This window comes from Cognatishimia sp. F0-27 (assembly GCF_020667845.1).
Classification (GTDB): Bacteria; Pseudomonadota; Alphaproteobacteria; order Rhodobacterales; family Rhodobacteraceae; genus JAFMPQ01.
Map to the genome: position 1 here is coordinate 1 of NZ_JAFMPQ010000002.1, position 56595 is coordinate 56595.

The 56595-nt window shown below is 64.2% G+C and carries 52 protein-coding genes and 1 tRNA gene (1 of these 53 only partly in view); 26 read left to right on the forward strand and 27 right to left on the reverse strand.

Features of this window, described 5'->3' with window-relative positions:
- Positions 1-362: 362 nt before the first annotated feature.
- The gene (locus J1C49_RS01205) at positions 363-995 is read left to right on the forward strand and encodes a nucleoside/nucleotide kinase family protein (protein WP_227444187.1); all 633 of its coding nucleotides are present in this window, start codon (positions 363-365) and stop codon (positions 993-995) included.
- Positions 996-1038: 43 nt separating this feature from the next.
- Here J1C49_RS01205 and J1C49_RS01210 read toward each other — a convergent pair whose 3' ends face one another.
- Positions 1039-2412 carry a FliI/YscN family ATPase gene (locus J1C49_RS01210; RefSeq protein ID WP_227443953.1) on the reverse strand — a complete coding sequence of 458 codons (1374 nt, stop codon included), beginning with the start codon at positions 2410-2412 and terminating at the stop codon, positions 1039-1041.
- 84 nt (positions 2413-2496) lie between these two features.
- Here J1C49_RS01210 and J1C49_RS01215 point away from each other — a divergent pair, with 84 nt between their 5' ends.
- Genes J1C49_RS01215 through J1C49_RS01255 form a run of 9 tightly spaced genes read left to right on the forward strand, consistent with a single transcriptional unit; the run spans position 2497 to position 7047 of the window.
- Positions 2497-2874, forward strand: coding sequence for a FlgB family protein (locus tag J1C49_RS01215; protein ID WP_227443954.1), 378 nt, complete (start codon positions 2497-2499; stop codon positions 2872-2874).
- Between the two features lie 10 nt (positions 2875-2884).
- A complete protein-coding gene (gene flgC / locus J1C49_RS01220) occupies positions 2885-3274 on the forward strand; it encodes a flagellar basal body rod protein FlgC (protein WP_227443955.1) in 390 nt (129 codons plus the stop codon).
- Between the two features lie 30 nt (positions 3275-3304).
- Positions 3305-3598, forward strand: coding sequence for a flagellar hook-basal body complex protein FliE (fliE, locus tag J1C49_RS01225; RefSeq protein ID WP_227443956.1), 294 nt, complete (start codon positions 3305-3307; stop codon positions 3596-3598).
- Positions 3599-3601: 3 nt separating this feature from the next.
- Complete coding sequence (locus J1C49_RS01230; protein WP_227443957.1) at positions 3602-3871, forward strand: flagellar biosynthetic protein FliQ; 270 nt, start codon at positions 3602-3604, stop codon at positions 3869-3871.
- A 1-nt stretch (position 3872) separates the two neighbouring features.
- Positions 3873-4586 carry a flagellar hook-basal body complex protein gene (locus tag J1C49_RS01235; protein WP_227443958.1) on the forward strand — a complete coding sequence of 238 codons (714 nt, stop codon included), beginning with the start codon at positions 3873-3875 and terminating at the stop codon, positions 4584-4586.
- 12 nt (positions 4587-4598) lie between these two features.
- Positions 4599-5384: a flagellar basal-body rod protein FlgG gene (flgG, locus tag J1C49_RS01240; protein ID WP_227443959.1), complete on the forward strand. Its 786-nt coding sequence runs from the start codon at positions 4599-4601 to the stop codon at positions 5382-5384.
- Positions 5384-5800 carry a flagellar basal body P-ring formation chaperone FlgA gene (flgA, locus tag J1C49_RS01245; RefSeq protein WP_227443960.1) on the forward strand — a complete coding sequence of 139 codons (417 nt, stop codon included), beginning with the start codon at positions 5384-5386 and terminating at the stop codon, positions 5798-5800. The genes flgG and flgA overlap by 1 nt, the downstream gene beginning before the upstream one ends.
- Positions 5797-6537: a flagellar basal body L-ring protein FlgH gene (flgH, locus tag J1C49_RS01250; RefSeq protein WP_227443961.1), complete on the forward strand. Its 741-nt coding sequence runs from the start codon at positions 5797-5799 to the stop codon at positions 6535-6537. The genes flgA and flgH overlap by 4 nt, the downstream gene beginning before the upstream one ends.
- Before the next feature lie 9 nt (positions 6538-6546).
- The gene (locus J1C49_RS01255) at positions 6547-7047 is read left to right on the forward strand and encodes a flagellar basal body-associated protein FliL (RefSeq protein ID WP_227443962.1); all 501 of its coding nucleotides are present in this window, start codon (positions 6547-6549) and stop codon (positions 7045-7047) included.
- A gap of 274 nt (positions 7048-7321) precedes the next feature.
- Here J1C49_RS01255 and J1C49_RS01260 read toward each other — a convergent pair.
- From J1C49_RS01260 to leuD (J1C49_RS01290), 7 genes are all read right to left on the reverse strand, one after another.
- Positions 7322-7398: transfer RNA gene (locus J1C49_RS01260), tRNA-Pro, on the reverse strand.
- 44 nt (positions 7399-7442) lie between these two features.
- Entirely contained in the window at positions 7443-8408 is a 966-nt protein-coding gene (locus tag J1C49_RS01265) for a DMT family transporter (protein ID WP_227443963.1), read from the reverse strand.
- 155 nt (positions 8409-8563) lie between these two features.
- On the reverse strand, positions 8564-9667 hold the full coding sequence (gene leuB / locus J1C49_RS01270; RefSeq protein ID WP_227443964.1) for a 3-isopropylmalate dehydrogenase: 1104 nt from the start codon (positions 9665-9667) through the stop codon (positions 8564-8566).
- 119 nt (positions 9668-9786) lie between these two features.
- Positions 9787-10710: an endonuclease/exonuclease/phosphatase family protein gene (locus tag J1C49_RS01275; protein WP_227443965.1), complete on the reverse strand. Its 924-nt coding sequence runs from the start codon at positions 10708-10710 to the stop codon at positions 9787-9789.
- A gap of 50 nt (positions 10711-10760) precedes the next feature.
- Entirely contained in the window at positions 10761-11549 is a 789-nt protein-coding gene (locus J1C49_RS01280) for a hypothetical protein (RefSeq protein WP_227443966.1), read from the reverse strand.
- A gap of 315 nt (positions 11550-11864) precedes the next feature.
- A complete protein-coding gene (locus J1C49_RS01285) occupies positions 11865-12200 on the reverse strand; it encodes a cupin domain-containing protein (protein ID WP_227443968.1) in 336 nt (111 codons plus the stop codon).
- A 176-nt stretch (positions 12201-12376) separates the two neighbouring features.
- Positions 12377-12982 (reverse strand): 3-isopropylmalate dehydratase small subunit, encoded by a 606-nt coding sequence (gene leuD / locus J1C49_RS01290; RefSeq protein ID WP_227443969.1) that lies wholly within the window; start codon positions 12980-12982, stop codon positions 12377-12379.
- 356 nt (positions 12983-13338) lie between these two features.
- On the opposite strand from leuD (J1C49_RS01290), the gene J1C49_RS01295 reads away from it, so the two are divergent.
- Positions 13339-13956, forward strand: a complete 618-nt coding sequence (locus J1C49_RS01295) for a hypothetical protein (protein WP_227443971.1) — start codon at positions 13339-13341, stop codon at positions 13954-13956.
- A gap of 150 nt (positions 13957-14106) precedes the next feature.
- Here the strand turns inward: J1C49_RS01295 and leuC (J1C49_RS01300) are convergent, their stop codons facing one another.
- Positions 14107-15531, reverse strand: a complete 1425-nt coding sequence (gene leuC / locus J1C49_RS01300; RefSeq protein WP_227443972.1) for a 3-isopropylmalate dehydratase large subunit — start codon at positions 15529-15531, stop codon at positions 14107-14109.
- 333 nt (positions 15532-15864) lie between these two features.
- On the opposite strand from leuC (J1C49_RS01300), the gene J1C49_RS21650 reads away from it, so the two are divergent.
- The 3 genes from J1C49_RS21650 (at position 15865) to J1C49_RS01310 (ending at position 17877) form a co-directional block, all read left to right on the forward strand.
- Entirely contained in the window at positions 15865-15987 is a 123-nt protein-coding gene (locus tag J1C49_RS21650) for a hypothetical protein (RefSeq protein WP_255670556.1), read from the forward strand.
- 152 nt (positions 15988-16139) lie between these two features.
- Complete coding sequence (locus J1C49_RS01305) at positions 16140-17528, forward strand: mechanosensitive ion channel family protein (protein WP_227443973.1); 1389 nt, start codon at positions 16140-16142, stop codon at positions 17526-17528.
- Between the two features lie 112 nt (positions 17529-17640).
- Positions 17641-17877, forward strand: coding sequence for a hypothetical protein (locus J1C49_RS01310; RefSeq protein ID WP_227443974.1), 237 nt, complete (start codon positions 17641-17643; stop codon positions 17875-17877).
- A 95-nt stretch (positions 17878-17972) separates the two neighbouring features.
- Here the strand turns inward: J1C49_RS01310 and tdh are convergent, their stop codons facing one another.
- From tdh to J1C49_RS01325, 3 genes are all read right to left on the reverse strand, one after another.
- Entirely contained in the window at positions 17973-19007 is a 1035-nt protein-coding gene (gene tdh / locus J1C49_RS01315; protein ID WP_227444188.1) for an L-threonine 3-dehydrogenase, read from the reverse strand.
- Positions 19008-19323: 316 nt separating this feature from the next.
- Positions 19324-19890 (reverse strand): helix-turn-helix domain-containing protein, encoded by a 567-nt coding sequence (locus J1C49_RS01320; protein WP_227443976.1) that lies wholly within the window; start codon positions 19888-19890, stop codon positions 19324-19326.
- A 47-nt stretch (positions 19891-19937) separates the two neighbouring features.
- On the reverse strand, positions 19938-20243 hold the full coding sequence (locus J1C49_RS01325; protein WP_227443977.1) for an EthD family reductase: 306 nt from the start codon (positions 20241-20243) through the stop codon (positions 19938-19940).
- Positions 20244-20392: 149 nt separating this feature from the next.
- Between J1C49_RS01325 and J1C49_RS01330 the strand changes: the two genes are divergently transcribed.
- Positions 20393-21571, forward strand: coding sequence for an acetyl-CoA C-acyltransferase family protein (locus J1C49_RS01330; protein WP_227443978.1), 1179 nt, complete (start codon positions 20393-20395; stop codon positions 21569-21571).
- 112 nt (positions 21572-21683) lie between these two features.
- Here the strand turns inward: J1C49_RS01330 and pbpC are convergent, their stop codons facing one another.
- The gene (pbpC, locus tag J1C49_RS01335) at positions 21684-23732 is read right to left on the reverse strand and encodes a penicillin-binding protein 1C (protein WP_227443979.1); all 2049 of its coding nucleotides are present in this window, start codon (positions 23730-23732) and stop codon (positions 21684-21686) included.
- 4 nt (positions 23733-23736) lie between these two features.
- Complete coding sequence (locus tag J1C49_RS01340) at positions 23737-29190, reverse strand: alpha-2-macroglobulin family protein (RefSeq protein ID WP_227443980.1); 5454 nt, start codon at positions 29188-29190, stop codon at positions 23737-23739.
- A gap of 177 nt (positions 29191-29367) precedes the next feature.
- Between J1C49_RS01340 and J1C49_RS01345 the strand changes: the two genes are divergently transcribed.
- Positions 29368-32277 carry a PAS-domain containing protein gene (locus J1C49_RS01345; RefSeq protein ID WP_227443982.1) on the forward strand — a complete coding sequence of 970 codons (2910 nt, stop codon included), beginning with the start codon at positions 29368-29370 and terminating at the stop codon, positions 32275-32277.
- Between the two features lie 161 nt (positions 32278-32438).
- Here the strand turns inward: J1C49_RS01345 and yaaA are convergent, their stop codons facing one another.
- From yaaA to J1C49_RS01360, 3 genes are all read right to left on the reverse strand, one after another.
- Positions 32439-33203: a peroxide stress protein YaaA gene (yaaA, locus tag J1C49_RS01350; RefSeq protein WP_227443983.1), complete on the reverse strand. Its 765-nt coding sequence runs from the start codon at positions 33201-33203 to the stop codon at positions 32439-32441.
- Between the two features lie 38 nt (positions 33204-33241).
- Positions 33242-35302: a DNA helicase RecQ gene (gene recQ / locus J1C49_RS01355; RefSeq protein ID WP_227443984.1), complete on the reverse strand. Its 2061-nt coding sequence runs from the start codon at positions 35300-35302 to the stop codon at positions 33242-33244.
- 135 nt (positions 35303-35437) lie between these two features.
- Positions 35438-35731 carry a YggT family protein gene (locus J1C49_RS01360; RefSeq protein ID WP_227443985.1) on the reverse strand — a complete coding sequence of 98 codons (294 nt, stop codon included), beginning with the start codon at positions 35729-35731 and terminating at the stop codon, positions 35438-35440.
- 132 nt (positions 35732-35863) lie between these two features.
- Here J1C49_RS01360 and J1C49_RS01365 point away from each other — a divergent pair, with 132 nt between their 5' ends.
- From J1C49_RS01365 to J1C49_RS01385, 5 genes are all read left to right on the forward strand, one after another.
- Entirely contained in the window at positions 35864-36436 is a 573-nt protein-coding gene (locus J1C49_RS01365) for an acyl-CoA thioesterase (protein WP_227443986.1), read from the forward strand.
- A 108-nt stretch (positions 36437-36544) separates the two neighbouring features.
- Positions 36545-37882, forward strand: coding sequence for an MFS transporter (locus J1C49_RS01370; RefSeq protein ID WP_227443987.1), 1338 nt, complete (start codon positions 36545-36547; stop codon positions 37880-37882).
- Positions 37879-38799 (forward strand): penicillin-insensitive murein endopeptidase, encoded by a 921-nt coding sequence (mepA, locus tag J1C49_RS01375; protein WP_227443989.1) that lies wholly within the window; start codon positions 37879-37881, stop codon positions 38797-38799. The genes J1C49_RS01370 and mepA overlap by 4 nt, the downstream gene beginning before the upstream one ends.
- An 11-nt stretch (positions 38800-38810) precedes the next feature.
- On the forward strand, positions 38811-39704 hold the full coding sequence (locus tag J1C49_RS01380) for an esterase-like activity of phytase family protein (protein WP_227443991.1): 894 nt from the start codon (positions 38811-38813) through the stop codon (positions 39702-39704).
- A gap of 62 nt (positions 39705-39766) precedes the next feature.
- Positions 39767-40396 (forward strand): queuosine precursor transporter, encoded by a 630-nt coding sequence (locus tag J1C49_RS01385; protein WP_227443992.1) that lies wholly within the window; start codon positions 39767-39769, stop codon positions 40394-40396.
- Between the two features lie 224 nt (positions 40397-40620).
- On the opposite strand, the gene J1C49_RS21655 is transcribed toward J1C49_RS01385, so the two are convergent.
- Positions 40621-40755, reverse strand: coding sequence for a hypothetical protein (locus J1C49_RS21655; RefSeq protein ID WP_255670557.1), 135 nt, complete (start codon positions 40753-40755; stop codon positions 40621-40623).
- Between J1C49_RS21655 and arfB the strand changes: the two genes are divergently transcribed.
- Positions 40754-41170 (forward strand): alternative ribosome rescue aminoacyl-tRNA hydrolase ArfB, encoded by a 417-nt coding sequence (arfB, locus tag J1C49_RS01390; protein WP_227443994.1) that lies wholly within the window; start codon positions 40754-40756, stop codon positions 41168-41170. The two genes, J1C49_RS21655 and arfB, sit on opposite strands and share 2 nt — an antisense overlap.
- A gap of 84 nt (positions 41171-41254) precedes the next feature.
- Here the strand turns inward: arfB and J1C49_RS01395 are convergent, their stop codons facing one another.
- The 9 genes from J1C49_RS01395 to J1C49_RS01435 all read right to left on the reverse strand — a co-directional run bounded on the left by J1C49_RS01395 (position 41255) and on the right by J1C49_RS01435 (position 53334).
- On the reverse strand, positions 41255-41797 hold the full coding sequence (locus J1C49_RS01395) for a pyridoxamine 5'-phosphate oxidase family protein (RefSeq protein WP_227443995.1): 543 nt from the start codon (positions 41795-41797) through the stop codon (positions 41255-41257).
- Positions 41798-41805: 8 nt separating this feature from the next.
- Positions 41806-44433, reverse strand: a complete 2628-nt coding sequence (locus tag J1C49_RS01400; RefSeq protein WP_227443998.1) for a TIGR02302 family protein — start codon at positions 44431-44433, stop codon at positions 41806-41808.
- Positions 44434-44670: 237 nt separating this feature from the next.
- Positions 44671-45972, reverse strand: coding sequence for a diaminopimelate decarboxylase (lysA, locus tag J1C49_RS01405; RefSeq protein WP_227443999.1), 1302 nt, complete (start codon positions 45970-45972; stop codon positions 44671-44673).
- Positions 45973-46085: 113 nt separating this feature from the next.
- Complete coding sequence (locus J1C49_RS01410; RefSeq protein ID WP_227444001.1) at positions 46086-47489, reverse strand: FAD-dependent oxidoreductase; 1404 nt, start codon at positions 47487-47489, stop codon at positions 46086-46088.
- A complete protein-coding gene (locus J1C49_RS01415) occupies positions 47476-48345 on the reverse strand; it encodes an oxaloacetate decarboxylase (RefSeq protein WP_227444003.1) in 870 nt (289 codons plus the stop codon). Before J1C49_RS01415 ends, J1C49_RS01410 begins: the two co-directional genes overlap by 14 nt.
- The gene (locus tag J1C49_RS01420) at positions 48336-48962 is read right to left on the reverse strand and encodes a cysteine hydrolase family protein (protein WP_227444004.1); all 627 of its coding nucleotides are present in this window, start codon (positions 48960-48962) and stop codon (positions 48336-48338) included. Before J1C49_RS01420 ends, J1C49_RS01415 begins: the two co-directional genes overlap by 10 nt.
- 3 nt (positions 48963-48965) lie before the next feature.
- A complete protein-coding gene (locus tag J1C49_RS01425; RefSeq protein ID WP_227444005.1) occupies positions 48966-51056 on the reverse strand; it encodes a hydantoinase/oxoprolinase family protein in 2091 nt (696 codons plus the stop codon).
- Complete coding sequence (locus J1C49_RS01430) at positions 51053-52747, reverse strand: hydantoinase B/oxoprolinase family protein (protein ID WP_227444006.1); 1695 nt, start codon at positions 52745-52747, stop codon at positions 51053-51055. Before J1C49_RS01430 ends, J1C49_RS01425 begins: the two co-directional genes overlap by 4 nt.
- Entirely contained in the window at positions 52744-53334 is a 591-nt protein-coding gene (locus J1C49_RS01435) for a nuclear transport factor 2 family protein (protein WP_227444008.1), read from the reverse strand. Before J1C49_RS01435 ends, J1C49_RS01430 begins: the two co-directional genes overlap by 4 nt.
- Positions 53335-53479: 145 nt before the next feature.
- Between J1C49_RS01435 and J1C49_RS01440 the strand changes: the two genes are divergently transcribed.
- From J1C49_RS01440 to dctP, 4 genes are all read left to right on the forward strand, one after another.
- On the forward strand, positions 53480-54307 hold the full coding sequence (locus J1C49_RS01440; RefSeq protein WP_227444009.1) for a GntR family transcriptional regulator: 828 nt from the start codon (positions 53480-53482) through the stop codon (positions 54305-54307).
- Positions 54304-55710 (forward strand): 3-isopropylmalate dehydratase large subunit, encoded by a 1407-nt coding sequence (gene leuC / locus J1C49_RS01445; protein ID WP_227444010.1) that lies wholly within the window; start codon positions 54304-54306, stop codon positions 55708-55710. Before J1C49_RS01440 ends, leuC (J1C49_RS01445) begins: the two co-directional genes overlap by 4 nt.
- The gene (gene leuD, locus J1C49_RS01450; protein ID WP_227444189.1) at positions 55710-56312 is read left to right on the forward strand and encodes a 3-isopropylmalate dehydratase small subunit; all 603 of its coding nucleotides are present in this window, start codon (positions 55710-55712) and stop codon (positions 56310-56312) included. Before leuC (J1C49_RS01445) ends, leuD (J1C49_RS01450) begins: the two co-directional genes overlap by 1 nt.
- An 87-nt stretch (positions 56313-56399) precedes the next feature.
- A protein-coding gene (dctP, locus tag J1C49_RS01455; protein WP_227444190.1) for a TRAP transporter substrate-binding protein DctP crosses the window boundary here: on the forward strand, positions 56400-56595 show its beginning. 806 nt of this gene lie beyond the right edge of the window; the window shows 196 of its 1002 coding nt (coding positions 1-196); its start codon is at positions 56400-56402; the stop codon falls past the right edge of the window.

The following is a 56595-nucleotide window of genomic DNA, read 5'->3' on the forward strand; positions in this document are numbered from 1 at the left end:
CAGATATCCGACTGCGAAAATACTTCCCAAACGAAACATTCGACCTCTCCGCAGATGACTGAAACTCAAAACACCAACGCTTTGTTTGATTGCGCGAGGTTTGTGGCACCGCATCCTTTGAATTCCATTTCAGCCGTTGTGGATAGCGTTTCGCAGGAAACCGCGTCGTAAAGACTGACTCCTTATGGTGGCAGGGGCGTTGGGACCGTGGGGTTCAGCTTGATTGCGCCTCGTTCCGGTCAGGTCTTTCCATGTGCACAGAAGTTTTCGAGCAGCGGCGCTGAATTAGGTTGACCGTGGCTGGGCTCAATGATGTATCCGGTCCCGCGATTGCTGTCTCGTAAACTGGAGCCGTGTTGCCGATGCCATTGCACCCCGACCAGATGGCCGACCAAGCTTTCACCGCCGTTTCGTCCTTGGGTGACGGCCGGCGATTGATTGCTCTTGCTGGGCCGCCTGCCGCAGGGAAGTCGACCGTATCGGAATTGTTGCTGCGGCGGCTTCTGGATACAGGGCGATCCGCTGTTCTTGTGCCGATGGACGGTTTCCATCTCGATAATCGGCTTCTGGAATCGCGAGGGTTGCTACATCGCAAGGGTGCTCCAGAGACATTTGATGCTGCTGGCTTCGGACATTTGATCAACCGGATCCGCGCCGGAGAGAGCGCTGTCTATCCGGTATTTGACCGCTCTCGTGATCTCGCAATCGCCGGCGCCGGAGAAGTCACCGGCGATGCGGAATTCGTGCTGGTGGAGGGGAATTACCTCCTGCTGAACCGCGGGCCCTGGCAGGCTCTGGCAAGTCTGTGGGACTACGCCATCTGGATCGATGCGCCACGCGATCAACTGAGGCACCGCCTCATGCAGCGGTGGCGCGACGAAGGGCTCACCGAAGAGGTCGCACGCGAAAAGGTGGATGGGAACGACATGCCCAATGTCGATCTCCTTCTGAACAATCGCAGCATAGCTGACCTCGTTTTGTCCGCCGAACCCTGACCCCAACCGCGCTGTTCCCGCCATGGCTCGGGCCTGCCGCGCGTTAACCGCGCTTGGCGGCGAGCGCGGGTGATGCGCCGTTTTGTTTTGGGCGCCGCGACTGGCTGCGCCTGAGCATGACGTGGAGACGGCTGAAGGACGCCTCCGGACCCGCCGGTGAGGGCTCGGCAATGAAGCTGTCCAGTTCGGGCCACGCAGCCACGGCTTGATCGAGCACAGGATCCTCGCCGTTTCGATAGAGCCCGGCTCGGATCATGGTTTCGGAACGCGCATAGGCTCCAAGCAGTTGGCGCACCTGCGCAATCAGGTCATTTTGCAGGTCGTCTGCCGCCTCGGGAAGGCTGCGCGATACCGAACGCAGCACGTCGATTGCCGGATAGCGGCCGCGCTCCGCAATTGCGCGGTCCATCACGACATGCCCGTCAAGCACCCCGCGAAGAATATCCGCGATGGGTTCCTCCATATCGGACCCCGCGACGAGTACGCTGAACAAGGCCGTGATATCCCCCTGATCCGGGAGACCCGGACCGGCCCGCTCACACAGTCGCATAATCTGGTTTGCAACCGAGGGAGGATGTCCCCGCACTGCTGGCAGTTCGCCTGCTGCCACGGCGACCTCTCTGTGGGCTTCAGCAAACCGGGTGATCGAATCGGCGATATAGAGCACATGTTTGCCCTGATCGCGAAAGTGTTCGGCAATGGTCATGGCGGCAAGTGGACAGCGCCGCCGTTCCATCGGAGATCTGTCCGAGGTGGCGGCCACAACGATCGAGCGCCGCATACCGGCTTCGCCGAGCACATTATGCACAAAATCCCGGACTTCCCGGCCACGTTCACCAACAAGTGCCAGAACGACAATATCGGCTTCCATGCTCTGGATCAGTTGTGCGAGCAAACGGGATTTGCCAACGCCTGACCCGGCGAATATGCCCATGCGCTGCCCGCGCACGATTGGCAGGATCGTGTCAAATACCGCCAGTCCGGTCGCCAATCGCGCCCCGAGACCCCGACGCGCGGCGGCGGGCGGCGGGCTGGCCCGGAAGGGCCGCGCTTTTGCCCCTGGTGACAAAGGCAGGCCGTCGAGCGGTTTGCCGTAGGGGTCAACGATACGGCCGATCCAGCTGTCGCAAGGGGCAAGTGTGGGCGGGCCAACGAGCGCGACGCGATCTCCCCGCGCAACCCCGTCGGGCGGTTCATCCGGCAGCATCGCAACGAGATTTTCGCGAATTCTCAGGACCTCACCTTCAAGGACGATATCCGGAGAAAACAGCCGCAGCCGATCGCCGATACAGGCCTGGTCTGCCAAGCATCGCACCCAGATCGTTCCTTGGTCAATGCTCTGCACACGACCCACCGCGCGCACAGGCTGCAGGTTGGCCAGACGGTTTCGTAAGGCTGTTGCCGGTTCCTCGGTCATCGTTCGATCCCTTCATGATCTGAAAACCGTTTTTAAAGGAATCAGGGTTAAGCCTTGATTGAAGCAATCGAGGGAGAAGCCCCGATGTTCCAGAATCTGGACGTTTTCAAGACCGCCATGGCAATGGCCCGGCATGCCGGAACCGCACAGGCCCTGTCTGCGCAAAACATGGCAAATGCTGATACACCGGGTTACCGGGCGAAGGATCTGCCGAACTTTGCCGACGCGGTGCAAGGCGAGTTGATGGCGCAAAGGGCGACGCGTGCGGGCCACATGCATGGCAGCGTCGGCCAGACCATCGATCCGGTGGAGCGGCGCATTGCTGCGGATCCGAACGGCAACACCGTTTCCCTCGAAACAGAAATGCTCAACTCCGTTGCGGCCAGTCGCCAGCACAACCGCGCGCTTGCGATCTACAAGTCATCGCTGTCGATCCTTCGTACCAGTTTGAGCCGAAATTGAGGAACCCAGAATGAGTGCCTTTTCCGATGCCCTTTCCGTTACGACCACCGGCCTCCGCGCCCAGGCCACGCGGTTGCGGGTCCTGTCCGAGAATATCGCGAACGCCGACACGCCCGGTTATCGCCGCAAGACCATGCCGTTCGAACTGCAGCGTGTGGATCAGGGCGTTGTTGGCGTCCAGCCGGGCCGCGTCCGGCTCGACCAATCGGAGCTGGAGAGGATCCATGACCCGTCCCACCCGATGGCCAACGAGGAAGGCTTTTATGAAGGCAGCAATGTGCAATTGATCATTGAAATCGCTGACGCGCGCGAAGCGCAGCGCAGCTATGAGGCGAACCTGAAAATGTTCGAACAGACGCGGCAGATGTCCTCTGGACTGATGGACCTTCTGCGCAAGTAACCAACCCCAACCGCGACATAGGAGACCAGAATGGACGTCCGATCGCTTTTTGCGGCTCAAACGTATGCCGCGCAACGTCCCGCCGTTGCACCCGCTCCGGAAGCCAAACCTCGCGTGGAGGAGGATTTCGCCAAGGCTGCGAAGGAAATTACCCGACCGATCAACGAGGGCGAGCAAGAGGCTATGGTTGCCATGACCGAGCAGGCCGACCCTCACGCGCTTGTCGAAGCTCTAGCGCAATCGGAACTTGCTGTGGAAGCGGTTGTCGCCGTCCGCAACAAGGTCGTCGAAGCCTATCAGGAAATCCTGCGGATGCCCGTTTAGGACATGCTGAACGAGGCAATCTTCTTTGACACGCTCAAGCAGGGCCTATGGGTGGCAACGATAATTTCGGTTCCCATCCTGACTGCGGCGTTGCTGGCGGGTGTGACGATCGGTCTTTTTCAGGCCCTCACCTCGATCCAGGAGATGACGCTGACATTCGTTCCCAAGTTGCTGGCGATCGTCGCGGTCTTCTGGATGTCCATGAGTTTCATGACGGAAACGCTCGTGGATTTCTTTCAAAATCACCTCATCCCGATCATCATAGGGGGTTGAAATGGAGACTGCAGGATATGCGACGCTGGCTCGGCAAACGGGCCTCATGCGCGAGATGCAGGTTATCGCGAACAATATCGCAAACGCCAACACCACGGGTTTCCGGCAGGAGGGCGTCGTCTTCTCTGAATTCGTCCGCTCTGCGGATACCGGTCAATCTGTATCCATGGCTGCAGCACGGGTGCGCGATACGTCCTTCGCACAAGGCGAACTGGAACAAACAGGAAACAAGTTTGATTTTGCCATCGAGGGCGACGGGTTTTTCCTCGTGGAAACGCCCGACGGCCAGCGTCTGACACGATCCGGGGCCTTCTCCTCGGCGCCGGACGGGACGCTGGTGACGCTTGATGGTCATGCCGTCCTCGATACCGGGGGTGGTCCAATCTTCATTCCCCCGGAATCGGCGGATCTCGCGGTTGCGCCGGACGGCACGATTTCCAGTGCGGGCCGCGCGATCGGACAGCTCGGTATCATGCAGCCTTTCAATCTCGGGGGCATGATGCGTGAAGGCAACCTTCTCTTCCGCGCCGACGAGGGGTTTGAACCTGCTGCCGACCCGCGCGTGCTTCAAGGATTTGTCGAGGGCTCCAACGTCAATGCGATTGGACAGGTTTCCCGAATGATCGAGGTCCAGCGCGCCTACGAGCTGGGGCAGAGCTTTCTCGAACGAGAAGACGAACGCATTCGCAACGCCATCAAGTCATTTGTAAAATAAAGGAGAGCTGCCATGCGTGCTCTAAATATCGCAGCGACCGGGATGAGCGCTCAACAGATGCGTGTTGAAGTGATCTCCAACAACCTCGCGAATATGTCCACCACCGGATACAATGCGCGTCGGGCAGAGTTTTCAGACATGCACTACCAGCAGCTCGCCCGGCCCGGAACGGTCAACGCATCTGACGGCACGGTGTTGCCCACCGGTGTTCAACTTGGCCTCGGGGTTCGCCCGGCCGCAGTGACGGTCCAGCTTTCTCAGGGGTCGCTTTCACCGACCGGTGGCGATCTTGACGTCGCGATCGAAGGAAACGGGTATCTTGAAATTACACTGCCGTCCGGGCAGGCCGGGTATACGCGTGACGGGGCTCTCAAGCGCACTGGTGAGGGTCTGATCGTCACGGCGGATGGCTATTCGGTCTCGCCGGAAATCGTGATCCCTCCTGATGCCCGGAGTATCTCGATCAATGCCGAAGGCGAGGTTTACGCCTATTTTCAGGGGACTCCGGAAGCACAGCTCCTCGGTCAGTTCACCATGGCGGATTTCTCCAACGCCAAGGGGCTCGAAGCCATCGGTTCCAATATCTTTGTCGAAACGGAAGCATCGGGACCGGCGCTGCAATCGACACCCGGTCAGGATGGGCTCGGCACTCTCCGGCAAGGCTATCTTGAGGACAGCTCTGTGGATGCCGTGAAGGAAATCACGGACCTGATCGAAGCCCAGCGCGGCTATGAGCTGAATTCCAAGGTTATTTCGGCGGCAGACCAGATGCTTGCCGCCACGAGCCAGGTCCGCTGATGCTGCGCCTAGCGATTTTTCTGTCCTGTCTGGGGGGCCAACTCCTCGCAGACGTTGTCGTTGCGACGCGGACCATCCGCCCGCAGCAGGTCATCACGGACATGGACGTGCGCGTTCAGCCCGGCACACGGCCGGGCGCGCATAGCGACTTGATTGGTGTGCTGGGCAAGGAGGCCCGCGTCGCGATCTACCCAGGACGCGCGGTAATGCGCGATGCCGTGACCGCGCCGGCTCTCGTTGACCGCAACCAGCTTGTCGAGCTGGTTTTTGCCAAGGGGCCGCTGCACATCATCACGGAGGGCCGGGCCTTGGGGCGCGGTGGCACCGGAGACAGGATACGCGTGATGAACTTGTCGTCCCGGGCCGTGTTGTTCGGAACAATCGTGTCGAATGGAACGGTGGATGTGACGCCATGAAGATCAAGTTGCTCGCTATGATGGGAATACTCTCGGCGTCTTTGTCCATGACCGCTTGCGGTCGCATGGACCATATTGGCAAGGCACCCGATTTTACACCACCGACCAAAAGCCCCGAGCGCGTTGCCATGTTGGCAACTGCCGTTCCAGAGCAGCATATCCCCGGTCGCGCGTCGGAAAAGGCATCCCTGTGGTCTTCCGGGCAGCAATCGTTGCTTGGCGACCGGCGTGCCATGAAACAGGGCGATATCCTGACAGTCGTTATCGAAATCGATGAGGAAGCCGCAATCTCCAATTCCACTGCTCGCTCGCGATCCGGCTCTGAAGACCTCTCCATTCCCAACCTTTTCGGGATCCCGCAGCGTATCAATCAGACGCTTGAAGAGGGCGCGTCGCTTGACGAAGCCGTCGGGATCGGCAGTTCAAGCCAGTCTCGCGGTGATGGCAGCGTCCGCCGGAGTGAGGAACTCACGCTGCGGGTGGCCGCGACGGTGGTTGGAGTTCTGCCCAACGGTGTTCTGGCGATCGAAGGCATTCAGGAGGTGCGCGTGAACTTCGAGCTCAGAGAGTTGTTTGTCTCAGGCTACGTTCGGCCGGAAGACGTCTCGCGGCAGAACGAGATCACCTATGACAAGATCGCCTCGGCCAAGATCTCTTATGGCGGGCGAGGCCAGATCACGGACATGCAGCAACCCCGCGTGGGGCAGCAAGTCCTTGATGTCATTCTTCCGTTCTAGGGGCATCCCATGAAAAAACTGATCCCGATCATTCTTGCCCTTTTCGGAACGGCTGCCGGTGTTGCAGCAGGTGTGTTCTTCGCGGCGCCAGCCGAAAAAGATACCGCGCAGGCCCATACCGGCACCGATTGCGTTGTCGATGGCAGTGTCGCCGACACAGCGGCGACCCTGCGCCTGCCGGACGAGCCTTCCGAATTCGTCAAGTTGAACAACCAGTTCGTCGTGCCCGTGGTCGAGAATGAAGAGATCATCTCGCTCGTCGTAGCGTCCCTGAGCCTCGAGGTGCGGGAAGGCACACGCGAAACTGTATTTCGGTTTGAACCAAGGCTGAGGGATGCTTTTCTGCAGGTCATGTTCGATCACGCAAACGCCGGTGGCTTCAACGGTAGGTTCACGGCAGGCACCCGGCTTGATCTGCTGCGCGAAAATCTACGTATGGCGTCCAGGCCGATGCTCGGCAATGATCTTTACGACGTCCTGATCACGGAAATCGCCCGCCAAGACCAATGAGCGGCCAAGCGATGGGGGACAAGACGGACGGGCGGGACATGGCGCGGCTGCGCTCCGTGGATATCAACGCAGATGCCGGTTCATCATATGTCGAGCAAGGCCGCACGACTTCGACGACCTGTGCCATGCCTCATTCTTGGGTGGTGCAAGACGCCGCCTGACGAGCACCGAACCCAAGCACAGCAATCGACAGGCCGCTTGTCTTGCAAACCATGCGGACGAAGAAACCCATACCGAAAGATGGGCGCCATAGGATGAAAGATCTTGGAAATATTGGTCGGAGTGAGAGGATTCGAACCTCCGGCCCCTGCCTCCCGAAGACAGTGCTCTACCAGGCTGAGCTACACTCCGACCGTGGCGAGGCGGATAGCCCAGAGACCGGCGTTTGGCAAGGCTCAATCTTCCTCCGGGGCCTCTTCCTCGGTCAGCCGGCGGAAATCGCGAATCCGGGGAACAGTCCCAGTTTCGACCCGTGATCGCGACCGCAGAACCGGCGTTGTACCGGACGCGCGCTTGCCGCCCTCCCGCACCACAATGTAGATCCCGCTTGCGATGATGATTGCCGCGCCAATGAGGGTCCAGAAGTCCGGAAACTCTTCGAAGAACAGCGCACCGTACAGCGCAGCCCAAAGGATTTGCGAATACTGCATTGGCGCAACAATCACGGCTTCCCCTGCCTTGTAGGCCATGATCAGGAGCGTCGAAGCGATGAACGCCATCAGCGACATAAGCGCCAGCGCACCCAGATGCAGCATCGGCATCGGCTTGTAGACGAGCGGGAGGATCGCACCCATGACAAGGAAATTCGCCAGCATCGGATAGAGCAGCAGCACCACGTTGCGTTCATCCTTGCCGATCTTGCGAACAATAATCGACGCAAGCGCTCCGCCGAACGCGGCGACCAGGGCCGCGGCATGGCCAAGACCCATCTGGGTCACACCCGGACGCAGGACGACGAGAACCCCGGCAAGGCCGACGATCACGGCCACCCAGCGCCGCAATCGGACCCGTTCGCCCAATATTGGAATCGCAAGGATCGTGATCAGGAGCGGTGCGGCAAAAATGATGGCGTAGACCTGCGCCAAGGGCAGCACCGAGAAGGCATAGAAGGCCGAGACTCCCGTTGCCATCGCTGCAAAAACACGCAGCGCCACCCACCAAGGATGCACCGGCCGAAGATGCCCGGGACGGGGATCCCGGATGAGCATAAGGGTGACCAAAGGAAAGCTGAGCAGAACGCTGAAGAAGATGATCTGGAACGGGCTGTAGGTGCCGCCCAGGGTCTTCACGATCACATCATGGGTGGAAAAAAGGCCGAATGCCAGCAACGCAAGCAGCGCACCTTGAATATTGGAGGACATCGCATTTGCCTACATCGCTTTGATAGCGATACCTAAAAGCAAGGTATCGCGGCTGGCAAGCGCCGCGATACCTTTGTGTCCGATAGGGCGCCGCGTTTCCAGACGCGCGGCGCTTTCTCGCGCAGCACACGGACGTGCCGCACGCAGGACCTGTCTCAGAGCGATGCGTTCAGCGCGTCCACGATCGCGTCACCCATCTGGCTGGTGGACACCGGTTCGGCGCCTTCTTCGCCAAGCAAGTCGGCGGTGCGCAAGCCCTGCGCGAGGACGGTTTCCACGGCGCCTTCGAGGCGATCGGCTTCCGCGCCTTCGTCGAAGCTGTAGCGGAGCGCCATTGCAAAGCTGAGGATACAGGCAATCGGGTTTGCCTTTCCCTGTCCGGCGATATCCGGCGCAGAGCCGTGTACCGGCTCGTAGAGCGCTTTCGGGCGGCCATTCTCCATCGGCGCGCCAAGAGAGGCGGACGGCAGCATCCCGAGCGAACCGGTCAGCATCGCCGCGGCATCGGAAAGCAGATCGCCAAAGAGGTTGTCGGTGACGATCACGTCAAACTGCTTGGGCCAGCGGCAGAGCTGCATCGCACCCGCATCCGCATACATGTGACTGAGCGCGACATCGGGATAGTCCTTGCCCACCTCGGTCACGACCTCGCGCCAGAGGATGCCCGATTCCATCACATTGGCCTTTTCCATGGAGCACAGTTTCCCGCCGCGCTTGCGGGCGAGTTCGAAAGCCGCGCGTGCGACCCGGTCGATCTCGCTCTCCGTGTAGCGCTGGGTGTTGATGCCCACACGCTCGTTGCCCTCTTCGATGATGCCCCGCGGCTCGCCGAAATAGATGCCGGACGTGAGTTCGCGCACGATCATGATGTCGAGCCCGGCCACCACATCCTTCTTGAGTGACGAGAAATCGGCCAGCGCATCAAAGCACTGCGCCGGTCGCAAATTCGCGAAAAGATCCATCTCCTTGCGAAGACGCAGCAGACCACGCTCTGGCTTCACGGAGAAGTCCAGCGCGTCGTATTTCGGGCCGCCAACCGCGCCGAGCAGAACCGCATCAACCTCTTGCGCCCTGGCCATCGTGTCGTCGTGCAACGGCGTGCCATGCGCATCATAGGCGGCGCCGCCCACGAGATCTTCGCTCACGTCAAAAGCCAGATCCCGCTTGGCGCCATACCAATCGATGATCTTGCGCACTTCGGCCATGACTTCGGGTCCGATGCCATCTCCGGGCAGAATGAGAAGCGAAGGGTTGGGCATTGTGGCTGTCCTTTCAGGGCTGTGTTGCGTTTCCGGTAAAGAAGCCTTGGCGCGGGGTCAAGAAACCGTGCCGTCCCGGCCCTGTGTGACAGGCTCTTCTCGTCCGCTACAATGCTTGTTCAAGGCCGCCCGAGGTCGACCCAGACCAGCTGATGCACACCGGCGCCCGGCTCAGGCGGCAGAACTCCGGCCGCCGTGACGCGCAACCGCGCATCGGGAAGCACGTAGTTGATGCGCATTGGCCCGGCCCGTTCGAACTCCGCCGTGGCAATCCCGCTCAGCGGATCCTGCAGGCGCGCGTCATTGAGCACTGCCGTGATCTCTCCGCGCCGTCCTTCGCCCCGGCTGGGGTCGGGATCGATATTCAGCTTGCCGATCAGGATGACGGGATGCGGCGGCACATCGCCAAAGGCGCCATCGCGCCATAAGCGCCAGATCTTCAGCTCATCTGCGTTGCGCCGTCCGTTGCGATCATCGGGACCGTCGAACACCGGGGGTGTCGCCGCCATGGTCAGCAAGGTCAGGGGCTCGTCGCCCCAGGCGATATCGACCGCCCAATGCGCGCCGTGAGACAGAAGTTGCAGGGCATGCGCAGGATCATCTGCGGCGATTGCCGTGCCGGGCAAATCCTTCCAGAGCATGTCGGCGTAGTCGGCACGCAGGGTGATCGGGTGACGCGACAGAATGGCCATGCCGCCCTGACCGGAAAACCAGCCATAGCCTTGCGCATCCCGTGGACCGCCAAGCAGGCCGTCCCCGTCGATATCCACGCCGGTGGGCATGCCCGTATTGGGCCGCAGGGCGAAAAGATGCTCAAACGGATTGGCGAGCCGGGCCTGAAGAGCCTTGAGTGCGACAAGACCCGCATCATAATCCACATCCGTCAGAAGCAGCACATCCGCCCGGGCGGCATCCAGCGTTGCAATGCCGGGAACAGGATCATCCCTGAGCAGGTCGCGCAGCAGCAAGCCGGGACCCTTGCGGCTGAAATCGCCATTCCACGTGGCGATGCGGAGCGTTTCCGCGGATACGGTCTGGGTCATGGCGCAGCAAAGCGCCAGCGCCGTCAGGAGTAGAGACGGGCGCGCGCGGGTCACACAGCCTGAAGCGCGGCCTCGGCATAGGCGCGGCGTCGTTTCAGAGCGATCAGATCCGCGATGCGCATCAAGGCGACACCGCGCATGATCAGGCTTGTGGGCAAAAACGCCCATGCGGCAATCGTCCAGATCAGAGTTTGCGGGGCAAAGAAATCGAACGGGGTGCCCATCATCCCGAACAGCTTGAGCATGGCCGGGATCAGGAACGGCAGCAAGACCCCGATGCTCACGTTGATATGTGCGTCCCGCCGCAGCCGGGTGAGGATGTCACCACCGGCGGTCGGATCGAACAGCGGAAGATTGACCCAGAAGTTGAAAGCGCCACGCCGGATCGGCCAATTCAGGATGCGCACGACAAGAATGAACACCGTCAGCGCGACAAGGGCGATCAGGAAGGCCAGACCAGCAAGGATATGTAGAAGGTCGATTTGCGCCGCTGATACGGTCTCTGGCGCCGCCAGCACCATCAACCGGATCGGTGAAAACGGCATATCGGCGGCCGTGCCGATGGACCGGCCGATTTCGATCAAGACACCGGTCAACGGGGTGGGCGTCTCCAGCCCGCGGAGCACCAATGCCAAGGAAACGATGATGGAAAACAGCGCGCCAAAGCGGACCCGGTTGAAGGGCGCGGCCTCGCGGAATTCAATGATCGAGGGAAAGGAGCTGAAATATTCCGAGAAGGTCAGCAGCGCGCCGATCACACAGAACAGGCCCACGATCTGGATCGTGTCGCGGCTTGTTTCCGGTATCAGCATCGCCGGCATCGCAATCAGCGATGCCACGAGCAAAGACCTTGTAGCGGCTGCTACAATTCGACTGAACACTGCGCTTTTGCCTCTCGGATCCGGACGGGAGCGATACGAAGCCGCGCCCTTGTTCCCAACCGATACCGACCATGGCGGCCGGACTGCCTCATTATTGCCTTAGTTCTGCCCCGATTGCCTTAATCGCACAAGAACCCGCTGCCGCTCCGCGTTGCAGAGCGCGCAAAGCTGGTGCCTCTTTGCATCATGTTGTTGTGTGTCTGGTATCCGGCAGGTGGGTGCATACAGCATCTTGCGGTGCGGGCCCGACGGCCATCGCGGGGCCTGCGCGGCTCAATTCCGCAAGGGGTAGCGGTCCGCTTCGGCGAACACGTCGATGGCCTTCGTGCCGGCCTTGACCGCCACGGCGTGTTCCACGCCGCCGGGGATGTCATAGCTTTGCCCTGGCCCATAGACGGTGCGCGTGCCGTCGATGGTCAAAGCGATCTCGCCCTCGACGACGGTGCCCCATTGCGGCCCATGCGCATGGGGTGGCAGGCTCACGTCCTGAAAAAAGGTGAAGAAAACCACCAGCCCGGCATCGGACCGGATCGCATTGGTTTTCACGACAGTGTCGTCAAAGGGCACGTCCAGCGCCGGCATGGTCTGGATGAAGTCCGGGAAGTCCATTGCGCGCTCCTTCACTGTCGCGGATGCCTGGCGTTGGAGCGTAGACGAGGGCGCGATATCGACCAAGGGCAAATCCGGAACCGGGTGCGCGGCTTTGTGCGCCAAGCCGCCCCATGGCTCAAACGAAAACGCCCGCCGGAGGAATGGCGGGCGTTTATAGTCTTTATGACAGGGGCTTAGACCCAGGGACGCGCCTGTGCGATCTGAGTCTCGTAGCTGTCGATGGAGCCGACCTTTTCGAGCGAGAGGCCGATATCGTCGAGACCGTTGAGCAGACAATGCTTCTTGAACGAGTCGATCTCGAACTCGAAAACCTGCCCGTCAGACGACGTCACGGTCTGGGCTTCGAGGTCGATGATCATGCGCGCGTTGGAGCCTTTCTCGGCGTCCTTGGTCAGCACATCCACGCTTTCCTGCGGCAGAGCGATCGGCAGGATGCCGTTCTTGAAGCAGTTGTTGTAGAAAATATCGGCGAAGGACGGCGCAATCACCGCGCGGATGCCGAAATCCTTGATCGCCCACGGCGCGTGCTCGCGGGAGGAGCCGCAGCCGAAATTGTCGCCGGCCACAAGGATTTCCGCGTCGCGATATTGCGGTTTGTTCAGAACGAAATCGGGGTTCTCGTTGCCGTCCTGATCGTAGCGCATCTCGTCAAAGAGCGAGACGCCCAGACCCGTCCGCTTGATGGTTTTCAGGTATTGTTTGGGGATGATCATATCGGTGTCGATATTCACCAGCGGCAGCGGCGCCGCGATTCCGGTGAGGGTGTCGAACTTGTCCATTTTTGGCCTCCTGAGCCAGAAAATCCGGGATGCACAACCTATGCACATTCCATGCACAAACCATGCGCATGGGGATGCAGCGGCTTACGCGTGCCGGATCGTCGCTTTGGGAACAGAGAATCCTTGCGGGCCGGCAGCGTGCTGCCGGGAGCCGCGAAGGTGTGAGACAGGCGCCGGAAACCGGGGACCGCATATCCGGCGCCGCAGAGAGAGTCACCGTGCCGGGCGCGCCGTGCGGGCGTCCGGAACGGAAATGTGTGGTGTGTGAAGCGCATCACAGAATCATCGGGCGCAGTCGCTCTATCACCGGGAGGCAGCCGGAATGACCGGCCGACCAAACCCAGATGGAGAACGCCATGAAATCCCTGACCCTGAAAACCATCCTGACCCTTGGTGCTGTGACCATGGGCGCGAGTGCCGCGATGGCACAAGACGCGCCGACCCACTGCGCCGATTACCGCTTTATCCACGCGGGCGGAGCGTCGATTGCGGCCACTTGCCTCGGACGGGACGGGTTGGCCGAGACGATCACCGTCGCGCTGCCGGGTATCGAGAACCGGCATGGCACGCTGGTCATCGTGAACGGCCCCTCGACCTTTCAGCAAAGCTGTGCCGTGACGGGCATCGACACGGCCCCCGAAGGCCTGACCCTGTCGGCGCTGTGCAGACATGGTCGCGACGAATTTGTCGAAACGTCGATCGTCGTCCCGGGCGTCTACAGGCAACTCGACAGGCTGCGTCAGGAAGCCAGCGCGTCCGATGGCAGCGCGATGCGCAAGATCAGCCGGATCGACCTCACGATCGAGGACAAGACAGCGTCGCTCACCTACGGCCCGACCCGGCGCCCGGTGGCCACAAGCGCCGAACGCAAGGCCAAGCGGATCGATGCGGTGATCCTGCATCCCACGCTTGCGGCGATGACCGGCAAGAGCGGCAGCGTTGTGCGCAGGGACCACCGCCTCGGCAAGCGCTGAGCGCCGTTCATGTGCGGACATGCGGCCCGCAAGCACGACACCCCCAACGGAGCGGACACACGGTGCAAGACCGCGTGTCCGGTTCCACGGGTCCCGGGCGCAAGGCCCGGTTCCGTGCGTTATGCCCCGTTGCGCGCCACGCATCACGGATCAGGCGGGCTCAAGCGCTTTGTCGAGCGTGCGCACATCGGTCAGCCGACCGGTGATCGCCGCCGCCGCCGCCATCGCGGGCGACATGAGATGCGTGCGGCCCTTGTAGCCCTGACGCCCCTCGAAGTTGCGGTTCGACGTGGCGGCACAGCGCTCGCCGGGCTTGAGCTGATCGGGGTTCATGCCGAGACACATGGAACAGCCCGCAAGGCGCCATTCGAAACCGGCTTCCTTGAAGATATCAGCCAGCCCCTCTTCCTCAGCCTGAAGCCGGACGAGACCGGAGCCGGGCACGACCATGCCGCGCACCCCGTCCGCGATCTTGCGGCCCTTGAGGATCTCGGCTGCGGCGCGCAGGTCTTCGATCCGCCCGTTGGTGCAGGAGCCGATGAACACCGCGTCGATCTTGATCTCCTCCAGCGGCGTGCCGGGGGTGAGGCCCATATAGTCGAGCGAGCGCTTGGCCGCCGCGATCTTGCCGCCCTGGAAGTTCTCGGGCGCAGGCACGGTGCCGGTGATCGGCAGCACGTCCTCGGGGGAGGTGCCCCATGTGACGACGGGCACGATGTCTTCGGCGCGGATCGTGATGATCTCGTCCCAATGCGCGTCATCGTCGGAATAGAGCGTTTTCCACCACGCCAGAGCGGCGTCCCATGCGGCCCCTTTCGGAGCATGCGGGCGGCCCTTGACGTATTCGAACGTGGTCTCGTCCGGCGCAATCAGACCGGCGCGCGCGCCGCCCTCGATGGCCATGTTGCAGACGGTCATGCGGCCTTCCATGCTCAGCGAGCGGATCGCTTCGCCGCAATACTCGATCACGTAGCCGGTGCCGCCGGCGGTGCCGGTCTTGCCGATAACGCTGAGCGTGATGTCCTTGGCGGTGACACCTTCGGGAAGCTGGCCGGTGATCTCGACCTTCATGTTCTTGGATTTCTTCTGGATCAGCGTTTGCGTCGCCAGAACATGTTCCACTTCGGAGGTGCCGATGCCGTGGGCGAGCGAGCCAAAAGCGCCATGGGTCGCGGTATGGCTGTCGCCGCAAACGACCGTCATGCCGGGCAGGGTCCAGCCTTGCTCGGGGCCGACGATATGCACGATGCCCTGACGGACGTCGTTCATCTCGTAGTAGTTGACCAGACCGAATTCCTTCGCGTTCTTGTCGAGTTCTTCGACCTGAATGCGGGATTGTTCGTTGTCGATGGCGTCCACGCGGTCGGCGGTGGTGGGCACGTTGTGATCCGGCACGGCAATGGTGCGCTCGGGCGAGCGGACCTTGCGCCCGGTCAGGCGCAGCCCTTCGAAGGCCTGCGGGCTGGTCACTTCATGCACGAGGTGACGGTCGATATAAAGAAGGCAGGTGCCGTCGTCGTCTTCGTGCACGACATGGGCATCCCAGATCTTGTCATAGAGCGTTTTCGGGGACATGGGTCCTCTCCGATTTGTGTCTGAATGGCAGGGTAACGTCGTTGGAACGGCATGCGCGGGGCACATGCCGGCCGGTCAGGCACGGCCGTTGCGGGCCAGCCCCTGTCTTGTTGCGCCGTGAAACCGTTCACGCAGACGTGCACGGTCGGCAAAGTCGATCAGAAGTACCATGAATGGCTGATACAGCGCCGCGCCTTTCTGGGCAAGAGTGTGCCGCGTGCGGCCATGGCGGATCAGCGTGTCGGGGGTGCGGCAATTATGTCGTCTTGAAAATGATCTGAAACGCGCTTTCTTACGTAACTTCTATAAATTTCGTGAAATCAAGAGGCGGCCATGCGCAGCTCACTCAGCATATTGAACATCAGCCTGATCGGCGTGCTCGTCGTGGCTGCTATCGCCGTGCAGGCACAATCGGGCGAGTTCATCGAAGCCACGACCGGAGTGTTTGTTCCCTGAGTGCCGATTGGCGCGCAGGCAGACCGTGCCGAACTTTCGTGGCACGCGGCGCGCACAGGTCCGGCCTGTGGTAGAGCAGCCCCCCGCAAAGCTTGTTTCCGCCCGGACGTGGTGCCAATCTGCTCGGACAGAGATCCGAAGCGAAGGCATTCATGGACCCTGATGACAGCCCGAATGACGAGGCGATTGCCGTCGGCGAGGCGCAGGAGGCGCTGATCGAGACGGCGTCCAGCCTTGCGCTTCAGGGGCAAGCGCTGCTCGAAAGCCTGTTGCGGCCCTGGATGGCCTACCAGATCCTGATCGCCATCGGGGTGCTTGGCGTGGCGTCGATCATGGCGCGGGTGTCGCGCAACCGGCTCGACGGCTACTTGCGCTCGCGTGACGGCTGGCCGAAATGGCGGCTGCGGGTCGGGCTGATCGTGCATCGCAGGATGCGCATGATCTGGTTTGTGGCGCTGATCTGGCTGACCGTTCTGATCATGCGCGAGATCACGTGGCCGTCGCGCTCCTTCCTGCTTGCGATCTTTGCGGATCTCGCAACCGCGTGGCTCTTTATCGCCTTTGCGACGCGATTGATCGCGAATCCGCTGCTGCGGGGCATGGCGCGCTATGGCGCGTGGATCTGGGTCACCTTGTCGATCCTCGGGCTTTGGGACGAAACCCAGATCCTTCTGGACAGCGCGGCCTTTTCCATCGGCGAGATGCGGATTTCGGTGTTGCTGCTCCTCAAGGCGCTGGTGATGGTCGGCGGGCTTCTGGCGGCGGCGCGATTCCTGTCGAGCGCGGTGGCGGGGTCGATCCGGAGCAACGAAGACATCAGCCCCTCGATGCAGGTGCTTGCCGTCAAGCTGATGCAGGTCGTGCTGTTCGGGGCGGCCTTCTTTATCGGGTTGAAGCTTGTCGGGGTCGATCTCACCGGGCTTGCGGTGCTGTCCGGGGCGATTGGCGTCGGTCTCGGTTTCGGGCTTCAGAAGGTGGTGTCGAACCTGGTGTCGGGGGTGATCATCCTGCTCGACAAATCCATCAAGCCCGGCGACGTGATCAGCATCGGAGAGACCTTCGGTTGGATCAACGCGCTGGGCGCGCGCTATGTCTCGATCACCACCCGCGATGGCAAGGAATTCCTGATTCCGAACGAGGATCTGATCACGGGGCAGGTGGTCAACTGGTCCCACTCCAACGATTTCGTGCGGCTCGATATCCATTTCGGAACCGCCTATGGCGACGATCCGCATGTGGTGCGCCGCGTTGCCATCGAAGCGGCCAAGGGTGTGACGCGGGTGCTCACCACGCAGCCGCCGGTCTGTCACATCGTGGGCTTTGGCGACAGCTCTGTGGATTACGTGCTCCGGTTCTGGATTCGCGATCCGACACAAGGGCTTACGAACATCCGGGGCAATGTCTACCTCGCGTTGTGGGATGCCTTTCAGGAGCATGGGATTTCCATCCCCTTCCCGCAACGCGAGGTGCGGATGCTCGAAGGCTCAAGGCTCGATCTCGACCCTGCTGACGGTGCCGGCGGGGCACGAGAAAAGGGCTAATCCCTACGAGCCTGCACGGCGCGATAGCGGAGTTAACCGGGAAATAACCTTAAGTCCGGTATGGTTTTGCACAGGCAACGGTTTTCACCGACGCAACAGCAGGACAAGGACCATGGGAATCAGACAAGGATCATACGGCCCGGACGGGCGGTGGCATGATGCCGTCGTGGCCGGCATGCCGATCGGGGCCGGCGGCGCGCCTCTGGTCGAGGCGATCGACACGCAGGACGTGCCGGGGGCGGATTTGACCGACGCGTCGCGCCGCGCGCGGGTTTCACAGGCCGGGGCGAGCACGGGCGTGCCGCATGTAACGCGCGGCCTGGCAATGCGCGGTTCCATCTGGCGATGATGACGCTTCTCGGTTTGGCGGCAACGCTTGTGATCGTTGCCCTCTGTCTGACCGTGGCGGTGCTGACGATTGCCATTGCCGTGCTGATCAGCCGGTCAGCGCAGACCGGTCCAGTCGAGGACAACCTTGCCGCACACACCCGCGCGCATGGCCTCGAAGCCGGCGGCGAAATCCGGCGCCGCAAAGCGGTGCGTGATCACGCCGGACACGTCGAGCCCGTTCTCAAGCATGGCGATCATCTTGTACCAGGTCTCGAAGATCTCGCGGCCATACACGCCCTTGATGGTCAGCGCCTTGAACACAACGCGCGACCAATCCATCGGTGATTTGCCGGGTGGGATACCCAGAAGGGCGATGCGTCCACCCATCACCAGAGACTCTGCCATCTGGTCGAGTGCGGACTGGTTGCCGGACATTTCGAGCCCGATGTCAAAGCCTTGGCGCAGGCCGAGACGGCCCATCACGTCAGGAAGCGTTTCGCGCGTGATATCGACCGGCTCCACATCGGCGACCGACGCGGCCAGCGCAAGGCGCTCCGGGTTCACATCGGTGATCACCACGTGGCGCGCGCCCGCGTGTCGGGCGACAGCCGCGGCCATGATGCCGATTGGACCGGCCCCGGTCACAAGCACATCCTCCCCGACCAGATCGAAGCTCAGCGCGGTGTGCACCGCGTTGCCAAGAGGGTCGAGAATGGCGCCCACGTCGTCAGAGATCGACTCGGGCAAGGGCACAACGTTGAAAGCGGGAAGACAGAGATACTCGGCAAAGGCGCCTTGCCGGTTCACGCCGATGCCGCGTGTTTCGGGGTCGAGGTGAAACCGACCCGCGCGGGACTGGCGCGAGGTCTTGCCGATCAGATGCCCCTCGCCGGAGCAGCGCTGCCCACATGCGAGGTCGGTCACGTTGCGCCCGATCTCGACGATCTCTCCGGCAAATTCGTGGCCGGTGATGAGCGGCACGGGCACGGTTTTCCGGGCCCAGTCATCCCAGTTCCAGATATGCACATCGGTGCCGCAGATGCCGGTCTTCGTGACCCGGATCAAGACGTCATCGGGGCCGATATCCGGCACGGGAGCCTCGATTTGCCACAACCCTTCGCGGGGTGCGGTCTTGGCCAGAGCCATCATGGTGCTGCGCGCCCCGGTCGGCGCAGGGCCATCCGTGGAGACCGCGCGGTTGGTTTTGGGCTCGGGCGGATAAGCGGCGGTATCAGACATGCGGGCGACTCCCTGTGGATGTCACTTTCTATCATAACGGAAGTGCATCCGAAAAGATAGAAATCCTGTTTGACGGAAAAAATCTGTAATAGCGGTAGAGATCGGGACAGAGGGCCCGTGTTTGCGGCGCGCGCGGCTTACGTAGCGGCAAGCACCATGCGCCGAAGGGGAATGACCGCGTCTTGACCACGGGAGTGATTCCGTCTGGATGTGGTCCGACCGGCGCTCAGGCGTCGCGCACAATCAGGAAGGCGCGCGCGGGCCCGTCTTCGGCCCGGATCGCATGGGGCACGTCAGCGGCATAGCGCGCGGTATCTCCCGGCCCGAGCCGTTCGGATTGGCCTGCGGATGTGATGGATACCTGCCCCTCGACCACCGTCAGATGCTCCTGAGCGCCGCGCCGGTGCGGATCCGAGACCAGCGCGCCGCCATGGGCGAAATCGAGGCTATAAACCTCGTGCTGGCCGGCGTCCTCGGGCGGAGACAGAATGCGCAGGCGGCAATGCTGTCCGCGATTGTCGATGGTCGGCGCGCTGCCCGCGCGAATGATGGCGATCTGCGGCCCGGCAGGGGCCACGTCGAGCAGCCCGGCGAAGTCGACCTGCAAGGCGCGGGTCAGGTTCCAGAGCGTCGCAATGGTCGGCGAGCTTTCGCCGCGCTCGATCTGGCTGACCATGCTGCGCGAGACGCCGGACAGGCGCGCCACCGCCTCGAGTGACAGGCCCTGGGCCCGCCGGGCTTCTCGGAGCCGGGCGGGAAGGCGTTTCAGGATATCATCGGCCTCTTCCGTCATGACGGAAAAGACAGCCGAAGTTGCGCGGGACTGTCAAGCGATGCCGGTCAGATTGTCTCGCCGATCAGCATCTGGGGTTTCGTGTCGGTGAATTTCGGAATGTCGGCCAGCACCGGACCGGCTTGCTCCATCGCGGCGCCAAGCGCGGCCTGATCGGCGAAGACCATGGTTGCGACCGCGTGAAACTCCGGCGGCGTATCAGGTCCGCCTGCGAGCCCCTTTGTCACCAGCGTGCTTTCGATATGCGGGCCCATATGCGTGCGGACAAGTGCCATGTGTGTGTCGCGGTAGTAGTCGTGATCAAACTTGGTTCCGCCTGCTGTCGGATACAGGACTTGCAATGTGACGGCCATGAGAGGCGCTCCCTTTCGGATTTGGAATGCGAGCCTATCCGATTTCCGGCCGCGGCGAAATGACGACGCGTAGCGGGCTGACATGCCGGGGCCGGGCGGGCATAGTCGGAGCGCGTCAGAGGGGTGGCGCAGGGAAAAGGGACACTGGCATGAGCAACGAAATCGTTATTCTGGGCGGCGCACGGACCGCGATCGGCACATTTGGGGGCAGCCTTGCAGGGACCGCGCCCATCGACACGGCGGCGGTTGCGGCGAAGGCAGCGCTGGAGCGGGCGGGGGTCGAGGGTGGCCAGATCGGCCACGTGGTCTTTGGTCATGTCATCAACACGGAACCGCGCGACATGTATCTCAGCCGTGTGGCCGCGATGCAGGCGGGTATCCCCGATACGACCCCGGCGATGAACGTGAATCGGCTTTGCGGGTCGGGCGCACAGGCGATTGTGTCGGGCACGCAGGCGCTGATGCTTGGGGACGCGGATTTTGCGCTGGTGGGTGGCGCGGAGGCGATGTCCCGCTCGCCCTTTATCGTGCCGGATCAGCGTTGGGGCGCGAAGATGGGCGATATCAAGACGCTGGACATGATGCTGGGCGCGCTCAATTGCCCGTTCGGCACCGGCCATATGGGTGTCACGGCGGAGAACGTGGCCGCCGAGCATGATGTGAGCCGCGAGGCGCAGGACGCTTTTGCGATGCAGAGCCAGGAGCGCGCGGCGGTGGCGATTGCCGAGGGGCGCTTTGCCGAGCAGATCGTGCCGGTGGAGGTGCGCCGCAAGAGGGACATGGTGCCGTTCGAGGTGGATGAGCATCCCAAGGCCACCAGTCTTGAGGCACTGGCCGGGTTGCGCACCGTGTTCAAGAAGGACGGCACCGTCACGGCGGGCAACGCGTCGGGCATCAACGATGGTGCGGCGGCGCTGGTGCTGGCGCGGGCGGAGGCGGCGGAGAAGGCCGGTCTGAGACCAAGGGCACGGGTGATTGGCTATGCCCATGCGGGCGTGCGCCCGGAGGTGATGGGGATCGGTCCGGTGCCCGCGGTGGAAGCGCTGCTGGCGCGGACGGGTCTGACGGGCGCGGATTTCGACGTGATCGAGAGCAACGAGGCGTTTGCCGCGCAGGCCCTGGCGGTGAACAAGGGGCTGGGGCTTGATCCGGCGAAGGTCAATCCGAATGGCGGCGCGATTGCGCTGGGTCATCCGGTCGGGGCGACGGGTGCGATCATCGCCGTGAAGGCGCTTTACGAGCTGGAGCGGATTGGCGGGTCGAAAGCGCTGATCACCATGTGCATCGGCGGCGGGCAGGGCATCGCGATTGCCATCGAGCGGCTGTAATCAAGCGGTCTGCGCGGTGCGCAGGCTGGTTTGATCGGGACGAGGGGCGCTGCCCCTCGCGCTCCCCGGAGTATTTCCGGACAGAAGAAACGGGGGCGGGGTTTGTGCGGATCTAGCGCAGTTCGATCTGCACGCGGCTGGCGGTGCCGCGCGCGTCGATCACCGAAAGCGTTGCGAAACCGGGGTCGGTCAGCGGAATGGTCAGCGCCCTGTCGCGCAGACCCGTGGCCAGCACCGCGCCGTTGCCAAGCAATGTGAAAGGTGGGGTGCCGCCGCGCAGTTTGATCGGGATACCGTGTTGGGTGGCGGAGAGGCGCGCGCCATCGGGCGGGAAGGTGAGCGCAAGGTCCGGTGTTTGGTCTTGTGCGCCGAAGCGTTGCAACGGCAGCGGCAGGCGCGCGTGATCCACCATCAGGGTTTCGGGCGGTGGTGCCGGAAGTGGAGCGGTGCCGTCGCGAGCCAGCCCCAGAGCCTCGAAGAGGAGTGGGGCGGCGAGCGCGCCGCCGAAAGCGCCGGGCACCGCGGTGCCGTCGGGCCGCCCGATCCAGACACCGGCGACAGTCTGCCCGTCCCAGCCCAGCGCCCACGCGTCGCGATGGCCGTAAGACGTGCCGGTCTTGTAGGCGACCTGACCCGGTGTTCCCGCGCCCGGAGGTGGGGCGATCCGGGACAGGATATGGCCCAGATGCCATGCGGAGGCCGCCGAGAGCACACGGGTTTGCGCGGCGGGCGCGTCGGATCGTGACCAGCGCAGGGGTTGGCCCATGCCGCCACGTGCCAGCGCCGCGTAGAGCCCGGTCATGTCTTCGAGCGTGACGCCGACCCCGCCGAGCGCCATGGCGAGGCCCGGAGCGCCGCCGGGCAGCACGGCCTCGACGCCCGCGCGCTTCAGCGCCGCGGCCAGATGCGCGGGGCCAAGCGCGTCGGTCAGGCGGATCACGGGGATGTTCAGCGAGCGTTGCAGCGCATCGCGCACCGAGACCTCGCCGCGAAACAGCCCGTCGAAGTTTTGCGGCGCGTAGCGGCCGATCTGGAGCGGGGCATCGAGGATCAGGGTTTCGGGATGCGCGAGACCGCGATCGAAGGCCAGACCGTAGACCAGCGGTTTGAGCGTCGAGCCGGGGGAGCGCAGCGCCGTGCTCATATCGACAAAGCCCTGCGCGCGCGTGTCGTTGTAGCGCTGTGCGCCGATGGTGGCGCGGATCTCGCCGCTTGCCAGATCGGCGATGACGATGGCGACGGACAGGCGCGGATCGCGGCCTGTCATATAGGCGCGGGCGCGGGATTCGAGTTGGTCCTGCAGCGTCGCGTCCAGCGTGGTGTCGTGGCGGCCCGGACCGCGGGCGATGGCGCGGTCCGACAGGTGCGGGGCGCGTTGCGGCATGGCGAAGCGGCGGCCCGGTGCGGGATCGCGCGCGCCGGCCACAGCGTCGTCCTGCGAGATCACCCCGGCGTCGGCCATCCGGGTCAGCACGCGGTTGCGGGCGATGAGAGCGGCCTGGGGCGCGCGATCCGGGCGGCGGCTTTCGGGGGCTTGCGGCAGCGCCACGAGCAGGGCGGCTTCGGCGGGTGTGAGGCGCGCGGGTTCCTTGCCGAGCCACGTGAGCGCGGCGGCGCGCAACCCCTCGACATTGCCGCCATAAGGCGCAAGTCGCAGGTAGAGCGCGAGGATGTCATCCTTGGTCATGCGCCGTTCGAGGGCGAGGGCGAGACGCATCTGGCGCAGCTTGCCCTGCCACTTGCCGGTTGTGCCGTCTTCGAGCAGCCGCGCGACCTGCATCGTGAGGGTGGAGGCGCCGGAGATCACACGCCCGTTGCGCAGCGCCTGAACCATGGCGCGGAGGGCGGCCCTCGGATCGACGCCCGCGTGGGTGTGAAACCGCTTGTCCTCATAGGCGAGCAGCATCTCGAAGAAGAGCGGATCTATGGCGTCCTGCGAGACATCCATGCGCCAAAGACCGTTTTCGACCGTGTAGGCGCGCAGCAGGATGCCGTTGCGGTCGCGCACCTCCGAAGAGGTTTCATGCACGAGGATCGGCAGGGTTGTGGCGTCGATCCACGCGTCGAAACGGTCGCGGCCATACCCGGAGGCAAGAAGCACCAGCGCGATCAGGGTGTAGAGGCGCGCGGAGCCCGCCATGCGCGCGAAAAGGTGGGTCATCGGTTCATGGCGCGGAGGTGACCGTGACCGTGCCGGACGCCGTGGTGGCGCGGTAATCGGGGCGGTACATGTCTTCGACCAGAGCGGCGGGGTGGTGGAACGTGCCGGGAGAGACCGCGCGCGCAATATAGGCCAGACGGAAGGGCTCCGTGCCGGAATGGGTCACGGCGGCCAGAAACCGCTCGGTGCGGAATTCCGCGTGCTCGGTCTCCGCCGTTTCCAGCCAGTCGAGCCCGGCAAGGTCGCCCGCACGCAGGAGCGACGGGTTGTCGATCTCGAACCCGGCGGGCAGCGCGTCGTTGACCATGAGCCGCGCGCGGGTGGCCTCGGCGGGTTTGACGGTGAGGACTGTCACGAGGCGCGTGCCCTGCGCGACGGTTTCGGGGGAGACCGCGTTGCCCTCCATATCGTAATAGGCGCGGGTCAGCGCGTAGCCATAGCCGCCCGCCTCGGTTGGCCCGTCAGGCACGCCGATGGTTGTCAGGGTGACGTCGGTGTCACGCGTGCCGGTGTTTTGCAGCGCGCGGGTGCCGAGATCTGCGGCGTCGAAGCGGCGCACGAAGGGGCCGGAAACCGGAGTGCCGTCGAGCGTGAGGCCGGAAACCGTCGGATCCTGCACCAGCGCATGGGCGGCCAGAAGCGCCCAGGCCTGTTCCTGAGTGGAGAGCGCGCGACCGATGGTTCCGATCTGGCTGGCGAGGGTGATGCGGTCCACCGCGTCGGAGCGGGCCTCGACCACCAGCGACAGGAGTGCGGCGCGGTCGCGGAAGCGGCTGCCGTAATCGGCGCGGAACACGCGGTCTTCGGGTGTCGCACCGCCGCGCGCGATGCGGGTTGCGGATTTGGCAAACATCCGGTCGGCGCGTTGCTGGTCGCCATAATAGGCCAGCGCCGCGCCAAGCTGGGCCTGTGCCATGGGGGAGCCGAGCGCGTCGGCTTTCTCGTCGGCATAGTAGCGCAGATCGCCCATCGCGGCGCGGCCTTCGCGGGCGAGCACCATCAGCGCATAGGCGATATCCTCGCCGCCCGCGTCGAAGTCGGGCGCATAGGCCACACGGTTGGCCAGATTGTCGAGCGCCTGCGTGAACGCAAGCTCGGGAACGCTGTGGCCGCCGAGACGGGCGCGGCTCAGGAAGTCGGTCACATAGGCATCGAGCCAGAAATCGCCGGAGCCTGTGCGCCAGAGGCCAAACGCGCCGGTGGTGCTCTGGCGGGTGAGGATCTGGGCGATGGATTGCTCGATGCGGGTGGCGATCTGGGTCTGGTTGCCGATGCCGAGCGGTTCGGCGACCGAGGACAGGTAGAGCAGCGGCATGGCCTGGCTCGTGACCTGTTCGGTGCAGCCATAGGGGTAGCGGTCGAGCGCGGCGAGCAAGCCGGGCGCATCGAAGCGCGCAAGCGGCCCGGCGGAGACCATCGCGGAGGCCTGATCAGCGCGGAACCCGGCAAAGACGTTGTCATCGAGTTGGAAGGTCGCGCCGGGGGCGAGGGCGAAGCGCCGGGTAGTCGCGGTCGCGGGATCGAGCGCGCGCACGCCGAGGGTCAGATCCTTGGTGAGGCGTTGCCCGTCAGGCGTGGTGAGCGCGATGGTGAGCCGGTGATCGCCGATGGGACCGGCGGTGAGCGGGATTCGCAGCGCGGTCTTGCCGTTCTCGGCGAGCGTGACGCTGGCGGGGATGGTCGCGGCGTCGAGTTGCAAGCCGGTTGCGCCGAGGCTGAACGGCATGTCGCCCGCCGCGCCCTTGGTGTGGGTCAGCTCGATCAACAGGCGGGTGCTGTCACCGGGCGACAGGAAGCGCGGCATCGATGCGGAGATCACCACCGGGTCACGCACGAGCACGTCAGTTTCCGCCTGCCCGACGCCGGTGGGCGACCACGCGACGGCCATCAGGCGCAGGGTGCCGTTGAAATCGGGTAGATCGAAGGAGACCGGCGCGCGGCCCTGCGCATCGACCGTGACGGGGCCGGAGAAGAACGCGGCGAGCGCTTCGGTGGGGGGCGGGCTTTGCATCCGCATGCCGGCGGAGGCGTCGCCGCCCGAGCGGATCGCGCCCATCGCGCCGTTGGAGCCGTCGATCAGGCGACCGTAGATGTCGCGGATCTCGACCCCGAGACGGCGCTGGCCGAAGTAATGCGCGGCGGGGTCGGGGCTTTCAAAGCCGGTGAGGTTGAGGATGCCGAGATCGACGGCGGCGACGGTGACATAGGCCTCGGTGCCGGGTTCCAGACCGTCGATCACCACGGCGGCGTCCATCGTGGCGCGGGGGCTGGCCTCGGTCGGGGCGTCAAAGGAAACGGAGAGGCGCTTGTCGCCAGGATCGACGGCGGCATGGGCAAGGCCGAGCGCGCGGGCGGGGCTTTGGCCGATTGCGTCATCGGCGGGGCGGATCACCTGCGCCGTGACATAGACGCCCGCGCCCCATTCATCGGTGACGGGCAGGTCGAGCGTGGTTGCGCCCGCGGGCACATCGACGGTCTGCATGGAAATCACGCGGTCGGCCATGACGGTGACGAGCGCGCGGCCCGCATCGCGTGGCACCATGCGCAGGGTCGCTGTCTCGCCGGGACGATAGGCGGGTTTGTCGAGCGAAAGCTCCAGCATATCGGGGCTTTGCGCGGCATCGGCGGGGGCGTACCAGCCCGCGTCAAACGCCATGGAGGCGGAGACATAGGCGCCATCGGTGCGCTCGATCACCACCTCGTAGGCCCCCCAATCGACATCGGCGGCGATCTGCAACGGGTCTGTGCCGAGTGTGCCGGTGCCGCGCGCGATTGTTTCGCGGGTGGTGATCGGCTCCCAGTTCCAGTTGCCGTAGATCTGATACCATTGATAGCGGGTGCGCACGCGGTTGACCTGCCACGACACGTCCATCGCGGTGCGGTTGAGCGACGGGTCGAGCGCGATCACGTCGAAGCGGGCTTCGGATCCTTCGGGCAGGGTGTCGTCGAAGGCGGGTTTGATGCCGATGACGGGGGATTGCGGCGCGACCGGGCGGGTGATGCTGCGCTCCACCGGGCGGCCGGAGCCTTCGGCAATCTCTATGGTAACTGTGGCCTGCATCGGGCGGCCCTGCGCGTCGATCTCGGGGATCGGCAGGGGCAGGGTCGCGGTGCCATCGGCGCTTGTGGTGAGCGGCGAGGCGAAGGATTTCACGCGGATATTGGCCTCGTCCGTGTGCCGCCCGAAGCGAAAGCCGGGGAAGGCGTCGAGCGTGGTGCGGGTGGCCAGACGCAGGTCGCCGCGCACGGGCAGGTTTGCGCCGACGGCACCGAAGAGGTAGCGGGCCTCAAGTTGAAGCTGCGGCGGGGAGAGCAGCGAGATCGGACCTTCGGGCAGGCTCAGATCGAAGTCGATCCGTTCGGGCACAAAATCCTCGACCAGCACGGTGTTGGAGGCAAGCGCGGGCGCGTCCGGGTCGGCAAAGACCGCGAGCCGCCAGGTGCCGCGCGGCACGGTGGGCCCGAGCGGCAGGGTGAAGACATGGCCGCCCGCCTTGGTCGCATCGGAGATGTGGCGCGAATACTCGACCCCATCGGGACGGGTCAGCACGGCAATCGCGGGCAGATCGGGCAGCGCCATGGCCTGTGCGTCGCGCATCAGGCTTGTGGCGTGGATGACCTCGCCGGGGCGGTAGGCGCCGCGATCGGTTGTCAGAAAGGCGTCGATCGGGCCGGAGGGGTCGCGCCCCTCGACACCCCGGTCGCTCAGATCGAAGGCCGGTTCGCGCAAGGACAGGAAGGCCAGATCGTCGGCCCCGTCGCGCGCGGTGACCAGAGCGGGCTGCGCGCTGCCCGAGCCCAGCAGCAGGCCGGGGGCGAAGCGCGCCAGCCCCTCCGCATCGGTCTCGACCTCTGCCAGAACGCGGTTGGAGGCGGAGACCAGCGCGACGGTCAGCCCCTGCATCGGGTCAGCGCTGCTCAGGGAGCGGGTGACGACGGTCAGACCGTCGCTGCCCTGCATCGTGGTCAGGCCGATATCGGAAAGGATGAACCACTGCGTCGCGCGGCGGTCGGGATCGTCCACGCCGGACGCGGACGCGGTGAGCGCATAGACGCCTGCCGGTTGACCGGCGATGGCCTCGCCCATGGGCAGGCGCGTGAGCATGGTGGCGTTGAGGCTGTTTTCGACGCTGCCCGTGCCGCGCCAGACTTCTTCGGCGATCTCCGTGGCGAAGTAGTCTTCGGCGTAGCGGCCCAGAGGGCGGGCGAAATAGTCTTCCTGAATGGTGCGCACGAGATTGCGGTCGCTCACGCGGCGCAGCACCAGATCGACCTCGGCTGTGTTGACCGTCTCGATGGGCAGCCCGGCATCGGCGGCGCGCGGCAGGACATAGGCGCGGCCGGGAAAGGCGACGGAGGGGCTGCGGTCGCGGACATAGGCGGTGATCGGCACGTCCTTGACCAGCGCATCGCCCTGCGCGGAGGGCAGACCGGCGCGGAAGGTGATGGTGTAGCGCGCGCCATGGGCGACACCGCTGATGCAGATCCGGCGGTCATCGGCGCTCACCGCGAGGCGCGGATCGGGCAGGCGGACATAGGGCGCGTAATCGGTGCCCGCGCGGATCAGGTCTTCGCTGAATTGCGCGCAGATGCGGGGTGCCGCGCTGTCCGCCTCGACGGTGTTTTCGGTGATGCGGAAGCCGTATTGTGCGATGGCCTCGTCGAGCGCTGCGGTGATGTCGGCGCGGGTGCCGAGGTTGTCGGCCAGTTTCAGCGGCGCGATGGAGGCGCGGCCCTGACCGCGCCGTTCCAGCATGGTGGCCATCTGCGCCAGGATGGTCTGGCGCACGGGCACGGCTTCGGCGCGCAGATAGGCGTTGATGGCCGAGAGATAGGCGCGGTTGCGGAATGTGCGCCGGTCTGCGTTGCGGCGGGTTTCGGCATACGCGGCTTGCAGTTCAGAGAGTTGCAGCCAATGCGCCGGCTCATCGCTCTGGGCGACCGCGGCGCCGGTCCAGTGGATCGCGTTGGCCAGATCGCGGGTGCTGCGCGCCTTTTCGGCGGCTTCGAGCAGAGCGTCGACCGTGTATTGGCCGCCCGCATGGCGCGCGGGCAGGGCGGTTGCTTCGTTGCGGGCCTGTGCCAGATCGGGCTCGGAGAGGAAGGCAAGCTCGGCGCGGCGGTCGCTGGCGCGCAGGCGGGCATTGGCGCTGACCTCGATCACCCGCGCGGAGAGGGCGCCGACAAAGGGCACCCGGTCGGTGATGTCACTTTTCGGGAAACAGGCGTTGCTGTTGATGTTGTAGGTGAAGGCGCGGCATTGCGGATCGTTCAGACAGGTGCGCTCGCAGGCGGACAGCGTGCTGTCGAACAGCGGCTGGAGGTCCGACCCGTAGAAGTCGATATCGCGCGTCACGACCAGCCTGCGATCGGGGATGGCATCTTGTGCCACGGCGGGCAGAATGCTGGCGAACAGGGCGATCAGCCCCAATAGGAAACCGGTGCACAGACGGGTCATCAGACTACTCCCAGAGCGTATGGCTGAGAGTGTCACACGGGGATCTGGCGTCTGGCAAGTATGGGATCCCGGACACCTGTTAAGCGGATGTTCACCCTGTGGATGGCATCGTTTTGCGTGATTCTGAGGAAATCGGCGCGGCGCCCTGTCGCGCAGAACAAAGGACATGAGCCCGGGATGAGCCTGGCCGACAAGCTTGCAGAGGAACGGCGCGCGCGGCTTGCAGCGGAAAGACTGCTGGAGCTCAAGCAGGCTGAGCTGCATCGTGCCAACCGCAAACTCGGGCAACATGCGTTGCAACTCAGTCACGAGATCACCGAGACCCGTGCCGAAGTGGCGGTGGTGCGGGAAGAAAAGGAAAAGGTCGTCGTCCAGCTGGGCGAGGCCACCGAGAAGATCCAGATCGTCGAGGGACAACTCTGGCAGGCGCTTGAAACCGTGCGCGACGGGTTTGCCATGTTCGACGATCAGGGGATGATGGAACTGGCCAATCCCGCCTACCTGTCGATTTTCGAGGATGTCGAGACCATCGGGCCGGGGGCGACCTATGAGCATGTGCTTGAAATCCTGGCCTTTGAGGGCATCGTCGATCCGCAATCCGAAACCCCCCGGCAATGGCAGGAGCGGATGCTCGCCCGCTGGCATCAACCCTCCATCCCCAATGAGGTGATCCGGCTCTGGAACGGGCGGTTCATCAAGGTGCAGGACCGCCGCACACCCAAGGGTGGTGTGGTGACACTCGCGGTGGATATCACCGGGCTGATGCGCATGTGGTCGGCTGTGGAGGAGATCCCCGACGGGTTCGTGATCTTCGACAGCGAGGACCGGCTGTTGATGTGCAACGAGCCCTTCCGTGAGATGTACAGCACCAGCGAGGAGGCGCTTGTTCCGGGCACCTCCTTTGAAGATATCCTGCGCTACAGCCTCGAACGCGGACAGTTTCCCGATGCGGTCGGGCGCGAGGAAATGTGGCTCGAGGAGCGCATGACCGCGCATCGCGATGCGGCCCGCGAGTTGGAGCAGCGGCTCGATGACGGACGGTGGCTGCGCGTCTACGAGCGGCCGACCCGCGACGGTGGCCGGGTCGGTCTGCGGGTCGATATCACCCAGATCAAGGAAGACCAGCGTCGCCTGCAGGAGGCAATGATCCGGGCCGAAGAGGCGAATCGTGCGAAATCGGCCTTCCTCGCGAATATGAGCCATGAGATCCGGACGCCGATGAACGGCGTTGTGGGCATGGCCGACCTGATGCAGGAGACCGATCTGACCGAAGATCAGAGGCTCTATCTCGATACGATCCGAAGCTCCGGAGAGGCGCTGTTGGTCATCATCAACGACATTCTCGATTATTCCAAGATCGAAGCCGAGAAGCTCGAACTCCATCCGGAGCCGTTCGATCTCGAACGGTCGATCCACGAGGTGGTGATGCTGCTGCAACCGGCGGCGCGGGACAAGGATCTGCAACTTCTGGTCGATTTCGACATGTTCATGCCGACACGGTTCATCGGCGATCCCGGTCGCGTGCGGCAGATCCTGACCAACCTCATGGGTAATGCGGTCAAGTTCACCAATGAAGGCCACGTGCTTGTCCGCGTGGTTGGCATTCCGACCGCAGAGGACAAGACGGCGATCCACATCACGGTCGAAGACACCGGGATCGGCATTCCGGCGGACAAGGTCGACCACGTGTTTGGCGAGTTCAACCAGGTCGAAGACGAACGCAACCGCAAGTTCGAGGGCACCGGGCTTGGTCTTGCGATCTCGCGGAAGCTGGTCGAACTGATGGGCGGGGAAGTCTGGGTCGAATCCGAGCTTGGACAGGGCAGCTGCTTCGGGATGCGGCTGATGCTGGCCGCGGAAGAGCCGGTCATCGTCGACAGTGCCGAACTGCCGTCTACGCTTGGCCGGGTGATCGTGGTCGATCACCATGCCGCCAATCGTGCGATTCTCTCCAAGCAGCTTGAGATGCTCGGGCTTTCGGTCGAGTTCAGCAAAACGGGGTGGGAGCTGATCGACAAGATGACGGATCCGCCGGATCTTCTCGTGATCGAACAGGATCTCCCGGACATGCAGGCCGATGAGCTGGTCTCGCATTTGCATCGGTCCGGGCACCATCTGCCGATGATCCTGCTGTCGGACAATCCCGGCGCGTTGCAAAGCCGGCTCGAGACGCCGGTGCACGCAATCTTGCAAAAACCCGCCCCCCGCCGCGCCCTTTTTACGGCGTTGGAACAGATCCAGCCGGTCACAGCTCCCGAGACCGCCGCGCCTGCACTTGCTGCGCCCGAGGTTACCGCGCCGGTGCCTGCTGGGCCCGAGCGAGAGCCGGCCGCGACCGAAGCGGATGCGTCTACGCTTGGCATGGTCGAACCGACCGCGCCTGCTGCGCCTGAACCGACCAAGCCTGCGCCTGCTGCGCCCGAGTCAGCCGCGACAGCGCCAGCCCTTGCAGCACCCGGGCTCGCGTCGCCCGAGCCTGCGACGACCAATCCCGCGGCACCCGCATCCTCGACCGCGCCTCGCCAGCCGGAACCGGCAGCCCCGCATTCGGTTCCGTCAAGGCCAGTCTCGGCGTCCGTCGCGGCTGTGGACGTCGCGGCAAACGCCGCCGCCGACACAACCGCCCAGAGGCCCGTGACGCCTCCGGATACCGGGGCGGCGCCCGGCCAGTGCGCGGCGGGCGCGGTCGCGCCCGACAAGCTCGACGTGCTTGTGGCGGAAGACAACAAGACCAATCAGTTGGTCTTTCGGAAGATGGCCGCTGGCTTTGACGTGGAACTGCGCTTTGCCAACAATGGGATCGAGGCGGTGCAGGCTTACCGCGACAAACGCCCCGACATGATCTTCATGGATATTTCCATGCCGCAGATGGATGGCAAGCAGGCGACCCGCGAAATCCGTTTGCTCGAAGGGAGCGGGCCGCATGTGCCGATCATCGCGGTCACGGCCCACGCCATGAGCGGCGACAAGGAGGCCGTGCTCGGCGCCGGTCTTGATGACTACCTCACCAAACCCCTGCGCAAATCACAGCTTGGCGAAAAGATCGCCCTCTTCGCCGAACAAATCAGACGTGATCTCGCAAGCTGATGCAGCCCGACAATGGGTCTGCGGCCGTCATCACAAGCCTGCGAATTCGGCCCTACTCATACCCCTCTCAGTGCGAAACTCTCCAGATCGGACCGCGATACACGGCCCGGCCGCCACACCCGGAGGGCCGCGAGCGCTCCGGGACCCGGCAACCGCGCGCGTCAGCCGGGTCGTGTAAAGACCGGTTTCTCGTCAGAGGACAGCGCGGGATCGTAGGCATAGCCGCCACTGTCGAACGCGTGAAGCGCCGCCGGATCGGTCAGCCGGTTTTCAATGATATAGCGTGCCATGGCGCCGCGTGCGCGTTTGGCGAAGAAACTCACGATCTTCGGCGTGCCGTTCTTGATTTCCATGAATTGCGGCGTGATGACGGTCAGCCGGAGCGCTTTTCCCGGCACGGCACCGAAATACTCCTGGCTTGCGCAATTGACGAGCGTATCGGTGCCAAGCGTTTCGGCCTGCGCATTCAGCGCCTTGGCAAGCTGATCGCGCCAATAGGCATAGAGCGTGTCACCGCGGCGCGTCTTCAGGCGTGAGCCCATTTCAAGCCTGTAGGGCTGGATCCCATCGAGCGGGCGCAGCAGCCCATAAAGCCCCGACAGGATGCGCAGGTGATCCTGCGCCCATCGCATCGCGTCTTCGTCAAGCGTGGCCGCTTCGAGCCCCTGATAGGTATCGCCCGCGAAGGCAAGTGCTGCCGGTCGGGTGCTTTCGGGGTCGGGCGCGTCCTGAAACGCCTTGAACCGATCGCGGTTGAGCCGCGCAAGATCGTCGGAGAGGTCCATCATCTGCTTGAGGTCGCGCAGCGTCACATTGCGCGCGGTCCGGGCTAAGCGATTGGCGTCATCGAGGAAATCCGGTTCGGTCATGGCATGGGACCGGTCGTCCCAGTCGAGCCGTTTGGCCGGTGAAATCACTACGAGCATGCGGATCCTCTTTGCGTCAGGGCGAGCGTAGGCGAGATCTAGTCCGCAGTGGCCAGAACGTCCAGAAAGACCGGGCCAAAGCGCTCCGCCCGCCGCGCCCCCAGAATCCGCTCCAACCCGTCGAGGCAATCCGGGCGTTGCTCGGCAACCTTGGCGATCTGGGCGGCAGAGCAGCTCACCGGTTTGTCCGTCCCGTCCGCGCCGCGGATCAGGCCGGATTGTGCCTCAAGCAGCGCGTCATAGAGCGAGCCGGCGTTGCGACCGGCGAGTTTACGGCGCGCGGGATGCACGTCCTGCGTTGCCGCCCCGGTGATGATCTCGAGAAAGGTCGCGCCGTAGCGCTCAAGCTTTTTCGCACCAACCCCGCCGATCCGGGCCATCGCATCGAGCGTATCCGGACGACTTTGGGCCATCTCGGCGAGGGTGCGGTCCGTGAAAATGACATAGGCGGGCACGCGCTGCGCCTCAGCAAGCGCGCGGCGTTTCGCCTTGAGGGCAGAAAGCAATGGCGCGTCCTCTTCGGAGACGAGCATCCGCACCGCAGGGCGCCTTTCGGCGGCGCGGATCAGCGTGTCGCGGCGCAGGGTGATGCTTTCCTCACCGCGCAGGATCGGCAGCGCACGGTCGGTCATGACGAGCGCGCCGTGGCGCTCCGCATCCGGGCGCATGAGGTCGAACCCCATCATCTGGCGGAACACGGCCTGCCACTGACCTTTCGACAGATCGCGCCCCACACCGAAGGTTGGCAGGGTTTCATGTCCCCGCTGGCGGACCTTGTCGGTTTCCGTGCCAAGAAGGATGTCGATCAGATGGCCCGATCCGTAGCTTTCGCCGGTCCGCAGCGCGGCGGAGAGCGCCTTGCGCACCGCTTCGGTTCCATCGAAAAGCTCGGGCGGGCTGTCGCAGAGATCGCAGTGATTGCACGCGGCCTCGGGGCGTTCGCCGAAATAGGACAGCAAGCTGTGCCGGCGGCAGCCCTGCGCTTCGGCCAGCCCGAGCAGCGCGTTGAGCCGACCATGATCGGCGGCGCGGCGTTCCGGCGGTGCAGTGCCTTCGTCGATCTGGCTGCGCCGGAGGCGGATGTCGTCCGGGCCGTAGAGCGTGAGCGTTTCGGCGGGTCCGCCATCGCGGCCCGCGCGCCCGATCTCCTGGTAATAGGATTCGATGCTTTTGGGCAGGTCCGCATGCGCCACCCAGCGGATATCCGGTTTGTCGACCCCCATGCCGAAGGCCACGGTCGCGACGACAATCAAACCGTCTTCGGTGGCAAAACGCTCTTCCACGTGGCGGCGTTGTTCGGCCTCCATCCCGCCGTGATAGGCGCAGGCATTGTGGCGCTCCGCGCGCAGCGCCTGCGCGAGGGTCTCCGTCTTGGCGCGGGTGCCGCAATAGACAATGCCGCATTGCCCGCGCCGGGCATCGGCAAAGTCGAGGATCTGCTGTCGCGGCTTGGCCTTGGCCTGAAAGGCAAGATGGATGTTGGGCCGGTCAAACCCGCGCAGGAAGGTCTCGGGCGTCGCGCCGTCAAACAGGCGGGCGATGATCTCTTCCTGAGTCTCGGGGTCTGCGGTTGCCGTAAAGGCCGCAATCGGCACATCAAGCGCGGCACGGAGCGCGCCGATGCGCAGGTAATCGGGCCTGAAATCATGGCCCCATTGGCTCACGCAATGCGCCTCGTCCACGGCAATCAGGCTCACACCCGCCTGTGACAGCATGCGTTGGGTTCCCGTCGATGCCAGCCGCTCGGGCGCGAGATACAGCAGTTTGAGCGATCCCGTGTGCAGCGCGTCGAAAACCGCGTTGTTCTCTTCCTCGGTATTGCCGGAGGTCAAGGCCCCGGCGGCGACACCCGCCTCGCGCAGCCCGCGCACCTGATCGCGCATCAGGGCAATCAGCGGAGAGATCACGACGGTGACACCCGCGCGCATCAAGGCCGGAAGCTGGAAGCAGAGCGACTTGCCGCCGCCGGTCGGCATGATGGCGAGCACATTGTGCCCCTGCGCCACCGCATCGACAATCTCGCCCTGTCCGGGACGAAAGCCATCGAATCCGAAGATATCGCGCAGCAGCGTGTCTGCGTCGCCAAGATCGCGGGGCATAGGGGCCAGCCTGTGAAAATTGTCTATATCTGCTCTGACATAGACAATCACATACCAGCAGTTGATGAATCAAGTCTGATCGCGCGGCGATCGTCTCTTTTCGGAACCGTGCCCGCGATATCGGCTGCCGGAGCGTCAGAAGCCGTAGAAGAACCCCTGGTTGTTTTGCAGGATGATCTGGAGCGCGATCACGCCGATCAGCACCACCAGCGGGGCAAGATCCAACCCGCCCATCTGTGGCAACATGCGCCGCACCGGCCCGTAGATCGGTTCGAGAAGCCGGGTCAGCCCGTCCCAGATCTGGGCCACGATGGGTTGGCGCAGGTTGAGCACCTGAAAGTTGATCAGCCAGCTCATGATCACATGCACGATGATGATGAACCAGACGATGTCCAGGATCAGCATCAGGATTTGATACAGGGATTGCATGCGAAATGGCCTCTTTGATGGTCGCGACATCCAACAGGTAGGCGCAGCGCGCCCCGAGGGCAACCCTGACGCAATGTCGTGGTTGACGCTCTGGTCAAGCGGGCGCATGCCGGGCGCAAAGGAGTGTGCCCGATGTATCCGTTTGTCCGTATGATCAAGGATCTGATCGTCAACCGCAACGCAACCCCGCTGGCGCTGGGCGAAACCCATGTTTCGCAACACCTGTGCTGGCCATGGGATCTCGATATGTGGATGGAGCTGAACAATGGGCGCACATTGACGCTCTACGATCTCGGGCGGCTACCGCTGGCGCAGCGGTCCGGCCTGATCCGCATGCTGCGGAAAAACCGGTGGGGCCTGACCATGGCGGGGGCCTCGGTGCGGTATCGGAGGCGGATCCGGGCCTTTGAGAAAATCGAGATGCGCAGCCGTCTGATCGGTTGGGACAGCCGCTTCATGTATCTCGAACAGAGCATGTGGAAGGCCGATGGCACCTGCGCCGGTCACATCGTTTATCGCGGCGCGGTGACCAACCAACAGGGCATTGTGCCCACGGCCGATGTTGTCCGTGCGCTGGGCTATGAGGATCGCTCGCCTGCCTTGCCCGATTGGGTGCAGGACTGGTTGGCGGCCGAGGACAAGCGGCCCTGGCCTCCCGTGATGGACGACGTGAACCCCTTCGAGGCCGCGTCCCGCGCGGCCTGACAGCGGGCCGCTTCAGACAGATCGGCACGCCGGTCTGGACAAAGCCGCGTTAGTGCTTGCCAGCGTGCGGCGCTCGGGGTTTGATCGCCGCGAGCATGAGGGGGCGGCATGGCAGACGGGACATTGCGCAAGCGCATCTGGGGCTGGTTCTTTTTCGACTGGGCCAGCCAACCCTATAACACGTTGCTGCTGACCTTCATTTTCGGGCCTTACGTGTCGGAATTGATGGGTGATGGCACGCGCGCCCAGGCCGCCTGGGGGTTCGGGATCGCCGCGGCGGGGGCCATCATCGCCTTGCTGGCGCCGGTGCTCGGCGCGCTTGCGGATACCGGCGGCAACCGGGTGCGATGGATCTGGGGGTTCTCCGGTCTCTACGTTGTCGGGTCATCCATGCTGTGGTTCGCGGCCCCGGACAGCTTCAACCTTTATGGGACGCTGTTTTTCTTTGCGCTCGGCCTGATCGGGATGGAATTTGCCACCATTTTTACCAACGCGATGCTGCCCGATCTGGGGACGCGCGCGGAAATCGGCAGGATTTCCGGCTTCGGCTGGGCCTTTGGCTATCTTGGGGGCACCGTCACGCTCGTCATGATGCTGACGCTGTTCGCAGAGAACGCCACGACAGGCAAAACCCTGCTTGGCATCGCGCCAATCCTCGGCCTTGATCCGGAAACGCGGGAAGGCACACGGTTTGTCGGACCGCTTACCGCGATTTGGTTCGCGGTGTTCATGATCCCGTTTTTCCTTGGCGTGAAAGACACGAAATCGGGGCCGGCTCCGAAAGGCGCGGTGCGCAAGGCGCTTCGTGATCTGCGCAGAACGCTGAAGACATTGCCGCAGAATCGCTCCCGCTTTGCCTATCTCGGGTCGAGCATGTTCTATCGCGACGGGCTCAACGGGATGTATACGTTCGGCGGGATCTACGCCTCCGGCGTGCTGGGCTGGTCGGTGATCGACATCGGGGTGTTCGGCATCCTCGCGATCGTTGCGGGGACGATCTTTGCCGTTGTGGGGGGCTTTGCAGACAGCGCCTTTGGCCCAAAGCCGGTGATCCGCGGCTGTGTCATCCTGTTGATCGGCGTCGCCATCGGTATCGTGACCCTGTCGCCGACATCGGTGCTTGGCATTCCGGTCCCGGAAGGGTCTGCGCTGCCCGATATCGCCTTTTACGCCTTCGGGGTCATCATCGGCGCGGCGGGCGGGGCGCTGCAATCGGCATCGCGCACCATGATGGTCCGCCAGGCCGATCCGGAGCGCATGACGGAGGCTTTTGGCCTTTACGCGCTGGCGGGAAAGGCGACATCGTTCCTCGCGCCATTGCTCATCGGTGTTGCAACAACTCTCACCGGGAGCCAGGCTCTCGGCGTCTCGCCGCTGATTGGCCTTTTCGCGGTCGGATTGGTTCTGTTAGCATGGGTCAACCCGGAAGGAGAAAATCCCTCATGATCCGAGCCATTGCCTGCCTCGCCCTTGTTACCGCGCTTGTCGCCTGCGGCGGGTCCCGTGACATTTCCGGCGCGCGCGAAACGGCTTCGGTGGCGCCGCTGGACCCGGTGCTGTCCTCGAAGCAGGCCAAACAGCTTTTCGGCGCCAAATCCGGGGCGTCGTCGCAAAGCGCCACGCCTTATGGCAGCTATGCCAAAGGGTGTCTGGCCGGCGGGGCGGAACTGGCGGAAACGGGGCCGACATGGCAGGCGATGCGCCTGTCGCGGAACCGCAACTGGGGCCATCCGGAGCTGATTGATTACGTGCAGGATCTCAGCCGCAAAGCCGCGCGCCAACCCGGTTGGAACGGGCTCTACGTGGGCGATCTGAGCCAGCCGCGCGGCGGGCCGATGCTGACCGGGCACCGCTCGCACCAGATCGGGCTTGATGCAGACATCTGGCTGCGCCCGGCGGATAACCTGTCGCTGACCGCGACGGAACGCGAGAACATTTCGTCGATTTCCATGCGCCGGTCGAACGGGGCGTTCACCAACAGCAAATGGACCCGCGCACATCACGAGATCATCAAGGCGGCGGCCTCCGATCCGCGGGTCGCGCGGATCTTCATCTTCCCCGGCGCCAAGGTGGCGATGTGCAATGATGAAACCGGGGACCGATCCTGGCTGCGCAAGGTGCGGCCGTGGTGGGGGCATCACTATCACTTCCACGTCCGGCTCTCCTGTCCGCGCGGGGCGTCGGGCTGCGTTGATCAGAACGCCCCGCCGCCCGGTGACGGATGCGCCGAGGCGCAAGGCTGGGTCGACCGCATCCTTAACCCGCCGCCGCCCGATCCGGACGCGCCGCCCCCGAAGCCGCGCCGTGAACTGACCATGGCCGATCTGCCCCGCCAATGCGCCGCCGTCTTGTCTTCGGATTAAGCGCCGCCTGCTTGCTGGCCGCCTCGGCAGCGGTGTTTTCTGCTGTCGTGCCGACCGCAGAGGACAGCACTCTGGCGCGCCAGACCGGCATGGCCCTCTGGCCCGAGCAAAAGCATATGCCCTGGGGGCTTTCCGCGATCGAGGTCGAGCCGGATGGCATCGGCTTTGTGGTGGTCAGCGACCGCGGCTTCGTGCATCACGGGCGCTTTCTCCGGGAGGATGGGCGGCTCGTGGGGATCGAGCCGGTGCGCTCCTATTTCCTGCGCAACGCGGAAGAGACGATCATCGGCGACGACTGGGCGGATGCGGAAGCGCTGGCCATCACATCCGACGGGCGTCGGTTCTTTTCGTTCGAACAGCAGCACCGCGTGGCCGAATACGACCATCTTTCCCTTGTGGAGACGCTCCCGCGGGCGCCGTTCGACGGGATGGTGTTCAACGCCGGTCTCGAAGCGCTCGCCGCCGATGCGCAGGACAGGCTTTATGCCATCGGGGAACGGTCCGGTGGGCTGACCGAACCGTTTCCGGTCTGGCGCTTCGATGGGCAAGGCTGGACGCATGCCTACGATCTGCCCCGCAAAGGCGGGTTTCTTGTGACCGGAGCGGATTTCGGGCCGGACGGGCGGCTTTATGTTCTGGAACGCGAATTCGGGGGGCTTGGCTTCCGCAGCCGGGTGCGCCGCGTGACGCTCGGCGCGGAGCGCATCCTCGATATTGAAACCGTCATGCAATCCGATCTGTGGGAGCATGACAATCTCGAAGGTATCGCCGTCTGGAGGGACTCGGACGGTGCTGTGCGGATCACCTTGGTGTCCGACGACAACGGAGTCACGCTTTTGCAGCGCACCGAATTTGTGGAATATGTGCTCGAGGATGCGCTTGCGGTGCCACCCGAAGACGGGTAATGCGACATTTGCCCGCACGGCGCGGGCCAAGTCCCCGCAACCTTGCAAAAACGGGTCACACCATGACACGACAACATCTTCCCGGCATTCTTGCCATGGCCGCGATTGTGCTGGCCTCCAACATCCTTGTTCAGTTTCTGTTTGGCCAATGGCTGACATGGGGTGCGTTTACCTACCCGCTCGCCTTTCTTGTCACCGACCTGATGAACCGTCTCTACGGCGCCAAAGCCGCGCGGCAGGTGGTGTTTGCAGGCTTTGTCGTCGGTGTGTTCTGTTCGCTTGTCGGCACGCAGATCATGGGCGAATTCGGACCGCTCGTGACCGTGCGGATCGCCATCGCGTCCGGCCTGGCCTTCCTCACGGCGCAGCTTGTCGACGTGGCGATCTTTGACCGAATGCGGAAAGGGTCCTGGTGGCGCGCGCCGCTGGTCTCGACGCTTGTCGGCTCGACACTCGACACGGCGTTGTTCTTCAGCATTGCCTTCTCCACCACACTGACCGTGCTCGAACCGGCCAATGACGTCAGCTGGGCTGGTGAGATGCTTCCCCTTCTGGGCGTGGGCCCGGTTGTGCCGCTTTGGGTTTCGCTTGCGGTGGCGGACTGGTTCGTGAAGCTCAGTCTTGCGATCCTGGCCCTTGTCCCCTTCAGAATGATCGTTTCGAAGGCATCCAAGAACATAACTTTCGCTTGATCGGCAAAAAAGACTTTGTGGATGGGACAGGCCGTGGCAACATCATCTTGAGGTCGTTGACGGTTGTCGGGATCGACAGGCTGGCGGCGGCGCTCGCGCGTTTTTAACAGCTGAAAGGAGGTGATCCAGTGTCAAGAGAAACATTGGAGAGAGGTGTCGGAACAATTCGGGAGACCGCGCTCTAGGGCAGCCCCTTGGGCACGACAAACGAATTGGCAGGTAGCCTAACCGGCCCCGCCTCCGAAATTCTCGAAGGGCTGCCCGTCATGCGGGTAGCCCTTTTTGATATGCGCGCCGGACTGCGCGCGCCGCAGATCCGGGAAGACAGCAGCGGCGGAGCCACGTAAAGTCACGACCATGCGCATAACCGATACGATCAGCATCGAAGACTGGGAACTGACGGAGCAATTCATCCGTGCATCAGGACCCGGCGGGCAAAACGTCAACAAGGTTTCGACTGCGGTTGAACTGCGGTTCGAGGCGGACCGGTCGCCAAACCTCCCCGGCCCGGTCAAGGCACGGCTGCGACGCCTGGCCGGGCGTCGGTGGACAAAGGACGGTGCCTTGGTCCTGCAGGTCGATGAGACAAGGAGCCAGGCGCGTAACCGCGAGATTGCACGCACACGGCTTGCCGAACTGATCCGCAAGGCGCTCGAAAAGCCCAAGCGGCGCATTCCGACGCGCCCGACACTGGGATCGAAGAAGCGGCGCCTGAAAGAAAAGAAAGTGCGCGGCGAGGTCAAGGCGTTGCGCGGCAAGGTCGATCCGGATTGAGCGGTGCGCCCGCCGGTCTGATAATGCGCGGCTCTCCGTCATGAGTTGCGCCTTGGTGTCGCCGCGCCGGTTACCCTTGCGGGTTCAAGGCGCGACCCACTCGGAGGACCATCCGTCCTTGCTGCGCTGCACCATGACGCGCCGGTGCAGATCCTCACCAAGATGCACGAGATCAAGCCGGTTCACGGTGAGCGAGAGCGCGGTAAACCGCGTGATTGTTGCACCGGGGCTGTGCATTTCGGGCGCATCGATCGGCGTGCCGGGCGCCGGCGTGCCGCCATAGACAATCTGCGCGCCCGGAGGGATCTTGCCCCAGCGCTCCTCGTCGGCATGGATCATCCGCGCCGTTGCCATGAGCCGCATTTGCAAGTTCTGTTTCGGGATCCAGACATGCAGTGCGACCCGCGGATCCTCCGCGATTTCACGCGTCTTGGCGGAGGCGCTGTCTGTATGGATTTCGGCGATGCCGGCCGGATCCCAGCCCCGCAGCACCACGGTTCGCAGTTGTGGGCCATCGGCCCCGATCGTGCCAAGGGTCGGATGCCGCGCGGGATGCCGCCGGTCGGCGACCCCTCGCGCCATGTGCTGCCACGCAGCGCGGCGAAGCTCGTCTGGCGTGGCGAACATCGTCGGGGTCAGAACCGTTCAAGCAGGCGCTCGAGATACTCCAGCTCGGCCGTTGGCCGTTCCGCATCGCCCGTGCGGCGACGGATTTCATCGAGCAGTTCGCGGGCCCGGCGATACACATCCTCGCCTTGCAAGAGCCCTTCCTCGCTCCCGACCTGTCCGGTCGTGCCGGAATTGCGCCCGAGCGGATCGCGCTGTTGGCCGGGGTCGCCACCATCGGCCTGACCTTGCTGACCCTGGTTTTCGCGTTGCTGCTGGGCGAGGGCTTCGCCGAGATTGCGCAACCCTTCGCGCAGGGCCTCCATGGCTTCGGCCTGATCGCCAATCGCACCGGGAAGATCGCCATTGCGAAGCGACTCCTCGGCCCGGTCCATGGCGCCTTCGGCGCGACCCAAGGCTTCGGCGGCGCGTTCGCCTTCCTCGGTGCCGGCACCCGGCAGATTCTGGCGCTGACGGTTGAGCTCGTTGCGCAGCGCGCGTTGCCGGTCGGCGAGGCTGTCCTGCAAAGACCCCCCTTCCCCTTGACCGCCTTGTTGCTGGCCCTGCTGTTGCCCTTCGCCTTGTTGTTGACCCTGGCCCTGCTGCTGCCCCTGGCCTTGTTGCTGGCCCTGACCTTGCTGCTGGCCCTGGCCCTGTTGCTGACCTTGTTGCTGGCCCTGCTGCTGGCCGGGGTTGAATTGCTCCTGAAGGTCGCGGAACGCTTCGTCGCTCAGGCCTTGTTGTTCCCGCAGGGTCTCTGAAAGCCCGTCCATGGCCTGCTCGCCCGGGGACTGGCCCTGTCCGGGCTGGCCTTCGGTCACTTGCATGTTTTCCATCATCTGGCGCAGCTGTTCGAGCGCTTCCTGCGCCTCCGCCATGCGGCCCTGTTCCATCAACTCCTGAATCCGGTCCATCATGGCTTGCAGGTCGTTCTGGGACATCTCCATCATGTCCTGCGGATTGCCCTGCTGCTGCTGTTGCTGTCCTTCACCGTTCTGTTCTGCCTGTTGGCGCTGCTGCTGTGCAAGCTGACGGAGGTAATCATCCGTCGCTTCGCGCAGCTCCTGCATGAGTTCGGCGATTTCCTGATCGGACGCCCCGTTGCGGATCGCTTCTTCAAGCCGGTCCTGCGCGCGGTTGAGCCGTTCCAGAGCGTCGGCGAGATCGCCTTCTTCGAGGATCAGCGCCAGATCCCAGAGATCGCGCGCGATGCTGTCCTGTTGCTCCTCGTCGATGCCGTAGCGGGCCAGCGTTTCGATGCGACGGACGATCTGTTGCAGCTTGAGCGCATGCAGGCCGGACCGGAAAGCCTCATCGGGATCGTTGCTGATCGCGCGCAGGATCTGTGCGCTGTTCAAGGCGTTCTGGCGGTTCCAGAGCAGCGCCTGGCGCTGTTCGATCACGGCTGCGGCCATCGGATCAAAGAAGCGCCGCCCGGGCAGGGTGAGCACCTCTGGCTCCGCCATGGCTGTCTGGCCGCGGTCATCCTCGACGCTGAGCTCAAGCCGGACGGGAAGGTTGGCCCAGGGATGCTCGGAGAAATTGGCGATCAGCGTTTCGGTGTATTCGGCACGGCTTCCCGCGACGGGCAAGGGCAGCGGCACTTCGAGAACGGGACGGACTTCAGGGGCGATTGTCCGGCCATAGCGCCGGTCGACCTCCGCGAGTGCAAGCTCGAACCGTGCCGTGCCCGCGACGATACCGTGATCATCGGTGGCGGCATAAGGCATCTGCATCTCACCCTCGTAAGAGGTTTCGATGTCACCGTCGCGGGTGACGGTTGGTGCCTGATCCGGGATCATCGCGATCTGCCAGACGCGACCGCCCTCGCCGGTGATTTCAAGGCTCCCGGATTGGACAACTTCGAAATCCTGAGCGGTTTCAAGCCGTTCTGCTTCGTCGGCGGGCAGAGGGCGACCGGAGACCGATTCAGACACTCCAAGCGCGCCGACCTCGCCATACATGCGCAGCGTGATGCTTGCCCCTTCGGGCACGTCAAGCCCGCGAGCGGTGATGTCGTTGAGATAGACCGATGGCAGGCGGGTATACGTCGGCGGTTCCATCCAGCCTTCCCAGCTTGGGCCTTGCGCAAGATCGAGCCCGCCGGCGCCCATGGTGGTTACGGATTGCACGCGCATGAAGCTGCCAAAGAGCAGCGCGACAGAAAGACAAAGCACGGCGACGTAGCGCAGCGCAAAGGGATCGGCACGGGACACCCTGAGGTCCGGCTCTACCGCGCGGGCTTCCGCCAGCCGCGCGCGCATCCGCTCCTGATGCGCTTTCCACACCGCGGTAGACGCCGCATCGTCCGAGCCGATTGCCTGATGGTCGAGCGTCGCCTGAATCGGGTTGCCCTTGAGAGAGGCGTCGAGCCGGATCATCGCATCTTCGCGCGCCGGCATGTGGAAGCTGCGCACACCGCGCAGCAGAGCGAGGCCAAGGGCCAGCGCAAGGGCCGCCCCGGCGGCCCAGACCCATTCCACCCCGACCATATCCTGCACACCAAGCATCAGCAGACCCAGCGCCACAAAGGCCACAGACCAAAGCGGCCAGAACGCGCGGGTGACGCGTTCGGCAACCATGCCCCACCGTGTCAGCCGCAAGGGCCAACGAATGTCATGGATGACGCGGGACGTTTGGCTGGGATCGGGCGCCATGCAATGCTCCTTGCCTCGGATGGTCATGGGAGGGATGCCCCAAAACACTCAAGGAATGGTATCTCGAATACATCATTCGTCAAAGGCGCGTTGGCAAGGAATGACCGAGAATTGATCGCGCCGCTGTGGAGCGCGCGATTCTTCATCGGACGCGCCCGCGCCAAAAGGGCCGCGGCGGGCGATGGATTGGCCCGGCGACGCGCGGCGGCCCCGTGGGTTCACGCGGTAAAAGGCGGGTTATTCGGCTGCGGCGCTATCGGCGTTGGAGGGCGTGGCAAGCCAGTCGGGGATGCTGTCCCGTGCGATCATCTCTTCGTAGCTCGGGCGCGCGCGGATCACCGAGACCTGATCGCCCTTGACCATGACCTCCGGCACCAATGGGCGCGTGTTATACTCGCTGGCCATCACCGCGCCATAGGCACCGGCGGAGCGGAATGCCACCAGATCGCCATCCGCCAGAGGCGGCATCAACCGGCCCTTGGCAAAGGTGTCGCCGCTTTCACAGACCGGGCCGACAATGTCGAACGGGCTCAGCTCTGCACCCGGTTCGGCCTCAATCACCGGGACAATCTCGTGATGGGCGTCATACATGGCCGGGCGGATGAGGTCGTTCATCGCGCCGTCGAGGATCAGGAATCGGCGGCCTTCGCCCTCTTTGACATAGATGACGCGGCTGACGAGGATGCCCGCATTGCCCGCGATCAGGCGGCCCGGTTCGATCTCGATCTCGCAACCCAGATGACCGACGGTGCGCTGGATCAGCGCGCCGAAATCGCCGGGCAGCGGCGGGGCCTCGTTGGAGCGGGCATAGGGGATCCCGAGCCCGCCGCCCAGATCGAGTCGGGTGATCTCATGGCCGTCGGCACGCAGCGTTTCGGTCAGTTCGGCGACCTTTTTGTAGGCCTGTTCGAAGGGCTCGAGCTGCGTGAGTTGCGAGCCGATATGCACGTCGATGCCGATGACCTTGAGACCGGGCAGGCGAGCGGCCTCGGCATAGGTGTCGCGCGCCTTGGCGATGGGGATGCCAAACTTGTTTTCGGATTTGCCGGTGGCGATCTTGGCATGGGTCTTGGCGTCGACATCGGGGTTGACGCGGATGGTGATCGGCACGGTGGCGCCAAGGTCTGTGGCCACACGCGAGATGACGGCCATTTCCGGCTCGCTCTCGACGTTGAACTGGCGGATGCCGCCTTCGATCGCCATGCGGATCTCGTCTTCGGTCTTGCCGACGCCTGAGAACACGATGCGGTCGCCGGGCACACCGGCGGCCTTGGCGCGCGCGTATTCGCCACCCGAGACCACGTCCATGCCGGCGCCTTCGGCGGCGAGCGTCTTAAGGATCGCCTGGTTGGACGCGGCCTTCATCGCATAGCAGACGAGATGCGGTCCCCAGCTCAGCGCTTCGTCAAAGAGCCGGAAATGGCGCACGAGCGTTGCCGTGGAGTAGAGATAGAAAGGCGTGCCGACGCTGGCCGCGATTTCGGCAACAGGCACATCTTCGGCAAAGAGTGCGCCGTCGCGATAGAGAAAATGATCCATGGCAGCCTCACTGGGTCAGCGTTTGGCTTGCTTTAGCGCGACGCGGCGACACGCGCCACCCTCCGCATGACCGCCCCGTGTAACCGCATCCCGGGATGTGGCGACACGGCCTGTCAGGGCCGGGGAGCGCTGCCCCCGGTCGTCGGCGCCATACCCGCTGCGCGCCCGAGCACCACCGCCGACAACAGCCCATTGCCGGAGAGATACCCGCTGTCGCCCTTGCCCGACACGCCACAAGCAGCGCCCCCGGCGGCAAAAAGGTTGGGGAAAGGCGTGCCATCCTTGGCAATCACCCGCCCGGTGCCATCGGTCTCAAGCCCGCCTTGCGTGTGGAACAGCGCACCGGTCACGCGCACCGCGCAATAGGGCGGGACAAGCCGGTTCGCGAAGCTGCGGCCAAAGGCGTCCGCGCCGTGCTCCGGGATCGCGGCGAGGGTCGCGCACAAGGCATCGGCGGGCAGGCCAAGCATTCGGGCCAGCGCCTCGGGCGTGTCTGCGGAGTGAACCGCGCCCTGCGCCTCGGCGGTCTGGAAATCCTCGAACTGGCGCGCGATGCCGGCGATGCGGCTGTCGAAGATCGACCATGCCGCGCCGTCCGGTTGCGCCATCACGGCGCGGGCCGCCTCGGAATAGCCCTGGCTTTCGTCCCAGAAACGCTGCCCGTCCCGGTTCACCTGAATGCCGCCTTCGGTGATCACCGCCCAAGTGATGAGAATGCCATGCGGATGGGCGACATTGCCGTGTCCCTGATACGCGCCAAGATGCCGCGTGCGCGCGCCCAGCGCCGTGCCCCATTGCACCGCCTCGCCACGGTTGCCGTCATGCCCGAACCACAGCGCATCAGCGATGTCCGGCATATGATCGGTGACCATTTGACGGTTGCCGCCAAACCCGTTGCAGGCAAGGATCAGCTTGTCACACCCAACGCGCTCGGTGCTGCCATCGGGCAGGGCAACGGTCATCCCGGTCACATGCCCAGCGTCGTGATGCAGCACAACACCGCGCCGCTCACAGATGATGTCGACTCCCTCGGCTTCACAGGTCGCGCGGAGCCGGTCCACCAGCTCCCGCCCGGCGCGCGAGGGCAGGCCGTGCATCCGCCGCGCCGAATGACCGGGATAGTCGAAATCGGTCACAACGGAAAACGGCAGCCCGAAACGCTCGGTCAGCCAATCGATGGCGGGGGCTGCGCCTTTCGCCAGCGCCTCGACCAGCGCAGGATCGTTTTCGCCCTTGGCCTTGGCCTGGATATCCGCGGCGAAACGCGCGGGGTCATCGCGGATCCCCGCGGCGGTCTGCAGTGCCGTGCCTGCCGCCGGGATCAGGCCGGCGGACAGCGCGGTGGATCCGGACGGCACCGCGTCCGCCTCCAGAACGAGCACCTCCTGACCGGCTTCCCGAGCGGCAAGCGCGGCCACCATACCGCAGGCCCCGGCACCAAGGATCAGCGTCTCGACCGAGAAATCGAACGCCTCCGGCGATGGGGCCGAGGATGGAAAGCGATCAGCCACCGTCATAGCGTTGGCCCTTCTTGAGCATGGCCTCCGTGCCGATAACCTCGTTCAGTCCGGAAAAGTCGAACATGCGATCCTTGAACGGGCGGTTCGATCCGTTTGCGTGGAGACTGGCATAATACTCCTGTGCGGTGCGCGCGAGCGCGCGCACGATGCCCCCTGGAAAGATGACGATGGAAAACCCCATCGCTTCAAGATCGCCCGCCGAAGAGATCGGGGTCGCGCCGCCTTCGACCATATTGGCCAAGAGCGGAATGCGCCCCGAGAAGCGCTCCGTGATGGCGCGCATCTGGTCAAGGGATTGCGGGGCTTCGATGAAAAGCACGTCCGCACCGGCCTCGGTATAGGCCTCGGCCCGGTCGATGGCGGCGTCGAACCCCTCGACGGCGATGGCATCGGTGCGCGCAATGATAAGCGTTGCGTCAGAGGCCCGTGTGTCGGCCATGGCCTTGATCTTGCCGACCATTTCCGCCGGAGGGATCAGGGACTTGTCGCTCAGGTGGCCACAGCGTTTGGGATAGGTCTGGTCTTCGACCTGCAAAGCCGACGCGCCCGCCCGTTCATACATGCGCATGGTCCGCTGCGCATTGAGCGCATTGCCAAACCCGGTATCGGCGTCGATGATCACCGGAACCTCCGTCCGGTCGGCGATCAGGGCCATCGTATCGGCCATCTCGGACGCCGTCGTCAGACCGATATCAGGACGTCCGAGACGGGTGTATGCCACCGCCGCGCCAGAGAGATAGAGCGCCTCGAACCCGGCTTCCGCAGCGATCGACGCAGTGAGCCCGTCATAGACGCCGGGCGCCGTGAGGATGGCATCACGGGACAGGCGCGTCTTGAGATCACTCACACCCATGTCGCACCCTCCACAAGATCCTTGGCGTCTGCGCAGCTCATCTGACCACAGACCGTTGCAAGGGACGTCACCGTCGCCTTGTGCACGGCATCCTTGAACGCCGCACAGCCATCGGTGAGCATGATCGTATCGATGTCGCGCAGATGCGCGTCGCGCAAGGTCGAGGCGACACCCCCGTTGGTGACGATCCCGCCAACGATCAGCGTGTCGATCGCCATCTTCTTGAGGATGAATTCGAGTCGGGTCTGATAGAAGGCCGAATAGGCAACCTTTTCGATTGTGAAATCCGCCGGGTAGAGCGTATCGACCAGCGTGTTGCCCCAGCTGCCCGGCGCGAAATCGCCCCGCCCGAGAAAGGGACGGAGCTGCTTGAGATGTGGCGCAATCAGCGGCTCGCCATCCGGGCCGGGCACCAGCGTGAACTGGGCCGAGATATAAACGCCGCCCTTGGCCTTCAGTGCGTCACGCAAAGGCCGGATGCGCTCTGGCAGCGCGGCAATGGCGGGGGCGGATTGCCCCGCCCGCCCGTAGGCGCCATCGGGATGCAGGAAGTCGTTTTGCAGGTCGATGGTCAGGAGCGCCGTGCGCGTGGGGTCGATGCTGTCGATCTGGGCCATGCGTTACCCCTCCTTCGCGGTGATGATGGTGTTGCCGAACCGGTCGACGGTGCCATGCAGCTCCGGTTCGATCAGGACGGTCGTATCGGGCTGTTCGAGGATCGCGGGCCCGTCGATCGTTGCCCCGATGGGCAGCGCAAGCCGGTCATAGATTGCCGTTTCGTGCCATGCATCGCCGAAATGCACGCGGCGTGTGCCCTTGCGCGCCGCCTCGACGGAACCGCCCTCGGGAGCCAGCGTCGTGAGGTCGAACTTGGGGCGCTTGCCGGTCACCGCGGAGCGCAGGTTCATCACCCGGCGCACGCCATTCTGGAGCAGGCGGCCATAGCTCTCGCGGTAGGTGGCGTCGAAGGCGTCGGCGATCTGCTCCCGTGTCGGTGGCGTGACGACCCCGTCAGTGACCGTCACCGCAAGCGGGACGGACACCGTATGCGTCTGACCGAGATAGGCCATATCGAGCGCAAATTCGGTTTCGCGCGCCTCAAACCGTGTCTCTGCTGCGTCCAGCAGGGCAAGGCCCTTGTCCACATGGTCCTGCATCACGGAGCCGAGCGCGCCGGTATCCATCCCGTCCAGCATGGCATTCACGGTTTGCACGAAATCCTGCCGCATGTCCGCGATCACGCAGCCCAGAGCCGAGGTCACGCCGGGGTAGCGCGGCACCAGCGTGCGGCTAAGGCCCACATCGGCCATCATCGCCCCGGAATGCAACGCTCCGCCGCCGCCAAAGGGCATGAAGGCAAAGCGCTTGGGATCAAAGCCGCGCTCGATGCTGACGAGCCGGATCGCACCGGCCATGCGGGCGTTTGCCACGCGCAGGATCGCTTCGGCAGCCTGCAGGGTATCAAGGCCAAGCGGCGCGCCCACATGCGTGTCGATTGCGCGGGCGGCGGCGTCCACGTCGAGCCGGTCGAGCTTTCCGCCAATGGGGTTGTCCGGATCAATCCGCCCCAGCACCACGTTTGCGTCCGTGACGGTGGGGCGCGTGTTGCCCTGGCCGTAAGCGACCGGGCCGGGCGTTGAGCCCGCGCTTTCCGGCCCGATGTTCAGCAAGCCGCCCTTGTCGACCCACGCGATGGAGCCACCGCCCGCGCCGATGGTCGTGATCTCGATCATCGGGGAGCGCACGACCATGCCGAAATCGATCGAGGTCTGGGGGCTCAGCATCTGTTGACCTTCAGCAACAAGGCTCACGTCAAAGCTGGTGCCGCCCATGTCGCCCGTGATCACATCCGGAAACCCGGCTGTTTCAGCGATATAGGCCGCGGCGATCACACCGGCTGCGGGGCCGCTCAGCGCGGTCCGCACAGGCAGGCGCGAGGCTTCTGCAACGGGCATCACCCCGCCATTGGACTGCACGATCATGAACTCGCCCGCGAAGCCCGCATCGCGCAGCGCGTCGTCCAGTCGGGTCAGGTAGCCCGAGACTTCCGGCTGCAGATAGGCATTAAGCGCGGTGGTGGAAAACCGTTCGAACTCGCGGATCTCCGGCAGGATTTCCGAAGACGCGGACACATGCGCATTGGGCCAGAGCGCGCGCAGTGCCTCGACCGCCCGGGCCTCGTTTTCGGGATTCGCATAGGCATTGGCAAAGAGCACCGCCACCGCAAGACAGCCCTCGTCGATCAGCATCTGTCCGGCGGCGCGCACCGCATCGAGGTCCACAGGCGTCCGGATCGTGCCGTCGGCAAGCGTGCGCTCGGGCACTTCAAGCCGCAGGGCACGCGGCACCACCGGTTCGAAATCGCCGCGCAAACCCCAGGTGCGGGGCCGGTCCCGGCGCCGCATCTCCAGAACGTCGCGCAGACCTTGCGTCGTGATCACGCCGATCTTCGCGCCCTTGCGTTCGAGAAGCGCGTTTGTCCCCGCGGTGGTGCCATGCACAACCACGGAGAGGGTTGATTTGTCGTCGACCTCGCGCCCGATCCCGGCGAGGAAACCGCCCGACTGGTCTGGCCGGGTGGTCGGGACCTTGGCCACGGAGGCTTTGCCGGCGGCTTCATCCAGAACGAAAACATCGGTGAAGGTGCCGCCGACATCGACGCCAACCATACGGCGCGCGGCTTGATCGGTGTCATGTGTCTTGCGGCTCATCGCGTTGTCTCCTGCCATGCGGCGCCATACAGGCGGTCGGCCTCCGATGCGCTCAGGAACCCCTGTGCGACGTCGCGTGCAACCGCGGCCGGGTCACGCTCTGCTGACGGGCCGTAGCCGCCGCCGCCCGGCGTTTCGAGCCGCACGGCCTCGCCTTGTTTGAGCGTGATGCCCCGGATCTTCGACGCAAGCGGTGGGGTCTCCCAGTGATCCCCCTGCTGAAAGTGAAAGACATTCATGGCGCCGGGTTCGCCGCCGGCAACACCTTGCGGGGCAAAGCGTCCGCGTTCACCGAAAAGAAACGCTTCGGCGCCATTCTCCTCAAGAACTTCGATCTCGTAGCGGGCGCCAAGGCCGCCGCGATGAATCCCGGCACCCGCGCTGTCGGGGCGCAGAGCCCATTCGCGGAACATCACCGGGTAGGCCGCTTCGAGGATTTCCATCGGCGGGATCGTCGCGGTGGAGATCGGCGCGTTGCCGTGGTTCAGACCGTCGCTTTCCGGCGAGCCGCCGTGGCCGCCGCCATAGAAGGAGAACATGACCCAGGGCTTTCCGTCGGCCCGTTTGCCGGCAATCGACAGGGCGTTGATCGTGCCATAGGCATTGGCGACCACGCGATCCGGCGCGGCTTTGGCCATGGCGGAAAAGATCACGTCGATCATGCGCATGATGGTTTCTGTATAGCCGCCCACCGGTGCAGGAAACTCTGCGGCGAGCAGCGAGCCTTCAGGAATGCGCACATCGATGGGCCGCATCACCCCGGCATTGGCGGGCAGTGCGGGAAAGACGTGCTTGATGGCCACATAGGCCGTGGCGACTGCGGTGGGCAGCGCAATGTTGACCGGCCCGGCGCAGCGCGGGGCGGTGCCGTCGAAGTCGAGCACCATCCGGTTGCCCTTGATCTCAAGCGCGACCTTGATCGGCAGGGCCACGTCCTCGATGCCGTCATTGTCGAGGTAGTCCTCTGCCTCCCAGCGACCGTCCGGAAGCCCATCCAATTCGGCCTCCATCAGGGCTTCCGCGCGGTTCGACAGCGCATCGAGCGCCGCGCGCACGGTGTCGGCCCCGTATTCGGCAAGGAGCGCATCCATGCGCCTGACACCGAGGTCCAGCGCGCCAAGCTGACCGTTCAGGTCTCCCTGCGCCGATTGCGGCAGGCGGGTGTTGCGCATCAGGATGTCAACAATATCGCTGTTTATCGCGCCCTTGCGCGCGAGTTTCACGGGCGGCAGCACAAAAGCTTCCTGAAACGCATCTGTCGCGGCCGGGTTGTAGTTGCCCGGGACCGCCCCGCCCACATCGTGCCAATGCCCGACCGAGGCGAGGTAGCAAAACAGCTGCCCCTCGTGGAAATACGGCCGCACCAGCCGCATGTCCGACAGATGGGTGCCGCCAAGATGGGCGTCGTTAAAGATGTAGATGTCGCCATCGGCGAGGTCGCCATCCACCGCCGCCTTGTCGATCACCGCCTTGACCGCAAAGCTCATCACGCCGACGAAGATCGGCAGCCCGGACTTGCCTTGCACAAGCGTGTCGCCGGATGTGGCGTGATAAAGCCCATGGCTGGCGTCATGCGCCTCCGCGATGATCGGGTTGAAAGCGGAGCGGAACAGTGTCGCGTCCATCTCGTCGGCGATTTGCTCCATGCGGCCCGCCAGGACGGCGAGGGTGATCGGGTCGATCTCGCTCATGGGGTTCCTTTCCCGGACGTGGCCTGCGACGCCGCCTTGACCTCGGCGATGTCGTTCCAAACCTCTTGTTTCGTTATCAGCCCGCCCTCAAGCTCGAACCGGTCGATAAAGCGGATGCCGGCAAAGGGCGTGCCATCCGGCCATTCACCCGACAGCGTGCCGCGTGCATAGACGATGCTCGCCGTCTCGGATTGCGCGCAGTCGATTCCCTCATAGGCTTTGGTCACGAAGCGGTAACGCGGCCGCGCCCAGTCGATCAGCGCGTCGAGGCTGTGCATCGGCGCCGTGCCGGGAAACTGCATGGAAAAGCCGGGCGCGAGGCAGGTCCGCGCCCTGTCGAGGTCTCGGGCTTCCATCGCCTTGAGATAGCACTGCACCAGGGCAGCAGGATCGGGCAGGGCGGGCGCCCCGTCGCGGTGGGTGCCGCCGCGCATGTACTGGTCGCGGTCCCGCTCGTGAATGAGGACTGTGATGGCCTCCGGCGCGGCAGGAACCGTCATGCGAATCGCATTTGTCAGATCACGCCCAAGGCGTGATTTGGCTTCGGACTCATACCCCTTGAGCAAATGAAGCTCGACAATAGGCATGCGCTTACCTCCCTCGATATGTATTTTTTGTAATACAATTAGTGGTATATAGAAAGTGCAAATAATCATCGTTCTGAAGATACCGATTGTTGCTTTTCCTTCGCCTTACGCGTAAGGTGCGACAATCTTGCATGAGGGAAATCTGTTGCGCGACGCTGGGAAGGCAACTCTGCCGGAAGGAGGAAAGGCCCGACGGGTCTATCTTCTGCTCCGCGATGACATCACCGGCGGCGTGCTTTCACCGGGCACGGCCCTGCCGGGCGAGCAACGCCTTGCCGCGCAATTTGGCGTGTCGCGCGTTACGGTGCGTCGGGCGCTGGAGGCTCTGGACAGTGATGGGTTGATCGACCGGCGCGTAGGCTCGGGCACCATGGTGCGCCCCGCCGCGGGTGGCGATGGAGTCATCGCGGCGGATATGACGACACTGATACCGCAGCTTGTCGAGATGGGGCAGAGCACACAGGCGCGGCTGTTGTCCTTTTCCTATGGCGAGGCGCCCGGGCCGGTGCGCGCGGCGCTTGGACTTGAGGTGGGTGCCCGGGTGCAGACGGCGATCCGCGTGCGGTCCTCGGAGGGGCAGGCCTTTTCGCATCTGACGACCCATGTGCCGGAAGAGATCGCGCGACACTATTCCGAAAATGACCTCGCCACGACGCCGCTCTTTCGCCTTTTGGAACGCGGCGGTGTGCAGATTGGCACCGGTCACCAGAGCGTGACCGCGGCGCTTGCGGCCCCGGATGTGGCCGATGCGCTCGGCGTTTCGGTTGGGTCCGCATTGCTGTCCGTGCGGCGGGTGGTGCGCGACGCGGATGGCCGCGGCGTGGAATATCTATCCGCGCTTTACCGGTCGGACATGTTCCGGCTCGAAATGGATCTTGCGCGGGTCGGTGACGGCGAGGCGCGGCATTGGGAGCCCGTGATCGCGCCCGTGTCCGAGGCGGGCACGCAAGAGCCCGATGAGGGACCGGCATGATTGCACCGCAGACTCTTCTCGACAAGCTTTGGAAGGCGCATGAGATCCGGCGCGATGCGGAGGGTGTTTCCTTGCTGTGGGTGGACCGGCATCTGGTCCACGAAGGGTCGCATCACGCTTTTGCCAGGCTCAAGGAGCGTGGACAGCGTGTCTATGCGCCCGAGCTGACATTTGCGGTGGTCGATCATTATGCGCCCACCCGCAACCGCGACACCATCGCCGCGCCAGACATCCGCCGCATGATCGACACGCTGGACGGCAACGCGCAAACCCATGGACTCGAGATCTTCGGCCTGCGCGACCCGCGTCAGGGTATCGTGCATGTGGTCGGTCCGGAGCAGGGTCTCACGTTACCGGGGTTGTTGATCAATTGCGGAGACAGCCACACCTCCACCCATGGCGCGTTTGGTGCTTTGGGCTTCGGGATCGGTGCGACGCAAGTGGCTCATGTGCTTGCCACCCAAACCATCCCGCAACGCAAACCCCGCGCCATGCGGATCACAATTGACGGTCGCCTCGCGCCCGGCGTCTCGGCGAAGGATGTCGCGCTTGGCTGGATCGCGCGTCTCGGCACGTCCGGCGCGACCGGGCACGCCATCGAATATGCGGGCTCCGCGGTGCGGGCCTTGTCGATGGAGGGGCGCATGACCTTGTGCAACCTCTCCATCGAAGGCGGCGCGCGCTTTGGCATGGTGGCGCCGGATGAAACCACCTTCGCCTATCTCAAGGGGCGGCCCTATGCGCCCGGCGGGGCAGCCTGGGATGCCGCTGTCGACGACTGGCGCGGGCTCGTGACCGATGCGGAGGCGCGCTTCGACCGGGAAGTGCGGCTGGATGCGGCCGAGATCGCGCCGACGGTGACATGGGGCACCGCGCCGGATCAGGCCTTGCCGATAGACGGGACCGTGCCGGATCCCGCCGGCTTGCCGGATGCAGAGGCCGCCAAGGTGCGCGCCGCACTGGACTACATGGGGCTTGCGCCGGGCAGGCCGATTGCCGGAACCCCGGTCGATCAGGTCTTTCTCGGGTCCTGCACAAACGCCCGGATCGAGGACCTGCGCGCGGCGGCGGCGGTGCTTGCCGGGCGGCAGGCAAAGGTGCCGGGGCTTGTCTCGCCGGGGTCGATGATCGTGCGAAAGCAGGCCGAGGACGAGGGGTTGGACCGGATCTTTATCGAGGCCGGGCTGGACTGGGTCGCATCTGGCTGTTCGCTCTGCGTGGGCATGAATGGTGACCTCGTGGCGCCGGGCAAACGCTGTGCCTCCTCGACCAACCGCAACTTCCGTGGCCGACAAGGGCGCGGTGCCCGCACGCACCTCATGTCGCCGGTCATGGTGGCCGCGGCAGCTGTCACCGGGACGCTGTGTGATGCGCGTCCCCTGTTGAAGGACAGGGCAGCGTGATGCGGGGGTGGGATCAGCATGAGGGCCATGCGGTGGCGCTCCCGATCGAGAATATCGATACCGACCAGTTGATCCCTGCGCGGTTCATGTCGACACCGCGCAGCGAGGGATATGGCCGCTTCCTGCTGCATGACCTGCGGGAGGGCGCGCAGGATTTCCCGCTCGACCGTCACCCGGAGGCCAGCGTTCTGGTTGCACGCCGGAATTTCGGCTCCGGATCCTCGCGCGAGGCCGCGGTCTATGCGCTTGTGGATGCCGGGTTCCGGGTCGTCATCGCCCCGAGTTTCGGCGACATCTTTGCCGGCAATGCGGTCAATAACGGATTGCTTCCTGCGGCGCTTCCAGAAGACATGGTTGACCAAATGATCCGGTCCCTGGGGGATGGGGCCGCGCCTGTGCGGGTGGATCTGGAGGCCGGATTGATCCGGATGGGTGGCGCCGAACACAGATTTGACCTTGATCCCACATGGGGTCTCAAGCTGCGCAACGGTTGGGATGATATCGACCTGACGGCGCAGCATTCCGACGCGATAGCGCAGTTTGCAGAGCGGCGCGCAACACGGTTTCCCTGGGCCTGGCCCGGGGCAAAACGATCCGTCTGACCGGATCAAGACAAAGGCGCGGGGAGCAGCGCCAGAGACCAACGGGAGGGGCGGCAGGGCCGTCCGCCACAATAAGGAGAAGACATGATGAAGATGACCTTGATGGGCGGCCTTGTCGCCGGAACGGCGCTGGTGGGTGTTGCGGCGCATGCCGAAGAGACCATCAGCGCGGTGCATGCGTTTCCCGAAACGCTGGTCTACACCAAGAGCTTTCTGGAATTTGTCGACAAGGTGAATGAGGCCGGTGAAGGCGTGATCCAGATCGAGGTCCGCGGCGGCCCCG

Bases quoted from the DNA above. Each gene is read 5' to 3' on its own strand.
- lysA (WP_227443999.1), bottom strand. From the start codon at position 45,972: ATGGATCATTTTCTCTATCGCGACGGCGCACTCTTTGCCGAAGATGTG.
- flgG (WP_227443959.1), top strand. From the start codon at position 4,599: ATGCGTGCTCTAAATATCGCAGCGACCGGGATGAGCGCTCAACAGATG.
- J1C49_RS01330 (WP_227443978.1), top strand. From the start codon at position 20,393: ATGAGCAACGAAATCGTTATTCTGGGCGGCGCACGGACCGCGATCGGC.
- leuB (WP_227443964.1), bottom strand. From the start codon at position 9,667: ATGCCCAACCCTTCGCTTCTCATTCTGCCCGGAGATGGCATCGGACCC.
- J1C49_RS01435 (WP_227444008.1), bottom strand. From the start codon at position 53,334: ATGCCTATTGTCGAGCTTCATTTGCTCAAGGGGTATGAGTCCGAAGCC.
- pbpC (WP_227443979.1), bottom strand. From the start codon at position 23,732: ATGACCCACCTTTTCGCGCGCATGGCGGGCTCCGCGCGCCTCTACACC.
- J1C49_RS01305 (WP_227443973.1), top strand. From the start codon at position 16,140: ATGGACCCTGATGACAGCCCGAATGACGAGGCGATTGCCGTCGGCGAG.
- J1C49_RS01235 (WP_227443958.1), top strand. From the start codon at position 3,873: ATGGAGACTGCAGGATATGCGACGCTGGCTCGGCAAACGGGCCTCATG.
- J1C49_RS01295 (WP_227443971.1), top strand. From the start codon at position 13,339: ATGAAATCCCTGACCCTGAAAACCATCCTGACCCTTGGTGCTGTGACC.
- J1C49_RS01365 (WP_227443986.1), top strand. From the start codon at position 35,864: ATGTATCCGTTTGTCCGTATGATCAAGGATCTGATCGTCAACCGCAAC.
- fliE (WP_227443956.1), top strand. From the start codon at position 3,305: ATGGACGTCCGATCGCTTTTTGCGGCTCAAACGTATGCCGCGCAACGT.
- mepA (WP_227443989.1), top strand. From the start codon at position 37,879: ATGATCCGAGCCATTGCCTGCCTCGCCCTTGTTACCGCGCTTGTCGCC.
- J1C49_RS01325 (WP_227443977.1), bottom strand. From the start codon at position 20,243: ATGGCCGTCACATTGCAAGTCCTGTATCCGACAGCAGGCGGAACCAAG.
- J1C49_RS01360 (WP_227443985.1), bottom strand. From the start codon at position 35,731: ATGCAATCCCTGTATCAAATCCTGATGCTGATCCTGGACATCGTCTGG.
- J1C49_RS01215 (WP_227443954.1), top strand. From the start codon at position 2,497: ATGTTCCAGAATCTGGACGTTTTCAAGACCGCCATGGCAATGGCCCGG.
- J1C49_RS01320 (WP_227443976.1), bottom strand. From the start codon at position 19,890: ATGACGGAAGAGGCCGATGATATCCTGAAACGCCTTCCCGCCCGGCTC.
- J1C49_RS01430 (WP_227444006.1), bottom strand. From the start codon at position 52,747: ATGAGCGAGATCGACCCGATCACCCTCGCCGTCCTGGCGGGCCGCATG.
- J1C49_RS01230 (WP_227443957.1), top strand. From the start codon at position 3,602: ATGCTGAACGAGGCAATCTTCTTTGACACGCTCAAGCAGGGCCTATGG.
- tdh (WP_227444188.1), bottom strand. From the start codon at position 19,007: ATGATGGCTCTGGCCAAGACCGCACCCCGCGAAGGGTTGTGGCAAATC.
- J1C49_RS01340 (WP_227443980.1), bottom strand. From the start codon at position 29,190: ATGACCCGTCTGTGCACCGGTTTCCTATTGGGGCTGATCGCCCTGTTC.
- leuC (WP_227443972.1), bottom strand. From the start codon at position 15,531: ATGTCCCCGAAAACGCTCTATGACAAGATCTGGGATGCCCATGTCGTG.
- leuD (WP_227444189.1), top strand. From the start codon at position 55,710: ATGCGGGGGTGGGATCAGCATGAGGGCCATGCGGTGGCGCTCCCGATC.
- leuC (WP_227444010.1), top strand. From the start codon at position 54,304: ATGATTGCACCGCAGACTCTTCTCGACAAGCTTTGGAAGGCGCATGAG.
- J1C49_RS01385 (WP_227443992.1), top strand. From the start codon at position 39,767: ATGACACGACAACATCTTCCCGGCATTCTTGCCATGGCCGCGATTGTG.
- J1C49_RS01255 (WP_227443962.1), top strand. From the start codon at position 6,547: ATGAAAAAACTGATCCCGATCATTCTTGCCCTTTTCGGAACGGCTGCC.
- flgC (WP_227443955.1), top strand. From the start codon at position 2,885: ATGAGTGCCTTTTCCGATGCCCTTTCCGTTACGACCACCGGCCTCCGC.
- J1C49_RS01210 (WP_227443953.1), bottom strand. From the start codon at position 2,412: ATGACCGAGGAACCGGCAACAGCCTTACGAAACCGTCTGGCCAACCTG.
- J1C49_RS01410 (WP_227444001.1), bottom strand. From the start codon at position 47,489: ATGACGGTGGCTGATCGCTTTCCATCCTCGGCCCCATCGCCGGAGGCG.
- J1C49_RS01285 (WP_227443968.1), bottom strand. From the start codon at position 12,200: ATGGACTTCCCGGACTTCATCCAGACCATGCCGGCGCTGGACGTGCCC.
- J1C49_RS01415 (WP_227444003.1), bottom strand. From the start codon at position 48,345: ATGGGTGTGAGTGATCTCAAGACGCGCCTGTCCCGTGATGCCATCCTC.
- J1C49_RS01425 (WP_227444005.1), bottom strand. From the start codon at position 51,056: ATGAGCCGCAAGACACATGACACCGATCAAGCCGCGCGCCGTATGGTT.
- J1C49_RS01370 (WP_227443987.1), top strand. From the start codon at position 36,545: ATGGCAGACGGGACATTGCGCAAGCGCATCTGGGGCTGGTTCTTTTTC.
- J1C49_RS01420 (WP_227444004.1), bottom strand. From the start codon at position 48,962: ATGGCCCAGATCGACAGCATCGACCCCACGCGCACGGCGCTCCTGACC.
- leuD (WP_227443969.1), bottom strand. From the start codon at position 12,982: ATGGACAAGTTCGACACCCTCACCGGAATCGCGGCGCCGCTGCCGCTG.
- J1C49_RS01400 (WP_227443998.1), bottom strand. From the start codon at position 44,433: ATGGCGCCCGATCCCAGCCAAACGTCCCGCGTCATCCATGACATTCGT.
- yaaA (WP_227443983.1), bottom strand. From the start codon at position 33,203: ATGCTCGTAGTGATTTCACCGGCCAAACGGCTCGACTGGGACGACCGG.
- recQ (WP_227443984.1), bottom strand. From the start codon at position 35,302: ATGCCCCGCGATCTTGGCGACGCAGACACGCTGCTGCGCGATATCTTC.
- J1C49_RS01345 (WP_227443982.1), top strand. From the start codon at position 29,368: ATGAGCCTGGCCGACAAGCTTGCAGAGGAACGGCGCGCGCGGCTTGCA.
- flgA (WP_227443960.1), top strand. From the start codon at position 5,384: ATGCTGCGCCTAGCGATTTTTCTGTCCTGTCTGGGGGGCCAACTCCTC.
- J1C49_RS21655 (WP_255670557.1), bottom strand. From the start codon at position 40,755: ATGGTCGTGACTTTACGTGGCTCCGCCGCTGCTGTCTTCCCGGATCTG.
- J1C49_RS01310 (WP_227443974.1), top strand. From the start codon at position 17,641: ATGGGAATCAGACAAGGATCATACGGCCCGGACGGGCGGTGGCATGAT.
- J1C49_RS01275 (WP_227443965.1), bottom strand. From the start codon at position 10,710: ATGACCCAGACCGTATCCGCGGAAACGCTCCGCATCGCCACGTGGAAT.
- J1C49_RS01395 (WP_227443995.1), bottom strand. From the start codon at position 41,797: ATGTTCGCCACGCCAGACGAGCTTCGCCGCGCTGCGTGGCAGCACATG.
- J1C49_RS01265 (WP_227443963.1), bottom strand. From the start codon at position 8,408: ATGTCCTCCAATATTCAAGGTGCGCTGCTTGCGTTGCTGGCATTCGGC.
- flgH (WP_227443961.1), top strand. From the start codon at position 5,797: ATGAAGATCAAGTTGCTCGCTATGATGGGAATACTCTCGGCGTCTTTG.
- J1C49_RS01205 (WP_227444187.1), top strand. From the start codon at position 363: ATGCCATTGCACCCCGACCAGATGGCCGACCAAGCTTTCACCGCCGTT.
- J1C49_RS21650 (WP_255670556.1), top strand. From the start codon at position 15,865: ATGCGCAGCTCACTCAGCATATTGAACATCAGCCTGATCGGCGTGCTC.
- arfB (WP_227443994.1), top strand. From the start codon at position 40,754: ATGCGCATAACCGATACGATCAGCATCGAAGACTGGGAACTGACGGAG.